A 42,100-nucleotide genomic window follows, 5' to 3' on the forward strand; every position below is an offset into this window, starting at 1 on the left:
TCCTGCATGGAGACGCGATTAGATCACAGACGATCTGCCTGTTCAAATTTCATTAACAAAGTGCGATCCCGCCCTGAGGCTCAGGTAGAGACTGCCTACAGCCTGGTGGCGGGGCTGGAAGCCAGGGTGCGCAAGGGGGAGCTGGACGAGGCGAGCGCCAAGGCCGAGGCGCTGGCGCTGATCAAGGGGTTGCGTTATGGCAACGATGACTACTTCTGGATCAACGACAGCCACCCCACCATGGTGATGCACCCCATGAAACCCGAGCTGGACGGCAAGGATCTCTCCGGGGTGGAGGACAAGCAGGGGCTCAGGCTGTTCGTCGCCTTCGCCGATCTGGCCCGGGCCCAGGGCGCGGGGGAGGTGGCCTACTACTGGCCCAAGCCGGGGGTGGACGAACCGGTACGCAAGATCTCCTACATCAAGCGCTTCGCCCCCTGGGACTGGATCATCGGCACCGGCGTCTATGTGGACGACGTCGAGGCCCAGTACCGGGAGGTGCTGCACACCCTGCTGGGGATCGGGCTGGTGCTGGCCCTCCTGCTGTTTGCCGTGGTCGGCCTCATCGTGCGCAGCATCGTCGTGCCCCTCTCCCGCTCGGTCTCGGCCCTTGGCAACATCGCCAGGGGGGAGGGGGATCTGCGGGTACGTCTGCCGGAGTCGGGGCGTGACGAGCTGAGCCAGCTCAGCATCAACTTCAACCTCTTTGCCAGCCAGATGGCGCAGCTGGTGGCCCGCAGCCAGCAGATAGCGGATCAGAACCGGGTGCATGCCCACCAGCTGGCCGAGGTGGTGGAGCGTACCGGCGCCATCGTCACCGGCCAGGAGCAGGATACCCTGCGGGTGGCCAGCGCCATGGAGCAGATGACGGTGAGCAGCCGCGAAGTGGGCCAGCACGCGGCCCAGGCCGCCGACGCGGCGGACTCGGCCCTCAATCTGGCCCAGCATGGCCGCGAGGTGGTGGTCCAGACCCGGGAGTCCATCAGCCAGTTGGCGGACGAGATGGTGGAGACGGTACAGGCGGTGAGCCGCCTCGAGCAGGAGACTCAGCAGATTGGCTCCGTGCTCGACGTCATTCGCGGGGTGGCGGAGCAGACCAACCTGCTGGCCCTCAACGCCGCCATTGAAGCGGCACGGGCCGGGGAGCAGGGGCGCGGCTTTGCGGTGGTCGCCGACGAGGTGCGTACCCTGGCGACCCGCACCCACAGCTCCACCGACGAGATCCGGCAGATGATCCAGCGGCTGCAGGAGGGGGCCGGCAAGGTGGTCAGCGGCATCAGCCAATTACAGCAGCTCTCCCGCGCGACGGCGGACAGGGCCGGCGATGCGGATGTCGCCATCAATGCCATCGATGGATCCGTCCACACCATTACTGCGATGAATGGGCAGATTGCCACGGCGGCGGCGGAGCAGAGCCGGGCGGCGGAGGAGATCAACCAGCGGCTGGTGGCCATCACCCAACTGGCGGCGGATGCCCTGGCCCAGAACCGGCTGACCGAGCAGGCATCCGGGCAACTGGCGCTGGCCTGCGACGAGCTGGGGGCCCTGGTGGCGAAATATCGCATCTGACGGCCTTTCTCCCCGCTTTTTCGGGATAAGGCTTGAGTCTGGGGGGCTTTTGGGACACCATCTGCCCCATTCTCGGCCAGCCCTGGCCGACAGCCTGCCATTGCTTTGCAAGAGAGAGACCCCATGAGCAAACTAACTGACAATCTTGACGCCAATTTCCAGCTGTTCATCGAAGAAGTCCGCGAGTCGGGTCAGGTGTGGGGTCTGCGCTACGGTGAAGACTGGGTGGTGTGCCGCTCCGCCGAGTTCGAAGATGCGGACGTGATGCCGCTCTGGTCCGCCGAAGGGGATGCCCGCCTGCACTGCGTGGACGAGTGGGCGGATTACGAGCCGGAAGTGATCGAGCTCGAAGAGTTCCTGGACATCTGGATCAACGATCTGGACGAGGATGACGTGCTGGTCGGCCCGAACTGGAACGCCGATCTGGAAGGCCAGGAGCTCGAGCCCATCGAGCTGGCCAAGGCGCTGGTGGAACTGGACGCCTGAGTCTGCCGTCCTGCCGGATTGTGATGAACCGGCCCCCTTCGGGGGCCGGTTTTTTTATGGCCGCCATGGGCCATGAAAAGGCGATTTGCCTTTGCACCCATCCCGGGGATGGGTCATCATCAACCCTTTGCCGATCGGGAGGTGCCATGTTTGTCTTTGACGTGACCACGAAGGCGGGGGCGCAGGGGAGGATCCAGGTGCAGGCGCTGGACTGGAGCCAGAGCGGCCCGGTGAGCTTTCAGTGTGACAGCGACGAGCTGGCCCTGGTGCTGCTGAGCGGGTGCCGCTGTGATGCCGTGGGGTACTTCAATCTGCTGGGGGGCTGCAAGCCGCTCTACGTGGAGCAGTGGCTCACCTATTTGCAGGAGCGTGGCCAGCTGGAGAAGGTCACGGCCCGCCAGGAGAGCCCGTCCCAACCCGATTACCTGACCCGGGCCGGGCTGGCGGACGACGAGCTCAATGCCCTGCTCGGCCAGATCTACAAGGTGGCCGGGTTCAACCGCCTGCAGATCAACCGCTACCTCAAGCATCGCCACAACCCGACCATGCTGGCGACCCGTTACGATCAGAAGGAGCTGGAGCGCTATCGCCAGCTCAACGACATCATTCTGACCCTGTTGAAGCTGAAACCGTCTCCGTGAAGATCCCCATCTGACCGATCTCCGGCCCCAGCTCCTGGGGTCGGGCGATCAGATAGCCCTGCAGGCCGTCCACATACATGCTCTGCAGCATCTGCTTCTGGCCTATCTGTTCCACCCCTTCCGCGATCACCAGGCAGCCCATGCGATGGGAGACGTCGACGATCATCCGCACGAACTGCTGGTTGGTGAGATCCTGCTCCAGCTCGGTGATGAGACCGGGGTCCAGCTTGATGTAGTCGGGTTTGAGCTCGCGAAACAGGCTGAAGGATCCGATCCCCTTGCCGAAGTTGCAGATGGCCGAGCGGCTGCCGTGGCGCCTGAGCAGCTCGAACAGCCGCCTGGACCCGGTCAGGTTGCGCTCCAGGTGCTCCTCGTCGAGCTCGAACACCAGATTGGCCCCGATGTCGGGGTCTTTTTGCAACTGGTGATCCAGCCAGATGAGAAAGGCGCTGTTTTGCAGCAGGGAGCCCGGCAGATTGAGACCCCATCGGCTGTTGTGGCCTCCGAAGGCGCGGTATTGGCGGATGACATGGCGGATCACCATCTGGGTCAGGCGCAGTACCATGTCCAGCCGCTGCGCCATGGCGAGCAGGGTATCGCTTGGCAGCACGGTGCCGTCGCTGCTGCTGAAACGGGGATAGATCTCGTGGTAGGCGAGCATGCCGCGATGCAGGGGCTGGATGGGCTGGCAGGTGAAGCTGACGCTCTCCTGCTCCAGCAGCTCGGTCAGCACCTGGGTCCAGTGATGCTGACCCTGCACCTCGACCACCTCGTCGTTCTGCTGGATGGCCCAGCCATTGACCACCTCCGTCTGGGCGCGGGCCAGCGCGAGATCCGCCCGGGCCAGAATGGCCTCTATCTTCTGCTCGCTGCTCAGGCGGGTCATGCCCGAGTAGGCGGCGCTCTCGAGCTCGTGATCGTGCTGATAGCGATCGAAGGCGAGCTTCAGATCCCGTCCCAGCAGATGGGGCGGGATCTGGGCCAGGGGGGGCAGCAGGACGGCAAAATCGGCCCCCGAGATGCGATAGACCCGGTGGCCCGGGAAGCGGTTGACGGTGTGGCTGATGAGGGCGGCGATGTCCCGGATGTAGGCATCCCCGGACTGGAAGCCGCGCTGGGCGTTGAGGGTCCCGAGCTCGGTGGCGCGGATGAGCACCAGGATGGCGGTCTGGGTGTTTTCCTGTTGCAGCAGCTCGGTCAGATCGCGCCGGAAGGCGTGGCGGTTGCCAAGGCCCGTCATCTCGTCCCGGGTCGCCTGATTGTGCAACTCGGTGATCTGGCGGTGGGCATCGATCTCGGCCTCATTGAAGGACGCAAGGAGCTGGCGCAGAGCCGTTTGTGCCTGTACGCTGTCGAGCATGGCGGGATCCCGCTGCTGCAGCGCCAGCAGCCAGCGTTGCTCCTGCCTCGCCTTTTCCCCACGGCGCACGCTGTGGGTGAGAAAGAGCAGCAGGGCGAATCCCGTCAGGGTGGTCATCAGGACCAGCAGCAGGGTGAGCGGTGAGGCGGGGGGGGCGAGCAGCACTCCCTGTAACAGCAGCATGGGAATGCAGACCAGTGCGCTGACCAGCAGCAGGTTTCCCTCATGTTTATTCAACATCGTTTCATCCTTGATGATGTTCATGATGTAGAAATTCTAACCAAGTCGCTGGCGCAAAACATGAGTACTCACGCAACTCCACGATAAAGCGCCGGCGGAATGCAACTAAATGTGAGTGAAAACACTTTCATGGCCTGTAAAAAAAGCGAAGATGGGTTGAAAACAGCCCCAACAGAGCAGAGGTAGATATGTTGCTAGAACCCGTAGACACCGCCAAAGCACGGCAACTATTGAATCAGAGTATGGCCTTGGTGCTCGCAGGGGGACGGGGCAGCCGCCTGAAGCAGTTGACCGATAACCGCGCCAAGCCCGCCGTCCACTTTGGCGGCAAATTCCGTATCATCGACTTCGTGCTCTCCAACTGCATCAACTCCGGCATCCGCCGGGTGGGTGTGGTGACCCAGTACAAGTCCCACAGTCTGTTGCGCCACCTGCAATCGGGCTGGTCTTTCCTGCGCTACCAGATGAACGAGTTCATCGACTTGCTGCCCGCCCAGCAGCGGGTGGACGAGGTGCACTGGTATCGCGGCACCGCAGACGCCATCTACCAGAACGTCGACATCATCCGTGACTACGGTCCCAAGTACATCGTGGTGCTGGCGGGGGATCACATCTACAAGATGGACTACGCCGCCATGCTGCTGGATCACGTGCGCCTCGGTGCCAAGGTGACGGTGGCCTGTATCGAGGTACCACGCTGCGAGGCATCGGCCTTCGGCGTGATGGACATCGACGAGCAACGCAAGATCCGCGCCTTCGTGGAGAAACCGGCCAATCCGCCCGCCATGCCGGGCTGCGAGGATCGCTCGCTGGCCTCCATGGGCATCTACATCTTCGAGGCGGAGTACCTCTACCAGTTGCTGGAAGAGGACATCCACAACCAGGAGTCCAAGCACGACTTCGGCATGGACGTGATCCCGCGCATCGTGGGGGAGGGCAAGGCCTTTGCCCACCCGTTCAACATGTCCTGTGTCGGGGCCAAGGAGGGGCAAAAACCCTACTGGCGCGACGTGGGGACCCTGGATTCGTTCTGGGAGGCGAACATGGACCTTGCCTCCGTGGTGCCCGAGCTCGACATTTATGACGAGAACTGGCCCATCTGGACCAGCCAGAACATGTCGCCCCCGGCCAAGTTCGTGCAGGACAGAAACGGCCAGCACGGCATGACCATCAATTCCATGTTTGCGGGGGGCTCCATCGTGAGCGGCTCCTTCGTGCTCAACTCGGTGTTGTTCACCAACGTGCGGGTCCACTCCTTCTGTACCCTGGATCAGGCGGTGATCTTCCCAGGGGTCGAGATCGGGGCTGGTTGCCGCTTGCGCCGGGTGGTGGTGGACAAGGGGTGCAAGCTGCCAGACGGCCTGGTGGTGGGGGAGAATGCGGACGAGGATGCACGCCGCTTCTACCGCTCCGAGCAGGGCATCGTGCTGGTGACCAAGCCGATGCTGGCCAAGCTCGGCTAACCTCGTCGACACAGACAAAAAAAGGGAGCCCTGGGCTCCCTTTCTATTGGTGGTCGATTTATTTCTCGCTGACCAGGGCCTTGCCGGCCATCACCATGGCGGTGCCATGCTTGCCACCGGCGGCGGTCACTTGCGGGACGCCATCTTCGTCGGTGTCGCTGCCGGCACCCTCGATGACGTTCTCGCCGGAGTCGCCGATCCACTCGGCCATCTGCATGCCGCCGTTGACGGTGCCGCGGAACCAGCTCACGTAGCGCTGGGTCAGCTGTGCCAGCTCCAGCTCGGGTGCCTTCTCGGCCCCTTCGTTGCGCAGGTTCAGCATGGCAGAGCGCAGGGCGCCGGAGATGGCGGCCTGGGTCCAGGGGGTGTATTCACCCTGCTTGCCAGCGAGCCAGGTACCGGCCTTGGCATTGAAGTAGGCCTTGTCGGCGGCGATGAAGAGCTCGCGTGCCGCGGTGCGGTACTTGGCATCCGAGGTGGCCAGGAAGGCGGCGGTGAGGCCGCGGATGGCGGCGAACTGCGCGTCGATGGACTGACCGGCGTCAAGCTTGCCGCCCAGGGTCAGACCGTCATGGACCAGGCCATTCTTGCCCTTGAGGTTGGCGAGGATGAAATCGGCCTGCTTGCGGACCAGTGCGATCGCCTGCTCACCCTGTGGGGTCTTGAGGTTCAGCTCGCCATTGTCACCGGCGGCGTAACCCACCGGCAGCGCATCCTGGGCGCGCTGGAAGATCTGCAGGGCGACCAGAGCGTAGGCGGCGTCGAAGGTAGTGACGTGCCCGGCCTGTTTGCCAGCTTGCCAGCTGTCGACCAGGGTGCCAGCCTTGGGCTCGAAGTGCAGGGCCTGCAGGTTCTTGAAGGTGAGGTTGGAGAGGTTCAGGGCCAGGGAGAAGGCATCGCTGCCCGCCACCGCCTTGCCCAGATCGTTGGTCTGGTTGGCAGCCGGAGCGGCGGCGAACGGGGCACCATCAAACACGGCGTGGAAGGCCGGGTTCTGGTTGGTGTTGGCCGTGCGCTGATCGCTGAAGGCGTAGAACTCGGAGAGGGGCCACAGCAGCATCCAGGCGTCGCGCAACTGGGCGGAGCCGTCCACGACCTCCAGCTTGCCGATGGCACCGGCGTCGTTCTTGCTGGTCTCGGTCACTTTCACCTGATGAGGGAAGTAGACAACCCCCTTGGCCGGATCGTACTGCGGGGTGATTTTGGCGCCCAGGGTCTTGCCGTCAAAGCCGAGCTGACCTTGCAGGATGGCGAGCTTGTCGATGGACTGCTCGGTCAGCATCATGCCGTTGAAGCCGTCGGCGGCAGAAACCCCCAGCTTGTGCTTGCCGTCCTGATCCATGGTGGCGGACGCGGCTTCCACCTCTTCATCGGTCTCGGCCACGTGCATGCCGCCCAGGAAGTCCTGGGACCACATCACTTCTTTGAGCAGGATGCCGCCCACGGCGGCCGGGACCAGCAGGTTGTCACTGCCGCTCCAGCGCAGGGTGGCGTAGTCGCGGAAGTAGGCGGGGACCTGGGTCTTGACGCTCTTCTCGTTGCCCTTGGCGGTCTTGATGGTGATCTGGTCACCGTTGACCGGGGTGGCGTTCACGGCCTGGGCGAACTCCGGGTTGGCGGAGGCGTAGGGCAGGGAGAGGGGATACATGCCCTGAGGAATTTCATCGGCGGGGAAGCCGACGGCCTCGGCCATGGCCAGTACCCGTTTGCCCAGGTCGGCCAGGGTGCCGCCACGGGCCTGGTTTTGCGGCCCGTTTACCAGATGGGGGCCCATGCCGGACTGGTAGTTGAGGGCGTACATTGCCTCTTCGGAGTATTCATAGGATTCGATGCCGGCGGCGAAGTCGAACGGGGTCGGCTCGTCGGCGCGGTTGGCGTCCAGCACATCCAGATCCAGACCGAGGGCCTCGGCCAGCGGCTCGCCGGAGAGCTCGAATTCGGTGTAGGCCAGCATGTTGGCCGCGGTGTTGAACGTCTTGTCCTCCACCTTGACGGCAGCCTGTGCGGCGCTGCTGAGGAGTGCGCAGGCGATCGCCTGCACCAGTACGGTTTTTCTCATGTCCTTCTCACCATATTGTTGATTTTATTATGACGCTTCTCATGAATCTAAATGAGAATGGTGTGCATTATGGGGCAAAGGGCGGGGCTTGAGAAGAAAAAAACCGCGCCCCGGTGGGGTGAAGAGGAGAGGCGCGGCGGCAGGTGTCACATCAGTTTGAAGGGGATGACCAGTCGGCCCGGCTCCACCTTGAGGGCTTCGACCTTCTCCTTGATCCGCGCCTCGTTCTGGCGGCTGCCATCGAGCCGGTAGACGGGGGTCTGGGAGAGGAACAGGGAGAGGGACTGGTTGAAGGTGGGTAAGAGCGGGGAGAGGGCGGTGCCCACGTCCGCTGGCTCTGTCTTGACGGAGAGCAGCTCGAGATCGCGCAGATAGATGGCGCCCTGTTCGGCCACGTAGTCCGGGCGTGCCCGCAGGGAGAGGCGGATCTTCATCTGCTGGCTGCCCAGCGGGCTCGCCACCTGCAGCTCGCCGGCGGCATCCAGCTCGACCTTGTCGGCCTGGCTGCGGCCGATGCGGCTTTGCATGTCATCGAGTCGGATCTTGCTCGACATGATGCCGGGGATCCCCAGCTGTTTCTCGAAGGCGACTCGCTCCTTGAGGTACTGGTTGATCTCTCCTTCACTGACGCTGTATTGGGTCAGCGAGCAGGCCGCCAGCAGCAGGGCGAAGGGGAGCAGAAGCAGGTGTTTCAACATGGGAGGGTTCCATTTTCGGGGCTGTCACAAGAGGTGGCGCCATCTTAGAGGCAAAGCGGGTTGGCCGCCAGTGGGGCCGCCCTGTCCGGTTTCTGTCGCATCCCCCATATGGGGATGGCAATCCGTTTTCATTCGAGTAGCTGTTTCCCTTCACCGCCAGCAGGCCCGCCCTGGCGTCATCCCCGACATACCCACAGACAAGCTCCTGTTTTAACGATGCAAAATCCCATTGACCCCGCGATTTCAAAGCGAGTATTTTACCGCCGCACAAAGTCAAACTGATAATCATTATCATTTTGAATCTTCTTTGAGGGTATGACGTGAAGACTCGAGTAATGGAAAATGGCGCACCTGCCGAGGCGAAGATGTCGCCTGATTTCTTGTTTACCTCGTGTCAGGGCACGATCAGTGCCACTGACCTGGGGCAACCCATCACCACCCCCGCCTGCGAGTGGCCCCTGCTGGCACAGCAGATAACCCTGGCCCTCGATGCCGCCAGGGCTGCCGGCCAGAGCAACCCCCTGCTCATCGGTGCTTTTGCGTTTGATCCGGCAGAGGCTTCCTGCCTCTATGTGCCCGGCCGTTATGAGCGGGGCGAGAAACTGGCCCCGATAGAGCCGACACCGGCGACAGAAGTGGAGCAGACCGTCGAGGCCAACCGGGTCATCTCGGTGCAGAGCACCCCGCCGGCCAGCGAATTCCAGGCCTCGGTCAGCGCGGCGCTGGATGTGTTTGCACAAGGTCGGCTCGCCAAGGTGGTGCTGTCGCGCAAACTCACCCTTACCCTGCACCGGCCCGCCGACCCTAAGCAGGTGATGGCCCGTTTGATGGCCCAGAATCCCCACGCATTCCACTTCTCCCTGCCGCTCGGCCAGGGTCGCCGCCTGCTGGGCGCTAGCCCAGAACTGCTGCTGCGGGTCAACGGGGGAGAGGTGTTCACCCATCCGTTGGCGGGCTCCGCCAGACGGGTGAGCGAGCCGGCGCAAGACGAAATGGTGGCCAGGGATCTGCTGGCTTCTCGCAAGGATCAGCATGAACACAAGTTGGTGATCGACGAGATCCGCCGGGTGCTGACCCCCCACTGCCGCGAGCTGGCGATCCCCGCTCATCCCTCGCTGATGAGCACGGATACCCTCTGGCATCTGGGCACTCCCATCGCTGGCCGGCTCAATGGCGGCGAGGCGTCGGTGCTCTCCCTGGCCTGCCAACTGCATCCCACCCCGGCCCTGTGCGGCTATCCCACCGATCTGGCCCGCCAGTTCATCCGCGAGCAGGAGCCCTTCCGGCGAGCCCTGTTCAGCGGCATCGTTGGCTGGTGCGACAGCCAGGGCAACGGTGAGTGGGCCGTGGTGATCCGCTGCGGCGTGCTCGATGGGCATCAGGTCGAGCTGTTTGCCGGCGCCGGTATCGTCGCGGGCTCGGATCCCGCCATGGAGTGGGCCGAGACCGGCACCAAGCTGGGGACCATGCTCAAAGCTCTGGGCCTGGATTTGGAGGTGGCGCAATGACCCAGCTTCAATATCTGGGCTGGCAGAGTGGACAGCCGAATCTGGAAGCCCTGGGCCTGAGTTCGGAGGTGGCGCAATGAGCCAATTCAACCACTTCCTGCCCTATACCCGCTGGCCCGAAGAGTTGGCGGAGCTGTACCGCGCCAAGGGCTATTGGCGCGGCGAGCCGCTGACCGCCATGCTGGCGCGTCAGTGCGAGCTGGCCCCCGACGCCGAGGCCATCCTCTGCGGCGAGCGGCGCTTGAGCTATGGCGAGCTGGACGCCGCCTCGAGCCGGCTGGCCGCAAATCTGGCCCGCCACGGCCTGGGGGTGGGGGATACCGCGCTGGTGCAGCTCCCCAATGTGGCCGAGTTCTATCTGGTGTTCTTTGCCCTGCTCAAGGCCGGCATTGCGCCGGTCAACGCGCTCTTTAGCCACAACCGGCTGGAGCTCCTCTCTTATGCCGAGCAGATCACACCGCGCCTCTTTGTCGGCTCGCTGACCCACCCGCTGTTTGCGAGCAAGGGTCGCGAGAGCGAGCTGCTGGCAAGCATCGGCGCCGAACTGGTGCTGCTGGATGGCGATGGTGGGGAGCTGGGGCTGACTCGCTGGCTCGGCGAGGGGGATGAGGGGAGCTCCCCATCCGTCTCTTTTGCCCCGACCCCGGCGGACGAGGTGGCCTTCTTCCAGCTCTCCGGCGGCAGTACCGGCACTCCCAAGCTCATCCCGCGCACCCATGACGACTATTACTACAGCGTGCGCCGCAGCAATGAGATCTGTGGCCTCGGCTCCCATACCCGTTATCTGTGCGCCCTGCCGGCGCCCCACAACTTTCCCTTGAGCTCCCCTGGCGCCCTGGGGGTGTTCGAGGCGGGTGGCGCCGTGGTGCTCGCCCCCGACCCCAGCCCCATCAGCTGTTTCCCGCTGATCGCCCGCCACCGGGTCAACCTCACCTCGCTGGTGCCGCCGGCGGTCTCCCTCTGGCTGCAGGCCGCGGAAGCGGACCCCACCGCGCGCACCCAACTCGAGAGCCTCGACTTGCTGCAAGTGGGCGGCGCCAAGCTGGGGGAGGCGGTGGCCAGCAAGATTGGGCCGCTGCTCGGCTGCCGGCTGCAGCAGGTGTTCGGCATGGCGGAAGGGCTGGTCAACTACACCCGGCTCTCTGATCCCGACGAGAAGGTCATTCACACCCAGGGCCGCCCCATGAGCCCGGACGACGAGGTGCGCATCCTCGATGAGGCGGGCAATCCGGTTGCCCCCGGCGAGCCTGGCGCCCTGCACACCCGCGGCCCCTATACCTTCCGCGGCTACTACCAGAGCCCGGCCCACAACGCCCGGGTGTTCAATGCCGAGGGCTTCTACTGCTCCGGCGATCTGGTGGTACAGGATGCCGATGGCTACCTCACCGTGGTGGGGCGGCAGAAGGATCAGATCAACCGGGGCGGCGAGAAGATCGCGGCGGAAGAGGTGGAAAACCAGCTGCTGCACCACCCTGCCATCACCCATGCGGCCCTGGTCTCCATGCCTGACAGCGCCATGGGGGAGAAGAGCTGCGCCTTCATTGTCAGCACGGATCCCGCCTTGAAGCCGCTGGCCTTGCGCAAGTTTCTGCGCGAGCGCGGAGTGGCGGATTTCAAGCTGCCCGACCGCTTCGAAACCCTGGACGCCCTGCCCATGACGGCGGTGGGCAAGATTGACAAGCAGGGGCTGCGGGCACGCATTGCGCACGCCATCGCCGCCAACCAGCCTCTACAGCATAAAAACTAGTAAGGAATCATGACGTTATGGCTATCCCAACTCTGAACAATTACGCCATGCCCAGCCAGTGGAAGGCCAACAAGGTCAACTGGTCTCTGGATCCCAAACGTGCCGCCCTGCTGATCCACGACATGCAGGAGTACTTCACCGCCTTCTATGGCGAAAACAGCCCGCTGATCGCGGCGCTCACCGAGCGCCTGGCCGCCGTGCGCAAGCAGTGCAAGGCCCTCGGCATCCCGGTCTTCTACACCGCCCAGCCCAAGGATCAATCCCCTGAGGATCGCGCCCTGCTCAACGACATGTGGGGCCCGGGGCTCAACAAACGGCCCGAGCAGCAGCAGGTGGTGGCAGCCCTGCGCCCGGAGCGGGACGACACCGTGCTGGTCAAGTGGCGCTACAGCGCCTTCCAGCGCTCCGAGCTCGAGCAGATGCTCAAAGCGCTGGGGCGGGATCAGCTGATCATCGGCGGCATCTACGGCCATATCGGTTGCATGATGACCGCCTGCGACGCCTTCATGCGCGACATCCAGCCCTTCTTCCTGGCGGACGGGGTGGCGGACTTCTCCCTGGCCGACCACCAGATGGCGCTCGACTACGTGGCGACCCGCTGCGGCAAGGTGATCCGCTGCGAGGAGGTGCTGGCCCTTGCGCCGGTTGCCGCTTCTGCCGTCCAGAGCAATCCGTTGCTGACGTATGAGGGGCTCAAGGCGCGGCTGCTGAGTCATATCGACGAGGACGAAGATGAGTTTGACCCCGATGAGAACCTCATCGACTACGGTCTGGATTCGGTGCGGATCATGGCCCTGCTCACCGAGTGGCGCGCCGCCGGGGTCGAGCTCGGCTTCGTGGATCTCGCCAAGTTGCCGACCCTCAACGGCTGGTGGCGCCTGATCGAGGCCAGGCTGGCAGCCCAGGCGCTGGAGGTGACCCCATGAACCGCTTCCCCTTGACCATACCTCAGCAGGGGCTCTGGTCCGGACATCTGCTGAACGACGACAAGGCGATGTTCAACACCGCCGAGTGCATCGCCTTCGACGGCAAGGTCGAGGCGGCCGTGCTGGCCGCGGCCCTTGCCAAGGCGGTAGGGGAGTGCGAGGTGCTCAAGGGCCACTTCGAAGACGATAAGGAGGCGGTCTGCTTCGTCTCGCATGAGCTGCCCCTGGCCTATGAAGAAATCTCCCTCGAGCACGATGACGAGACGCTGGCCCGCGCCTGGGCCTGGGCCGATCTGCGCCGCCCGTTCGAGCTGACCCAAGAGGCACCCTGCCGTTTCGCCCTGCTGCGCGGCCCCGGCCGCGATTATCTCTACAGCTGCGTGCACCACATCGCCCTCGACGGCTTTGGCACCACCTTGCTGTTCCAGCGCATCGCCGAACTGTATGCAGAGGGGCTGGCCGGTGAGATGAACTCCCCATCCCCCTTCGGCTCGTTGGCTGAAGTGCTGGCAGAAGAGGCGAGCCGCGAGCAGAGCGGCAAGAACGACGCCGCCCGCGCCTTCTGGCAGGAGCAGCTGCAAGGCTGGCCCGAGGTGAAGTCCTTTGGCGAGACCCGCGCACCCATCGCGGCCGAATTTATCCGCGAGAGCCGCCCACTGCCGGCGGCGCTCTGGCAATCCCTGACCGGCTTTGCCGACGAGCACAAACTGGGCTGGCCCGATCTGCTGCTGGCCGGTCTCTCTGCCCAGCTGTCGCTGTCGAGCGGCCAGGATAAGACCCTGCTCGGCCTGATGATGATGAACCGCATCGGCTCGGCGTCGCTGACCGTGCCCTGCATGCAGATGAACATCACCCCCCTTGCTCTGGAACTCGAAGAGGGGTTGAGTCTGGCGGGGGCCGCCGGCGCCGTGGCCAAGGCCAAGCGCGGGGTGCGCAAACACCAGCACTACCGCTACGAGCTGTTGCGCCGCGACCTTGGCCTGGTGGGGGGCGACAAACGCCTGTTCGGCCCGCTGGTCAACATCATGCCCTTCGATCACGCTCGCCGCTTCGGGCCGCTATCTGCCCATATTCTCAACATCAGCGCCGGCCCGGTGGAGGATCTCACCATCGAAGTGCAGGTCGGCGTCGATGGCCAGCCCAGACTGGATCTGGACGCCAACCCCGGCTGCTACCAGCAGGGAGAGCTGGCGGTCATCGCCGATACCCTGTTTGCCCTGCTGGGCCGCTGGCTGGCCGAGCCTGCTCAGACCCTGGGAACGCTCAAGGCCGACTGGCTGGCCGAGCAGCGAGCCAGGGCCCTGATCGCCGGCCCCTCCCATGAAGTGATCAAGGCACGGCCTGTGCTGGAGGCGATCTGCCACTTCGCCGCCCAGACACCGGACAAGATTGCCTTGATTCAGAGCACGGCGCAGGGAGAGGCCCGCTTCAGCTACGAGGCGCTGCTGGCCAGATCCGAACAGATGGCGGCTGCCCTGCAGGCCGCAGGCGTCGCCCCCGGCGACAAGGTGGGGGTCATGCTGGCCCGCACCCCCCAGGCCATCTTCGCCCAGCTGGCTGTGCTGCTGGCGGGCGCCGTCTATGTGCCGCTCGATCCCGAGCAGCCGCTGGAGCGCCAGGGCCATATCCTGCGACTGGGGGAGGTCAAGACCCTGATCACCCAGGCCGAGTACCGCCACAAGCTGGCCAGCCTGTTTGAGGGGCGCACCCTGCTGGCGGGGGATCTGGTGAGCGATGATCGGCTCAACCAGCCGACAGCCGGCCGCGCCGTCGCCTACCTGATGTTCACCTCGGGCTCGACCGGCCTGCCCAAGGGGGTGGCGGTGAGCCACGGCGCGCTGGATCACTTCGCCGCCGCCGCCCGCTGCCGTTATCACCTGAATGAAGAGGCGCGGATGTTGCAATTCGCCCCCTTCAACTTCGACGCCAGCATCGAGGAGGTGTTCGCCACCCTGAGCGCCGGCGCCACCCTGGTACTGCGCACCGACGCCCTGCTCGAATCCATGCCCGCCTTTGCGGCCGGGGTGGAGCAGATGGGGATCACCCACCTCGACCTGCCCACCGCGTTCTGGAACGAGTGGGTGGTGGCATTGACGGCGGGTCAGGCCCACATTCCTGCCGGGCTTACCACCGTCATCATCGGCGGCGAGGCGGTCTACCCCGAGCAGCTGGCCCAGTGGCAGCGCCAGGGTCGCTCCGATGTGCGCCTGTTCAACACCTACGGTCCCACCGAAACGACCGTGGTGGTGACCACTCAGGAGCTGCAACAGGAAGACCCGAGCCAGGCCCAGTTGCCCATCGGTCTGCCGCTGCCCGGCATGCAGGCGCTCATTCTGGGGGCGGGGGAGCAACCCGCCGAGGAAGGCGAGCTGGTACTGCTCGGCCCGCAGCTGGCCAACGGCTATGTGGGGGGCGTACAAGGCAGCTTCAATACCTTGCGGGTTGGCGCGGAGCTGATGCCCGTCTATCGCACCGGCGATCGGGTGCGCCTGGTGTCCGGCCGGCTGGTCTACCTCGGCCGGCGCGACAACGAATTCAAGATAAGCGGCTATCGCATCCAGCCCGGCGAAGTGGAGGCCCAGTTGCTGGCCCTGCCCGGGGTGGACGAGGCGTGCGTGCAGGGGGTGAGCATCGGCAGCGTGCGCCGACTGGTGGCCTTCGTGGCGGGGTCGGAGCGCGACAGCCGGGTCATCAAGGCGCAGCTGGCCAGGGTGCTGCCTGCCGCCATGATCCCCACCGACTATCGCCACTATGACCAGCTGCCCCGCACCGGCTCCAACAAGCTGGATCGCAAGACCCTGCTGGCCGCCTACCAGGCGGGCGGCGAAGCCCTGACCCTGGGCAGCGAGACCGAGAACCGGGTCGGCGCCATCTGGCAACAGATCCTGGGGCTCGCCACCATGGCGCCTGCCGACAACTTCTTCGAACTGGGGGGCCAGTCCCTGCAGACCATCCAGATCGTCAACCGGCTCGGCGCCGAGTTCGGGGTGCAGGTCAAGGTCTCCGACGTGTTCGATCACCCGCGCCTCGATGATTTCTGCCGTTTCCTTGACGGCCTGCTTTCCGAGGACGAAGAGAGCGTGGAGATGGTGTGGTGATGGATAAGGAGCAACAAGCAATGGCCTTTGATTTCACTGGCAAGCGGGTCTGGGTGACCGGGGCCGGGCGCGGCATCGGCCGCAAGGTGGCGACGCAGTTCGTGGCGGCCGGAGCAATCGTGGTGGGGCTGGATCTGGCGTTTCCCGAAGCCGACTACCCCTATGCCACCCGGCTGCTCGATATCGGCGATTCGAAGGCGGTCAACGCCTGCTGCGCAGCGCTGCTGGCGGACGGCGGGCTCGATGTGCTGGTGAACGGGGCCGGGGTCTTGCGCCTCGGCTCCACCGAGACTCTGAGCGATGACGACTGGCACGACTGCATGACGGTCAACGCCAGCGGCGTCTTCTATCTGCTGCGGGCCCTGGTGCCCCACTTCAAGGAGCAGCGGCGCGGCGCCATCGTCACCATCGGTTCCAACGCCGCCCATGTGCCGCGCATGCAGATGGCGGCCTATTGCGCCTCCAAGGCGGCGGTCACCAGCCTGACCCAGACGGTGGGGCTGGAGCTGGCCCCCTTCGGCGTGCGCGCCAACCTGGTGTCGCCGGGCTCGACGGATACCCCCATGCTGCGCGGCATGCTGCCAAGCGAGGAGGCCATGGCCCGCACCATTGCCGGGTTGCCGGAGCAGTTCAAGCTCGGTATCCCCCTGCGCAAGGTCGCCACCCCGGCGGAGATCGCCCATACCGTCCTCTTCCTGGCCTCGGATCTGGCCAGCCACATCACGCTGCAGGATCTGGTCGTCGACGGCGGCGCCACCCTGAGTGCCTGAGGCTTGAGAAACAGATGAACAATATGATTTTGCTGTTGAAACAGCTGGAACGGCAGGGAGTGAAGCTGGCGCTGAACGACAAGGGCCAGCTTATCTCCCAGTCGAACAAGGAGGCGGTGACGCCGGCCATCGGTGCCACCATCAAGGCCCACAAGGATGAGCTGGTGCGCTGCCTGGCGGCCCGTGCCGCCTTCGAAGAACCTATCGCCGCCGAGGGCGCCCGGCAGGGGCCGCTCTCCTCGTCCCAGAGCGGGCTCTGGTTTATCGAGCAGTACGAGGAGGCCTCCCACCTCTACAACATGCCGGTCTATTTTCGCGTCAAGGGAGAGCTGGACACGGTGGCACTGGAGTTTGCCTTCGACCACCTGTTTGCCCGCCACCCCAGCATGCGTACCCGCTTCATCAAGGACGAGGCGGGCAGGGGGGCCCAGGAGATCCTGCCCCACACGCCCTTCAAGCTGCAGATAGAGGACGTGAGCACAGAGCCCGCTGCCGAGCGCGAAGCCTATGTGGCCAGGCGGGTACGCGAGGAGATCGGGCGCCCCTTCTCCCTGACCCAGGGGGAGCTCAGCCGGGTGCATCTTATTCGGCTGGGCAGCCGCGAGCACGTGCTGCTAATCACTCAGCACCACATCATCTCCGACGGCTGGTCGGTCAAGAACATGTTCGCGGATCTCAAGCGCGCCTTTCTTGCCCATCAGAACCGCGAGCCTCTGCAGGTGAGCGAGCTGCCGCTCACCTACATCGACTATGCCCGCTGGTTCAACTCGGACCGCTTTCTCGATTATCACGCCGAGTTCAAGCCGTTCTGGGTCGATCGGCTCGGTGGCAGCCCCGAGGTGCACGGTCTGCCGCTCGACAAGCCGCGCCCGGCCCATCAGGACAGCGGCGGCGAGCTGGTCTTCTCCACCATCGAGAGCGACCTGTGGGAGAGCTTCAAGCGCCTCTGTCAGCGCCACAGCACCTCCAACTTCATCGGTCTGCACGCCCTGTTTGCCCTGCTGATGGTGCGCCAGAGCGGCGAGAAGGAGGTGGTGATCGGCACCCCGCTCGCCTATCGCGAGCGCCACGAGATCGAGTCGCTGGTGGGCTTTTTCGTCAATACCCTGGTGCTGCGCACTCAACTTAGCGGCAAGCCCAGCTTTGTCGACTATCTACAGCAGTGCCGGGAGGAGGATCTGGCGGCCTTCGATCACCAGCTCTACCGTTTCGAGGCGCTGGTCGAGGCCATCGGCGCCGATCGCACTACTGCCATCAACCCCATCTTCCAGATCATGCTGGTCTATCAGGCCAAGGTGGACTTCAACGATCTCATCCCCGGCTGCCAGCTGGTGGAGGAGACTTCGCCGGTGCTGCCGGCCAAGACCGACATCTCGGTCAAGGTGACCGAGCTGATGGATTCGGTCAGAGTGGACTGGCTGTTTGCCACCGCCCTGTTCGAGCGAGAGACCATCCAGGCTTATGCCGATCGCCTGCTGCACCTGATGCGCGCCGTGGTGGCGGCCCCCGAGACCGACATCTGGCAGTTGCCGCTGGAGGAGGGCACCGACCAGGCCGCGCTGGCCGCCGAGCTTGCAGACCTGCCGCCGGATTACCCGAGCCGCGACACCCTGCTCTGTCATATCGAGCGGCGCGCTATTCAGTTGCCGGACGCGTTGGCGGTCAGCGACGGCGCGCAATCGTTGACCTATGGCGAGCTGGAGATGCGTGCCAACCGGCTGGCCCACTGGCTGCAATCCTGCGGCGTCACCCCGGGCGCCGCCATCGGCATCCAGGCCAGACGGGATGTCGCCTTCGTCATCGCCCTGCTCGCCTGCTGGAAGGCGGGGGCGGCCTATGTACCGCTGGATCCTGCCTATCCCGCCGAGCGGCTGGCCCATATCCTCACCGACGCTGACATCAGCCTGGTGCTGGGTGGCGTGCCGGACCCGCGGCTTGGCGAGGCGCTGGCGGGCACGACTGCCGAGTATCACGATCTGCACCAGCTTGCGTTGGACAAGATGCCAACCAGCACGCCCGCACTGCCTCGGGACGCCGCCATGCTGGCCCAGATCATCTACACCTCCGGCAGCACCGGCCTGCCGAAGGGGGTCATGGTGGAGCAGGGCAGCCTGGTCAACCTGATGGCGGATCACGGCGAGCGCATCGCCCTTGGGAAGGGTGGGGCCATGTTCAACTGCATGTCCCTCTCGTTTGATGCTGGCAACATGACCACCCTGCTGCCGCTCTACTGCGGCGCGGCCCTGCACTTTGGCGAGCCGGGCGAGGGGGTGATCGGTGCCGCGATCGCTCGGGGCGTCAGCCATATGATTTTGCCGACCGCCCTGCTCGCGAATCTGCCGCCACCGGCGGATCTCGGTTCCCTCAAGGCCATCGGCTTTGGTGGCGAGGCGTGCCCGAGCGCCCTGGTGGAGCGTTGGGGGGAGCGGGTGGCGCTGTTCAACATGTACGGCCCGACCGAGTGCACCGTCACCGCGCTCTGCGCGCGGCTCACCCCGGGGGCGCCCATCACAATCGGTCGACCCGTCAACCACCTGAAGGCGCTGATCCTGGACGAGGCGGGCAACCTCTGCCCGGTGGGGGTGCCCGGTGAGCTCTGCTTGGCGGGGCTGGGGCTGGCCCGCGGCTACCTCAATCTGCCAGAGCGCACCCAGGAGGCCTTTATCGAGCTGGCGCTGGCGGAACGTACCCATCGCCTCTATCGCACCGGCGATCGGGCCCTGCTGCGCCGCGATGGCAACATCCAGTATCTGGGCCGGATAGACGAGCAGATCAAGCTGCGCGGCTATCGCATCGAGCCGGGTGAGATAGAGACCCGGCTTGCCGAATTGTGTCCGACGATGCGTCAGATCAAGGTGGTGGTGCAGGAGGGGCGCCTGCTCGCTTACGCCTGTTTGCAGGCCGGGGCAAGGGAGCCCGACGGCGATGCCCTGCTGCAGCGGGCCGGCGAGTGCCTGCCCGAATACATGGTGCCGGCGCGCCTGTGCTGGCTGCCCGAGATGCCACTCACCCCCAACGGCAAGCTGGACTTGCGCCGACTGCCCGCCATCGTCTGGCAGCAGAGCAAGGGCGAGCCACAAAACGAACTGGAGCAGACCGTGCTCGCCATCTGGCAAGGGGTGCTCAAGCAGCCCCTCGGGGTGGAGGATGACTTCTTCCGGTTGGGCGGTGACTCCATCCTCAGCATCCAGCTCACCACCCGGTTGCGGGATGCGGGGCTGCACTGCAGCGTGAAAGACGTGTTCGAAGCCAAGACGGTGCGCCGCCTCTGTCGCCAGCTCGGCCAGCAGCAGGCGATCAGCCACAGGAGCGAGCAGGGCAGCCTGACCGGCGAGTTCCCGCTCCACCCCATTCAGCACTGGTTCTTCGAGCAGGGCTTTGCCAAGCCCGGTCACTGGAACCAGGGGGTGATCCTGCGCCTGCCGGCCGGGGTGGACGATGAGGACCTGCGCGGCTGGCTGTATGCCCTGTGCCAGCACCACGATGCCCTGCGCCTGGCGGTGACCCCGACCGGTCAGCGCTACCTGGCCGAACTGCCATTGCCGCCGCTGCCGACCCTGGATGCCGCCAATCTAGACGAGGCCGAACTGCAGGCCCGCCTGACCGAGCTGCAGGAAGAGCTCGACCCTGCCAGCGGCCACACCCTGGCCTGGGCCCGTCTGCGCAATCTCGTCCTTGATGGGGATCGCGAGGGCGAGACGGTGGAGGGGCTCTTCCTCGCCTTCCACCACCTGGTCATCGATGCCGTCTCCTGGCGCATCCTGGCCGAAGATCTGGCACGGGTGAGCAGGGGCGAGCCGCTGCCCGCCAAGGGCAGCAGCTATCGCCAGTGGGGTGAGGGGCTGGCGGCCTACGCCAAACGGGAAGAGGATCAGCTTGGCTTCTGGCTGGCTCAGGGGGAGGGCTGCGAGTCAGGCTTGCTCTCGGCGCAACGTGCCGCCGATGGCCGTGCCACCGCCAGCCTGCTGCAACTGAGTCAGGAGACCACGGCTCGGCTCATCGACGCCGCCAACCAGGCCTACTTTACCCGGGTGCCCGACCTGCTGCTGGCGGCCCTGACCCGTACCCTGAGCGAGCTGGGTTACGGCAATCGTCACTGCGTGATGCTGGAAGGACACGGCCGCGAGGCCATCGATGCTGAACTGGACGTGAGCCGTACTCTGGGCTGGTTCACCAGCACCTACCCGCTGGCGCTGGCGGATGCCAAGGAGTGGGATGCGCTGGTGTGCGCCACCAAGGAACAGCTGCGCGCCGTGCCGGACAAGGGCGTGGGCTTCAACGCCCTGCGGCTGCACCACCCCCGTGGCTGGGCACTGCCCGAAGCCCTGGTGGTCTTCAACTACCTGGGGGTCAGCCATCAAGGCGAGGCCGCTCAACCCTGGCAACCCCTGCCGATGGCGCCGGGGGCACCTACTTCCTCTGACAACCTGCCGCGCGAGTTGGTCAGTCTGCACGGTGGCGTGTTTGATGGCCGCCTCACTCTGCGTCAGGTGGGCGCCCTCAACCAGCAGGCGAGCGACGCCCTGATGGCGCGGCTGGCGGACAACCTGACGGCGCTGGTGGAGCACTGCTGCACGGTGAAGGCTCCGCGCCATACCCCGAGCGACTTCCCGGGGCTTGGCCTCTCCCAAGCCGCGCTCGATGGGGTGCTGAGCGAACGCGAGGTGGAGACCCTGCTGCCCATGACCTCTCTTCAGCAGAGCATGTTCCATCACAGGGCGCTGCTGCCCCGGGATCATGCCTATCACCTGCAAACCGAGATGGACTATCAGCAGCCGCTGGACGTGGCGGTCTACCGTCAGGCCTGGCAGGGGCAGATTGCCCGCTGGCCGGCCCTTCGCAGCGAACTGGTGCTGGCGGATGGGGTGGCGCTGCAGCGCATTCTCAAGCATGCCGAGTTGCCATTCCACTATGAGGACTTGTCAGAGGTGGAAAATGCAGAGGCACGGGTCCAGGCCTACCGCCAGCAGGATCTGGCCCGCCCGATCCCGCTGGAGCAGGCGCCCCTGCTGCGCCTTGCCTGTTTCAAATTGGCCCCCGATCACCACAAGGTAATCTTCAGCGCCCATCACGGCGTGCTGGATGGCTGGAGCGGCCCCGTGTTGCTGGGTTCCTTGCATCGCGCCTATCAGACGCTGATGAACGGCCTGCTGCCGCAGGGCGAGCCGGATACCGCCTGGCTCGAGTTTGGCCGCCATATCGCCAGCCAAGCCCGCAGCGCCGAGGCTTACTGGCAGGGGCGGGAGGAGCTGCTAACAAAGCCTAACGATCTCGCCTGCCTGTTCGGGGTGACGCTGGACGCTGGCGCAAGCGGGCGCCATACCCAGCAGCGACCGGCGGTGTGCGCCACGGTGCTGCCGACCGAGGTGGCGACCTTGCTCGCCCATCGTGCCCGCGACCTTGGCGTGACTGCGGGCCTCTTGGCCCAATATGCCTGGCACCGTCTGCTGGCACGCCGCTCTGGCGATGCCGTCACCCTGGTGGGCAACGTGACCCCGGGCCGGGATTACCCCATTGAGGGGATCACCGCGAGCGTCGGGCTCTACATCAACAGCCTGCCGTTGGCCCTGGCGTGGCACACCGAGCTGACCCTGGCCGAGCATATCGCCCGGTTGCAGACCGACCTGATGGCACTCAATGAGCACGGCACCCAGTCGCTGGCGGCACTGACCAAAGGACGGGCGCGCCTGTTCCAGAGTCTGTTCGTGTTCGAGAACTACCCCATGCCGGCGGCCCCTGCCGCCCCCGAACCCCACCAACTGGTGCCGCGCTTTGGCACCGTGGTGGAGAAGGTGGAGCTTCCTCTGTCGCTCGTGGTCAGCAGCCGGGGCGAGACGCTCCAGCTGCGCCTCGAGTTCGATGGCGAGCAGATCCCCGAGGCCCGGGCCGAGGCGGTGCTGGCTGACTGGCTGGCCGAGCTCGACTGGCTGGCGCAGACGGATCTGAGCCAACCGGCCAGCGTGGTGGCGGCACCGTCCCCGGCGAAGGCGCAAGTGGCCGCCACACCATCGACTGTCACACAAGTGGCTGCCCCCGGCCTGGCTCCGCCGCCGGCCGAGGCCCGCGTGCTGGTGGCCCTGTGGGAGCGCCAGTGCGGCGTGCCCGGCATCTGGCAGCAGACCCTGTGTGAACTCGGGGTGGATTCGGTGCAGCAGCTCGCCCTGCTGGCGGCCCTCAACGAGGTGTTTGGCCAGGAGCGGGCGCAGCTCACCCTGCAGACCCTCAAGGCCCATCCATCCCCCAGCCGGCTCTATCGGCACTGGCTGGTACGCCAAACGGAGGCTGCGCTATGACGGTGACCATCAAGCATAAGGCTCCGCTCGTGCAAACCCGGCCTGCCCCCCGTGAGGGGGCGGCCAATCTGGGCGCGCGGCTGGCGGCCTGTCTGGCCGCCAGCCCGCTGGCCCCCGCCATCCATATGGGCGGATCAGATGAGCAGTGGCTCAGCTACGGCGCGCTCAATGCCAGGGTCGGCGAGATTGCCGCCCGATTGCAGGGGCTGGCGGTGGGAGAGCGGGTTGGTCTCTATCTCTCCCGCGGCCCCGATCTGGTGGCCAGCCTGCTGGCCTGCCTGCGCCTCGGTCTCACCTTTGTGCCCCTTGAACCGGATTTTCCGGTGGAGCGGCTACAGGGGATCGCCCGTCAGGCGCGCCTGTCGGCGGTGATCTGCGACGGCGACAGACCGGCTCCCGCCTTCGGCTGTCCGCTGCGCACCCTGGATGGGCCGGCAGCGGCAGGGCCGGTCTCCTGGCCCCAGGTGGATGACGCCCTGGCTGCCTACATGATGTTCACCTCGGGCTCCACCGGCGAGCCCAAGGGGGTGATCATCAGCCGGCGGGCCCTGCTCTGCTTCCTCGACGGGATCCGCGAGCGGCTCGGGCTTTCACCTGGCTGCCACTGGCTCTTTATCACCACCCCGGCCTTCGACATCTCCCTGCTGGAGATGCTGGGGCCGCTCTGGGGTGGTGGCCGGCTGACGGTGGCCGGCGGTGAGCACAACAAGGATCCCCTGGGGATGCTGGCCCTGCTCGAGGCCGACTCCTCCATCAACTGGCTGCAGGCCACCCCGGCCTGCTGGCGTATGCTGCTTAAAGCGGGCTGGCAGGGGCGCAATACCCTCACCGCCCTGTGCGGTGGCGAGGCGCTGGACTCAGGGTTGGCCGAGCAGCTCTGTGCCCGCACCCGGCGGCTGTGGAACTGCTATGGGCCGACCGAGGCCACCGTCTGGTCCCTGGTGAGCGAGGTGCGCTGGCCGCCGGTTGGCGGGCAGATCACCATCAGCCACAGCCTGCCCGGCTATCGGCACTGGGTGCTGGACGAGGCGGGGCAGCCGGTGGCAGAGGGGGAGTGCGGCGAGCTCTGTATCGAGAGTCCGGCCCTGTGCGAGGGGTACTGGCGCAAGCCGGCCTTGACCAGCGCCGCCTTCCTGCGCCTTGCCACCCATCGCCTCTATCGCACCGGCGATCGGGTGCGCCTTCTTGGGGCGGACCGCTTCCTCTATCTGGGACGGCGCGACGATCAGATCAAGCTGCGCGGTTTTCGCATCGAGCTCGGCGAGGTGGAGGCGGGACTGCGCCGCCAGGCCGGGGTGCAGGAGGCGGCGGTGCGTCTGGTGGGCGAGGGGGACGAGGCCATGCTGGTGGGCTACGTGGAGGCGAAAAGCGGGGTGACCCTCAATCGCCTCGCCCTGCGCAAGGGGCTGCAGGCGACGCTGCCGCACTACATGGTGCCAGCGCGGCTCATCCTGCTGGATGCCCTGCCCAAGACCGGCAGCGGCAAGCTCGACAGAAAGGCGCTGCCATTGCCGGAGTAGACGGCCTTGCCGAGCCATGGATAAAAAGAAGCCCGCATCATGCGGGCTTCTTGTTGGCCGTCAACCGAGGGGGGATTAGTGAGCGATGGGGGCGGCATCCGGTTTGGTCAGCAGGCGCTCGACGTCGTCGATCACCTTGAGGGCCGCCTGGGGGCCGCCGGTGGAGGTCCAGAGTGACCCGTCGACGGCGCCGAAGCGCTTGCCCTTGATGGCGCCGAGCTGCTGGAAGGCCGGGGTCTGCTCGGCCTGCTTCATGGCATCCACCGCATCCCCGCTGGTGCTGAGGGTGCCGATCACCAGCCAGTCACCGTCCAGCAGGTTGAGGGATTCGAGGCTCAGGGCCGGGGAGTGGGGGCTCTTGTCGCCAATCTGGTGGGAGGGTCGGGTGAGCCCCATCTCGGTGACCACGCTGCTGGCAAAGGTGCCGCCGTGCATGTAGCTCGGCCCCTTGGGGTTCCAGCGCACTATGCTCATCTGTTCACCCTGATGCTGGGCGAGCTTGCTGCGGGCCTCTGCCAGGCGGACCTCATACCGGGTGAGGAACGCCTTGGCCTCGGCCCCCCGGTTCATCGCGTCGGCGCTGCGACCGAACACGGTTTTCCAGGGCTCGCCCCAGTTGCCGGTGACGACGGTAGGGGCGATCTCCTTGAGCAGGGCCAGGAGCTCGGGCTTGGTCTGGCCGGTGAGGATGAGGTCCGGCTCCAGATCGATGAGGGTCTCCAGATTGGGGTTGTCCAGATCCCCGACCACGGCGATCTCCTTGCCTGCCTTGTCCAGCAGATAGCGGGGCAGGGTGGACTGGCCGCGCCCATTGACGGTGCCCACCGGCTGCACCCCCAGAGTCAGGGCGCTGTCGAGATCGAGTTCGCTCAACACGACGACTCGCCGGGGCGCATCGGGGACGCTCTGGGGCTGGCCGTTGGCATCGATGACCTGGCGGCTGCCCGCCTGGGCCTGGAAGCCCGTCAGGCTGGCCAGCATGAGCAAGGTGGCCAGCGGGGAGAAGATCTTCATGGTGACATCCTTATGGGTGAAATCGGCGGCACTCTCGGCCCATGATGGGCGGGCCCTGTGGGGCGTGCCTGCCTGTCAGCCTAAAACCGGGGCCCAAATGGGCGGGGACATGCTACCACAAAGCAAGTGAGAAGCGTTGTCATTTGTATTTGTGGCATGACCTCGGCTTGCTTTGGTACCATCGCAGGCCCCTGTCAGGAGCCTTGCATGTTGCCTCGTTGTCCCTCACTCGATGGATCCTTTGTCCGTCAATCCGATGCCTTGTGCCTGCCGGGCCTGGAGACGCTGCCTCTTCATCGGGTCAGTTTTGATCCCGCCGCCTTCTCGCCGGAGTGCTTTGGGGCCCAGGGCATCATGCTGCCTGCTTCATTGCAGGGGGCTGCCCCCAAGCGCCTCGGGGAGTTTCTGGCGGGGCGTCTCGCAGCCCGTGAGGCCCTGCGTCCCTTCGGTCTTGCAGGATGCTGCGTGGCCATCGGAGCGGCCTGGGAGCCACTCTGGCCTGAAGGGGTGGAGGGGAGCATCAGCCACAGCCGGCTGGCGGGAGAGGGGGTGGCCCTGTGTGCGGTGCGCCCGGGCCAGGAGGGTATAGGGCTGGATCTGGAGGCCTGGCTCGATGGCGACCAAGGGGCGCAGCTCTGGCCCGGCATCATGGATGGGGAGGAGTGGGGACGGCTGGAGGCGGGGGTTCACGACGCCCAGCTGAGCCTGGCAGAGGGACTGACCCTGGTGTTTTCCGCCAAGGAGAGCCTCTTCAAGGGGCTCTATCCCCGGGTGGGGCGCTACTTTGACTTTCTCGATGCCCGCTGGCTCGCCATGACGGCGCAGACTCTCACCCTGGAGCTCAAATGCCCGCTGACGCCGACCCTGCCAGCCGGCTGGCGCGCCACCCTGCACTGGCAAGCCCTGCCGGGGGGCGTGCTTACCGTCTTGCTGCTGTGAGCACGATACCAGCGCCCGGATAACGCCAACGCAAAGCCCAGAGAAAGAAACCGCCATCAGGCGGTTTCTTTCTCTGGCACAGGGCCTTGCTCAGGCCGACACGTCATGGTCGGCGCGCAGGCGGGGCACTTCGTCAGCGCGTCGGCGGGGCACGATGACAGGGGCCCCGTCGCCGGGGGCGTGCAGTATGTCCACATCGGTCTGGTAGAGGCGATCGATGAGGGGCTTGGTCACCACCTCCCGGGCCGGGCCCATGTCCTGGATGGCGCCATCCCCCAGGGCAATCAGCTCGTCGCAGTAGCGGGCGGCGGTGGCGAGATCGTGGATGACGATAAGCACCGTCTTGCCCTCGGCGGCGACCCGATGGATGGCTTCCATCACCTCGGTCTGGTGGCCGATGTCCAGCGCGCTGGTGGGCTCGTCCAGCAAGATGATGTCCGCATCCTGGGCCAGCACCATGGCGAGCCACACCCGCTGGGCCTGACCGCCGGACAGCGAACTGGCGCTCTGGTGCCAGATGGCATCGAGCTGCATCCGCTCCCGGGCCCAGTCCACCATGCGGGCATCTTCCTCGCTCCACTGATTGAACCAGCCCTGATGGGGATGGCGGCCATATTGCACCAGCTGCTCCACAAGGATACCCGGGGGGACCAGGGGACGTTGGGGCAGATAGGCGAGTTCCCGAGCCAGGGCTTTGGCGCCATAGGCACCGAGTGGCTTCTCCTTGAGCAGGATCTCCCCGGACCGGGGTTGCTCCTGTCCCGCAAGGAGCTTGAGCAGCGTGGATTTGCCGCCGCCGTTGGGGCCGACGATCCCCACCAGCTTGCCCCGGGGGAGGGAGAAGGAGATCTCCTTGAAGATGGTCTTTTGCGGGTAGCCGAACTGGAGTCGGTTCACGGTGAGCGTCATCGGGCGGCCCTCGGTCTGTATTGAAAATGGATGAATGCCATGGTCAGTCGGCCTTCTGGCGATCTTTGAGCAGGATGAAGAGCAGCAGCAGGCCGCCGAGAATGCGGGTCATGATGCCGGTGGCCACCTCGTGGGGGCTGGCCAGCACCCGCACCAGGGTGTCGCTGGCGAGCAGCATCAGGGCGCCGCACAGGGCGGCAATCCAGAGCGGCACGATGCGATCCCGGCTGAGCCAGGAGGCAAGGATGGGGGCCGCCATGGCGATGAAAACCACGGGGCCGCCGATGGCGGTGCCAAGGGCTGCGACGATGATGGCCTGGGCCAGCACCCCGAGCTGCACCCGGTTCACGTTGACCCCCAGGGTGCGGGCGGTGACCGGCCCCAGGCGCAGCACGCCAAGGGAGCGGGAGAGACAGACGGTCCAGGGACAGATGAGCAGGAGCAGCAGGCTTACCGGCAGCAAGGTGCCATAGCCCTGACCGACGAAGTTGCCCATGTTCCACAGATAGAGGCTGGTGAGGTGCACCAGGGACTGGGTGGACATGACGAACTGGCCGAGGGCGTTCATCAGCTCCGAGACCCCGATGCCGATCACCACGAACAGGTAGCCCTGCTCCCCCGGCTTGTTGCACAGGGCATAGAGCACGGCGGCGGCAAACAGGGCGCCGAAGGGGGCGGCCCACCAGGGCCAGGTACCCAGGGTCAGATAGAGGGAGAAGATGATGATGGCCAGGGATGCTCCCTCGTTGACCCCGATCATGTCCGGGGTGGCGAGGCGGTTTCGCACCAGGGTCTGCACCAGGCAGCCCGAGAGTCCCATGGCGGCGCCAGCCACCAGCACCGCCAACAGGCGCGGCAGTCGGATCTTGAAGACGGTTACTTGATCGAGTCGGCTTCCCTCCCCGAGCAGGGTCTGGATCACCCCCATCATGGTGATCTTGCCGGAACCCAGGGTGAGGGCCAGCAGGGAGAGCAGGGTGAGGGCGAGCAGGAGCCCCAGGGTGATGAGCCAGGCGCGGCGGTGCAGCAACAGGGTGTGGCTGCCAAGGCGAAGGCAGAGGGTGCCGCTCGGGAGTGAGAGAGAGTTCTTCATGGGCGTGGCACCTTATTTGACGGCCAGCAGGGAGCGGAAGCCGCCGCTGCGCACCACCAGGATGAGCACGGGCGCCCCGATGAGCGCCAGAATGACGCCGTTGGGCAGCTCGTAGGGCTGGATTAGCCAGCGGGCCAGCACATCGGCTCCGAGCAGAAAGAGCACCCCGAACAGGGCGGAGAAGCGCACCTGGATGGCGAGGCGAACCGGCTCCACCAGGCGGGCGCAGTAGGCGGCGAGGAAGCCGACAAAGCCGATGGGACCGGCGATGGCGATGGCGCAGGCGGTGAAGAGCGTTGCGGCCAGGAGCACACCGATGCGCACCCGGGTGGGGCGGATACCGAGGGCCCTGGACTGGTGGTCCCCCATCTGCATCAGGGTGAGAGGGCGACAGAGCGCCAGGGTCAGCAGCAGGGCGGCCAGGGCGAAGGGGACCACGGTGAGTACCGCTTCCAGACTGGAGGCGGCAAGGGACCCTAAGTTCCAGAAGCGGAACTGCTCCAGCACCACCCGGTTGGAGAGCAACAGGAAGTTGGAAAGACCGCCGAAGGTGGCGGAGAGGGCGACTCCTACCAGGATGAGCTTGAGGGGGTTGGAGCGCCCCACCATGAGGCCGAGGCCCAGCACGATGAGGTTGCCGAGCAGGGCCCCCATGCCGGACCAGAGCAGATACCCGTAGGCGGATTCGACGCCAAACCAGGTGAGGCCGATCACCAGAGCAAAGACGGCGCCAGCATTGACCCCGAGCAGGCCGGGTTCGGCCAGAGGGTTGCGGGTGGCACTTTGTAGCATGGAGGCCGCCAGGGAGAGTGACGCCCCCACCACCAGGGCTGCCAAGGTGCGTGGCAGGCGCAGGGTATGGACTATCATGGCGAGCTTTTCATCGGCCACGAAGGCGGGATCGCCCATCAGGAAACCGGCGACCTCGCGGCCACCATAGACACCGGCCCCGGTGGCCAGTGACAGACAAATCAGCAGGAAGAGGAGCAGCACGCCGAGCCAGAACAGCCGAGCTTGGTATCTGAGCACTCAATGACTCCTTGAATTCGGGGAGGCAGAAACGCAAAAAGGGAGCCCCGCGACCGGGGCTCCCGCAGACAGGATGGATTACAGCTTGTAATCGACCCCTGCGTAGACGGTACGACCTTCCAGGATGAAGTCGGCGTCGGTCGCCACCTCGTCACGCTGGGTGTTGGTGAGGTTGGTGATGCCGAGTTTGAAGTCCAGGGCCGGCGTGACGGTCCACTTGGTGTTCACGTCCAGGGTCTGGTAGTGCTTGGAGGTGAATGCCTGGGCGTTGCGAGCCGGCACCTTGATCACCTGGCTGCCGACATACTGCCAGGCCAGGTTGGCGCTGACCACGTCGCTCGCCTTCCAGTCCAGGCCGATGTTGCCGGTGTGATCCGGGGTCTTGGCCAGATCGTCACCCGTGCTCTTGTCTTCGGAGTCCAGCAGGGTCAGGTTGCCGGTCAGCTGCACGTTGTCCAGCACGTCGAACCAGCCGGTCAGCTCCAGCCCCTTGATGCGGGCCTTCTTGACGTTGAGGTAGGTCATGACGGTCGGACGGTAGCCCGGGCCCCACTGATCGCTCTGGATCAGATCCTCGATCTCGTTGTGGAAGCCGGTCACGCCTGCGCCGAAGCGATCGGCGTTGTAGGCGGTGCCAAGCTCGTAGCTGACGGAGGTTTCCGGCTTCAGATCCGGGTTGCCTATCACCTTGCAGGCGCCGCGGCAGGCGGTGGTGGCGAACCCTTCGCTGGACTGGGCCAGGGTCGGGGCCTTGAACGCCTTGCCGGCGCCGCCCTTGATCACCCACTCGTCACTCAGGGAGTAGAGGGCGTAGGCACGGGGGCTGAACTCGTTGCCATAGGTCTCGTGGTGATCCAGACGGCCGGAGAGCGTCAGGGCCAGATCCCCAAAGCCGAACTCGTCTTGCAGGTAGAGAGCGCTCTGGCTCGCATCCACGCTGCCGTTCTGGATGCTGCGGCTGTGCTCCAGCTCGGTCTTGCGGAACTCTGCACCTGAGGTCAGCAGGTGATCCCCGAGGTAGCCGCTCAACTGGCCATCCACCGTGTTGTTGGTCTGGGTGATGTCGGCGGCGCCACCGTTGAGCTGGGAGTCATCCATCAGATCGGTCTGCTCGAAGTAGTAACGAGCGCGGCTGTCGAAGTGTTCCCAACGGCCGTTGTGGGTCAGTCCCAGGCTCAGGCGATCGAGTTTCTGCACGTTGTGGGGAGTGGCCGGTGCGGTCGGGGCACGGGGCACGTTGTTGAAGTAGCTGTCCATGTCGTTCTGGTTGTAACCCAGATCGAAGTCGATGTCCTGGTTGTCGGCCACCAGCCACTTCAGGCTGGAGAGCACGTTGACCACTTCCCGTTTCTCCAGGGCGTCGGCATCGGGGTTGTTGGACTGCTCGCTCTTCCAGCGATCCCGCTGATAGCCTTCCACCACCACGCTGCCCAGCAGCTTGTTGTCGATGAGGGCGCCGGAGACGAAGGCGCTACCCTGGTTGGCATCCCCGCCATCCCCCTTGGTGGGCATGGTGTGGGTGTAGCCGACGGCCGCTTCGGTGTTCTCCTTGGCCTGGCGCAGGATCACGTTGACCACGCCGCCGAGGGCATCGGCCCCGTACAGGGAGGAGACGGGACCGCGGATCACTTCGATGCGCTCGATGGCGGCCATGGGGATGGAGCTTAAGTCGAAGTCGTTGCCAAAGGAGCTGCCCAGGGTCTCGCGGGCGTTGACCCGCTTGCCGTTGACCAGCAGCAGGGTGTAGTCACCGCCCATGCCGCGGATCTTGATCTCGTTGCGACCCGTGGGGTTGGTGCCGATGATGTTGACACCGGGCACGTGCTTGAGGGCATCGCCGATGTTGTTGACGTTCATCTTGTCCAGATCGGCGCGGGTGACCACGGAGACGCTGGCCGGGGCAGTCAGCTCGGTGTGCTTGGTCTGGGTGGCGGTGACCACCACCGTCTCGTTGGCCTTGACGGACTCGGCCTGGGCCAGGCCCGGTACGGCCAGCAGACCAAGGGAGAGCAGAATGGGGTTCAGTTTAAAGAGGCCGTGCTGCAACTGCATTGTCAAAAACTCCATGGATATAACTGAGGTTATGGGGTCCGGATTCTTCTGATCCGGTGCTCACTGACTTCCTTGTCTGGCGGTGCCAGAGGCAGGATTATTGTTATCTCTTGTGCGCTTCAGGCCCCGGATGAGGAACCAGACACCGGCGCAGGCCACCAGGGTGCATGCAATGTTGATCCAGGCCAGGGTGGGGAAACCGTGCAGGGCGCCCCCCTCGTCGGAGACCAGATATCTGGCGGAGAACAGGCTGCCGAGGCCCGCCGCCACATTGGTGACCGAGCCCTGGAAAGACATGAAGGCGGCGCGCTGATGGGGGGCCGGAATGGCCGCCGTGACCGCGAGGGTGGTGCTGGCACGGGCGGAGCTCAGGGCCATGAAGAGGGTGAACAGCAGATAGAGAGGCAGGCCTGCCGGCAAGGCAAAGCCCACCAGGGTGATCAGGGCCAGGGCCAGGCTGGTGAGCAGGATGGCGCCCTGGGCGCGGCCCTGATCGATCCAGCCGCCGCACAGGCGCATGGTGGCCATGCTGGCAAGGCCGCCGCACAGATAGAGGCTGGCGATCTGCTCGCGCGGGAAACCCAGGTTGAACTGGAAGTAGTTGGCAAAGTGCGGAATGAGCAGGAAGTGGCCGAACATCTGCAGGCAGAGGATGAAGAGGGCTCCCTGGCAGAGCGGTGACCCCAGCAACTGGCGCATCCCCTGGCCTGCCGGGGCCCGGTTGACCGGCAGGGACGGCAGCCAGATGGCACACAGCAGGGCCAGCAGCAGGCCGCCTGCACCAAACAAGAGGAAGGGGCTCTGCCAGCCAGACCACTGGGCCAGCACGAGGGCCGCGGGCACGATCAGAATGGCGGCCAGGGAAAACGCCATACCCACGTAGGCGAGGCGGCGGCCCCGCTCGGCGGGCGGTACCAGATCCAGCACCGCCGCCATCAGGATGGCCCCCAGGGGGCCAGCCACGCAGCCGGACAGGATGAAAAGCAGCAGCAGTGTCTGGCTATCCTCGGCCAGGGCGCAAGCCATCAAGAGCAGGAAGCGCAGGACCAGCAGTACCAGCAGAGCGGGTTTGCGGTTGACCCGATCGAGCCAGGGGGCGGCCAGGAGGCCCAGCAGGGCGGCGCCCAGGGTGGCGCCGCCGCTGAAGTAACCTGTCTGCTCCGGCAGCATCCCCAGGCGGGTTACCAGTTCCGGGCCAAGGGGCATCACCATCATCATGCAGCCCATGGAGAGCATGTTGATGAGCAGCGCCAGGTGGATGGCGGCAGGGGTGGATGCGACGGATTCTGGCTTCATCAGAGGCTGACTCGAAAAAATGAGTCCGAATTGTATCCGAGGGTTTTTGTTGTGACAACAAATGATAACCATTTTTATTTGTATTGATTAGTATCTTAACGAGTCTTTATCTGGTGCCTCTGTGTGGGGATGCATACCAGGCCCGTAGCAATCGGGGCGCCATGGACCATGATGGCAGGAAGCGAGAGGGTGGCGGTGAACGCCGGGAGGAGAAGATGCGCGCAGGATCAGGGTATTGGGGGCTGGGGTGCTGCCTGTTGCTGGCATTGCCCCTGAGGGCCGAAGTGAAGGTCATACCGGTATTCGAGGCGGATGCCGCGGTGCAGACGCTCAAGGAGATCTACCCGGATCTCGGGGTGAGCGCCATGGGCAACCAGCTGGTACTGAGCGGAACCCCCGCCCAGTTGCAGGAGGCCGAGCGTACCCTGGCGCAAGTGAACCAGCCGCCCCAAAGCCTGCTCATCGAGTGGCGGGTGGATGGCGCTTCCAGCAGTCAGCAGGCCGGAGTGGGGCTGGGCCTGGATGCCAAACGGCAGTGGCTGCTGGAGGGGGATGCCCGGCACTATGAACGCAGCCAGAGTGACAACTGGCAGGTGCGTGGCCTCTCCGGGCGGCCCGTGCTGTTGCAGATGGGGTCCTATCAGCCGGTCACCTTTTACCAGTGGCAGGGGGGAAGGGTGGTGGGCATGATGCCGCTGATGAACGGTCTCTACGCCACCGCGACCCTGATAGGGGACAGGGTGCAGGTGGCCCTCAGCAGTGAACAGGCAAGAGTGGAGCGAGGCAACATACACACCGGCCAGAGTGCCACCGAGGTGAGCGGCGCCCCGGGCCAGTGGCTGACGGTGGGGGAGCTTTCCACAACCCAAGGCAGCCGGGAGGCCGCGATCGCCAATCCATCAGGCATGGGCAGGGCCAGCGGCAGCGAGCGCCAGACCCTGCAGATCCGGGTCACGCGCCAGTGAACCAGCCTGTCAGTGGGGCTGATCCAGAGCGTAATCCCGCAACTGGCGGCTTCTTAGCAGATACCAGAGCGCCCAGAGGCTGGCGATGAGCACCAGGGCGGTGGGCCAGTTGAACGACCACTGCTGCAGATTGAGGCTGTGCAGTTGCATCACCAGGCCGCTCGCGGTGGAGCAAAGCAGCAGAGCGCGGCTGTGGCGTCTGAGCCAGGCTCTGGCACTGTGGGTCTGGCGATGGGTGCCGCCGCAGGCGAGCAGCGCCAGCATGGCGGGCACGTCCGTCAGCAGGCTGACATAGAGGGTGAGCTTGTCCGGGTAGAAGAGGGTCAGGATGGCGCTGCCACTCTCCCGGGTGACCCCCGCCATCAGAAACAGCCAGACCGAGCGGGTCAGCAAGAGGGCGATGGGCCAGAACCAGAGCGGGGGGCGCAACTGGCCGTGATCGTCGTAACGGTGTTCGGGGTAGAGGGTCATGGTGGCCCGGTATCCATTCATGCAGTGCGAGTGATGAAGGGGATATGGGGCACAGGGCAGGCCATTGCAAGGCCGGCAACGGCCGGGAATTAATCGGGGGGCCATGCCCCCCAATCCGCAGTCTTTAGTTGCCGGGTTCCGGCGTCACAGCCAGCCTTTTCGCTTGAAGAAGAGACCGGTGCCCAGCGATGACATCACCATCAGCACCAGGGAGAGGGGATAGCCGTATTCCCAGGCGAGCTCCGGCATGCGGCCAAAGTTCATGCCATAGATGCTGGCGATAAGCGTCGGCGGCAGGAAGATCACCGCGGCTACCGAGAAGATCTTGATCACCTTGTTCTGCTCCAGATTGGTCACCCCCATGGAGGCCTCCAGCTGGAAGTTGATCTTGTCGAACAGGAACTGGGTATGGGGCAGCAGGGATTCCACGTCGTGCAGCATCTCGTCGATCCACTTGTTCTGCTCCCCCGTCATGCGCTGGCGCAGACTGCGTTTGAGGAAGCGCAGGGCGCGGCGGGTATCGTGCAGGGAGAGACGGATCTGGCCGTTGGCCTCTTCCTGGGCCATCAGCTCCTTGAGCATGGGGTTGATCTGGTCCGGCTCGAAGATCTGATCGGCGGTGTTCTCCAGGGTCTTGTAGCCATCCTCGATGAGATCTGAGAGGTACTCCACCTTGAGGTTTTGCACCTCCAGCAGGATGTCGAGGGCGTCTTCGACCTCCAGCCTGTCCTGGCGCATGTAGTGGCGCAGCAGACGCACCAGGCCGATGTCATCCTCGCGAATGCTGATCAACAGGTTGTTGCGCAAGGTAAAAGAGACGTGCACACCCTTGGTGTCGCGACCGATGCGCTGGGGAAACAGGGAGTGGATGTGCAGACCGTCGGTGTCCCAGTAGAATCGGGCGGATGCCTCGATGTCATCGAGCTCCTCCTTGTCCGGCACCTCCTCCAGGAACAGGCCCGTCAACCATTCTCGCTCCGCTGTGTCCGGCTTGTAGGCATCCAGCCAGACGGTGTTGTCGGGAACGATGTCATCCGGCCCGAGCGTGACTATGTCCAGCACCTTGTTGTTGAGAATGTAGGCGGTGATCATCTGTCCCCCCTTAAGAAGTCATGGGTAATCAGGGATGGTTGCACAGGTTCATGCGGCCTTAGATCGCACGGAAAGCGATCCCATGAAATAGCATAACGAGGCCGATGGACAACCTGAATGCGGCGAACTATACAGGGGCGGGACCCGCTTGTCAGGGCCTATTCATCAGGGGTTCAGCCTGTTCGCTCAAAAAAGCGGCGAGGTCGGATCAGCCGTGGCGACCCCGATGCGGGCGATCCCGGCGTCGCCTCCTTTGTTCGCCCTGGTGTGGGGGAGGGCCCGGGCTCACCGGCGGGAATGGCGGGTTGCTGGTCGCCCTGCGACAGCCCCCGGCCAAGCGCAGGAAACGGTCTCCGGGCGGTGTTCCGGGGCTGCGTCTCCTTGTTATCTGCTCTGGTTTGCGTGGGCAAGCCTGTTACAGATTGGGGTAGTTGGGGCCCGAGCCGCCCTGGGGCGGCGTCCAGACGATATTCTGGCTGGGATCCTTGATGTCGCAGGTTTTGCAGTGAATGCAGTTGGCGGCGTTGATCTGCAGCCTTGGCCGGGTATCCCCATCGAGGATCTCGAACACCCCCGCCGGGCAGTAGCGCTGGGCGGGTTCGGCCCAGGTGGGCAGGTTGACCTCGACCGGAATACGCGCGTCCTGAAGGGTCAGGTGACAGGGTTGATCCTCGTCGTGGCTGGTGCTGGCCAGATAGACGGAAGAGAGCTTGTCGAAGCTGAGCTTGCCGTCGGGTTTGGGGTAGTCGATGGGCTGGCAACGGCTGGCCAGGCGCAGCTGGCGGTAATCCGGCTCCTTGTCCAGCAGAGTAAAAGGAGGAGTCCGGGCAAAGAGTCGCTGCTCCAGCCAGTTGAAGGCGCCGCCGAGCCAGGGGCCGAAGCGGTGCAGGGCGGCCCCAACGTTGCGGGCCCTCTTCAGTTCCCGGGTCAGCCAGCTTTGCAGCAGCGCGTCCTGAAACTCGGCCAGATCCCGTCCCCCTTCATCCCCTCCTCGCAGTGCCATGGCGACCGTCGCGGCCGCCACCATGCCGGACTTCATGGCGGTGTGGATCCCCTTGATGCGGGAGAAGTCCAGGGTGCCCGCATCACAGCCGATGAGCAGGCCGCCGGGAAAGTGCATGCGCGGCAATGAGTGCCAGCCCCCCTTGGTGATGGCCCGCGCGCCGTAGCTGATGCGCTCGCCCCCCTGCAACGTTGCCGCGATGAGGGGGTGGTGCTTGAGACGCTGGAATTCGTCAAAGGGGCTGAGCCAGGGATTCTGGTAGTTGAGATCGACGATAAGGCCGACCGCCACCTGATCCTGGGCCAGATGATAGAGATAAAAGCCCCCCTGACTCTTGTTGCCCTTTCCCTCACCAAGGGGCCAGCCGCTGCCATGGAGCACCCGCCCAGGATGGGATTGTCCCGCAGGCACCTGCCACACCTCCTTGAAGCCGATGGCGTAATGCTGCGGCTGGGCGGTATTTTCCAGATGGAATCGGGCGATCAGCTGTTTGCCGAGGTGGCCGCGCGCCCCTTCGGCAAACAGGGTATAGCGGCCATACAGGGCCATGCCGGGCACGTGATCCGGCTTGGGGTTGCCCTCCTTGTCGAGGCCAAGATCGCCGGTCACCACCCCGCGCACCCGGCCCTCCTCCACGATGAGGGTGCTCGCCGCAAAGCCCGGGTAGATCTCGACACCGAGGGCCTCGGCCTGCTTGCCGAGCCAGCGGCAGAGGGTGCCGAGACTGATGATGTGGCTGCCGTCGTTGTGCATGCGGGGTGGCACCGCCCAGTGGGGCAGTTGCAGGGAGCGGCTGTCGCTTTGCAGCAGATGGACCTGATCATCCGTCACCGGCACGCCGAGGGGGGCCTCCTGCCAGCTCTCTGGCAGTAGCTCCCTGAGGGCGACGGGATCGAGCAGGGCGCCGGAGATGAGGTGGGCGCCAATCTCGGCCCCCTTCTCCAGCAGGCAGACTGATAGGGCCGGGGCCTGCTGTTTCAATGCGATGGCGGCGCTCAGGCCTGCCGGGCCGCCACCGACGATGACGACATCAAATTCCATTGCTTCGCGTTCCATCTTGCCTCTGCGCTCGACTTGGCCTAGGGTAGTGTTGGTAGTTTACGTAAACGTAAACCACTTTGTCAGCAGAAAAGTGAGTGACGACAAGGTGGACCCACACAACAGGTATGAGGGATGACCGCCATGAAGCTGCTGGTCGCAGTCAAACGGGTCGTTGATTACAACGTCAGGATCCGGGTCAAGGGGGATGGCTCCGATGTGGAGCTCGCCAATGTGAAAATGGGGATCAACCCGTTTTGTGAAATCGCGGTGGAGGAGGGGGTCAGGCTGCGGGAAGCCGGCGTGGCATCCGAGCTGGTGGTGGTGACCTTCGGCCCCGAGGCGGCGGCCGAGCAGTTGCGCCATGCCCTGGCGCTGGGGGCGGATCGGGCGCTGCACTATGTTACCGACGAGACCCTGACTCCGCTCACCGTGGCCCGGGCCCTGCAAACGGTGTGCGGGCAGGAGCAGCCCGACCTGGTGCTGCTCGGCAAACAGTCCATCGACTCTGACAACAATCAGGTAGGGCAGATGCTCGCCGCCCTCAATGACTGGCCGCTTGCCACCTTCGCCTCCGCCATCAGGCTGGTGGAGGGGGAATTGCAGGTGACCCGCGAGATAGACGGTGGCCTCGAGACCCTCGGCATGGCGCTGCCCGCCGTGGTGACCGTGGACTTGCGCCTCAACGAGCCGCGTTTCGCCTCCCTCCCCAACATCATGAAGGCCAAGCGCAAGCCGCTGGAGAGCCAGCCGTTCGCCGCCCTCGGGGTGGTGCCGGCCGGCCAGACACGGCAGCTCGGGGTGATGGCGCCGCCGGTGCGCAGCGCCGGCATCAGGGTGGGCTCGGTGGACGAGCTGCTGGACAAGCTCAAGCACGAAGCCCGGGTGCTCTGATGGGCAGGGGCATGAGAGGGATACCTCCCGCAGGCGTGAGCGCCATGCATGGGGCAACGGCCCCGGGGAGCAAGGGATCAAAGGATGACATGAAGGTGCTGCCATGAGCGTAATTGTGATTGCGGAACATCATCAGGGGCGGATCGCCGACAACCTGGCCCAGCTGGTCACGGCGGCGGGGCGCCTGGGGGGCGAGGTGCATCTCTTGCTGCTGGGGCAGGGGCTGACGGAGGCGGGGGAGCAGGCCGCCGCCCTCACGGGGGTAAACCGGGTGCTGCTGGCGGAACATCCCATGCTGGCGGAGGGGCTCAACGACGGGGTCGACAGACTGCTTGCCGAGGTGGCCAGGGACTACCAGCACTGCCTGATGGCGGCCAACAGCCAGGGTAAGGATCTGCTGCCGCGAGTAGCGGCCAGGCTCGGGGTGGAGATGATCGCCGAGGTGACCGGCATCGAGGGGCCCGACACTTTCCTGCGTCCCATCTATGCGGGCAACGCCATCGCCCGGGTGGCAAGCAGCGCCCCCGTCAAGGTGCTCACCGTGCGGCCCACCGCGTTCGCCAAGGCCGGGTCCGGGGAGGAGCGTGCCGTGATGGAATCGCTGCCGGTGGCCGAGGTGCGCTGCCGTACCCGGCTCATCGAGCGGCGTGCGGTGCGCTCCGCCAGACCCGAGCTCGGGGCGGCCCGGGTGGTGGTCTCCGGCGGGCGGGCACTCGGCTCGAAAGAGCACTTTGCCCTCATCGACGCTCTGGCGGACAAGCTGGGGGCTGCCGTCGGGGCATCGCGGGCCGCCGTGGACGCGGGTTATGTCTCCAACGACCTGCAGGTGGGGCAGACCGGCAAGGTGGTGGCCCCCGAGCTCTACATCGCGGTGGGCATCTCGGGCGCCATCCAGCATCTGGCGGGGATGAAGGAGTCCAAGGTGATCGTCGCCATCAACAAGGACGCCGAGGCCCCCATCTTCCAGGTGGCGGACTACGGTCTGGTGGGGGATCTCTTCACCCTGCTGCCGGAGCTCACCGCCAAGCTGTAAATTTGCCACAAAGGGGCGAACAAAGCCGTCCGTGCTGTCTCGCCCCCGTTTCCATGCATATTCTCTGCAAGCCCTGGCCCGTTCAGGGCTTTTGTCTGATGGGTGCCCGGTGGCGCCGGGGCAAAAGGTTGCGCTGGATCCCAAAAAGCCTTTGCCCCCACGGGGGGCTGTCGTGTAAAAACGTTCGAGTCACCGATCACACACATCCATTCACGGAAAGCGTCATGAGCAAACAGATTTACAACTTCTGCGCCGGCCCTGCCATGTTGCCGGTTGAAGTCATGGAGCGCGCCCAGCGCGAATTTTGTAATTTCCAGGGGCTGGGAGCCTCGGTCATGGAGCTTTCCCATCGCGGCAAGCCCTATATGGCGGTCGCCGAGAAGGCCGAAGCGGACCTGCGCGACCTGCTGGCGGTGCCGGACAACTACAAGGTGCTCTTCATGCACGGCGGTGGCCGCGGCCAGTTCTCCGCCGTGCCCATGAACCTGCTGGGTGGCGCCAACAAGAAGGCGGATTACCTGGTGACCGGCGTCTGGGCCCAGAGCGCCGTGGATGAAGCCCAGAAATACGGTGACATCCAGACCTTCCAGGGGGTGGCCAAGAACGAGCAGGGAGTCTCCCACCTGCTGCCGACGCCGGCGTTTCGCGCCGATGCCGCCTATGTGCACTACTGCCCGAATGAAACCATCGATGGCATCGAGATGTTCGACATCCCGGCCACCGGCGATGTGCCCCTGGTGGCGGATCTCTCCTCCACCATTCTCTCCCGTCCCCTCGACGTGAGCCGCTTCGGCATCCTCTACGCCGGTGCCCAGAAGAACATCGGCCCCTCTGGTCTGGCCATCGCCATCGTGCGCGATGACCTGCTAAATCAGGCCCGCGCCGATGTGCCGTCCATCTTCGACTACCAGCTCACCGCCAAGAATGACTCCATGTTCAACACGCCCCCCACCTACGCCTGGTACCTGGCCGGTCTGGTGTTCGAGTGGCTCAAGGAGCAGGGTGGCCTGGCGGCGATGGAAGCACGCAACAAGGAGAAGGCCGACTTCCTCTACGGCTACCTCGATCAGTCGAGCTTCTATGGCAACAAGGTGGATGTGGCCTGCCGCTCCCGCATGAACGTGCCCTTCCAGCTGAAAAACGAGGCCCTGGACAAGCTGTTCCTGGCGGAGTCGGAAGCGGCCGGTCTGCTGGCTCTCAAGGGACATCGCATCGTCGGTGGCATGCGCGCCAGCCTCTACAACGCCATGCCCCTGGAAGGGGTCAAGGCCCTAGTCAGCTTTATGGATGATTTTGCCAAACGCCACGGTTGAGGCGTGTCTCCCCATTGCCAGACGCCGGGGACTCCCCGGCGTCTGTTTTTCAGACCCATCCTGACCCAGGCTGCCGTCTCCCGCGGTCGTGCCACTGTCGAACTTGCCGCGGGGGACGCGGGCTGTTAACGTCCGGTCAGGTGATTTAATTGAGATCGAACAGGAAGTCTATGAATTCGTTGCGTTTGGAACCCATTTCTAGTGTGGCCGGGGTGGTCAATCTGCCCGGCTCCAAGAGTGTCTCTAACCGGGCCCTGCTGCTGGCGGCCCTGGCCCGGGGCACCACCCGGCTGACCAACCTGCTCGACAGCGATGACATCCGCCACATGCTGGCGGCGCTGACCCAGCTCGGCGTCAAGTACAAGCTCTCCGCCGACAAGACCGAGTGCACCGTGCACGGTCTGGGTCGCAGCTTCGCGGTCTCGGCACCGGTCAACCTGTTCCTCGGCAATGCCGGTACTGCCATGCGCCCCCTGTGCGCCGCCCTGTGCCTGGGCTCCGGCGAGTACACCCTGGGCGGCGAGCCGCGCATGGAAGAGCGCCCCATCGGCCACCTGGTGGATGCCCTGCGCGAAGCGGGTGCCCACATCCAGTACCTGAAGAAAGATGGCTATCCGCCTCTGGTGGTGGATGCCAAGGGGCTCTGGGGTGGCGATGTCCACATCGACGGCTCCGTCTCCAGCCAGTTCCTGACGGCGTTTTTGATGGCGGCCCCCATGGCGGCCGGCGACACCCGCATCCACATCAAGGGGGAGCTGGTCTCCAAGCCCTACATCGACATCACCCTGCACATCATGAAGCAGTTCGGGGTGGTCATCGAGCACGACGACTACAAGGTGTTCTACATCAAGGGCAACCAGACCTATGTCAGCCCGGGGGACTTCCTGGTGGAAGGGGATGCCTCCAGCGCCTCCTACTTCCTCGCGGCGGGCGCCATCAAGGGCAAGGTGCGGGTTACCGGCATCGGCAAGAACAGCATCCAGGGGGACATCCACTTCGCCGACGTACTGGAGAAGATGGGGGCCCGCATCACCTGGGGCGATGACTTCATCGAGGCCGAGCAGGGGCCGTTGCACGGCATCGACATGGACATGAACCACATCCCGGATGCGGCCATGACCATCGCCACCACGGCGCTGTTTGCTGAGGGCACCACCACTATCCGCAACATCTACAACTGGCGGGTGAAGGAGACCGACCGCCTGCACGCCATGGCGACCGAGCTGCGCAAGCTGGGCGTGGAAGTGGAGGAGGGGCACGACTTCATCACCGTGATCCCGCCCGCACAGCTCAAACACGCGGCCATCGACACCTACAACGATCACCGCATCGCCATGTGCTTCTCCCTGGTGGCACTCTCCGATACGCCGGTCACCATCAATGATCCGGGTTGCACCTCCAAGACCTTCCCGGACTACTTCGACAAGCTGGCCAGCGTCAGTCAGGCCTGAGCCCTTTCGGCCCGCTTCGTGCGGGCCTTTTCATCTCTGCCCCCGCTTTTTTCAGGTTCATCGCGGCTTTCCGGGGAAGGCCGCCTTGATTTTCAGAAAAAAGTATTCTGAGTCCCTAAATCCATATGCC

The 42,100-nt window shown here is 65.1% G+C and carries 29 protein-coding genes; 17 read left to right on the forward strand and 12 right to left on the reverse strand.

Going from position 1 to position 42,100, the window contains the following annotated elements; all coding sequences use genetic code 11:
• Nucleotides 1-60: 60 nt before the first annotated feature.
• The 3 genes from PG896_RS12000 (at nucleotide 61) to PG896_RS12010 (ending at nucleotide 2,696) form a co-directional block, all read left to right on the forward strand.
• Nucleotides 61-1,569: a methyl-accepting chemotaxis protein gene (locus PG896_RS12000; protein WP_270835750.1), complete on the forward strand. Its 1,509-nt coding sequence runs from the start codon at nucleotides 61-63 to the stop codon at nucleotides 1,567-1,569.
• 123 nt (nucleotides 1,570-1,692) lie between these two features.
• Entirely contained in the window at nucleotides 1,693-2,055 is a 363-nt protein-coding gene (locus tag PG896_RS12005) for a DUF2750 domain-containing protein (RefSeq protein WP_010674427.1), read from the forward strand.
• Between the two features lie 146 nt (nucleotides 2,056-2,201).
• Nucleotides 2,202-2,696 (forward strand): hypothetical protein, encoded by a 495-nt coding sequence (locus tag PG896_RS12010; protein ID WP_010674428.1) that lies wholly within the window; start codon nucleotides 2,202-2,204, stop codon nucleotides 2,694-2,696.
• Here the strand turns inward: PG896_RS12010 and PG896_RS12015 are convergent.
• Entirely contained in the window at nucleotides 2,659-4,296 is a 1,638-nt protein-coding gene (locus PG896_RS12015) for an EAL domain-containing protein (protein WP_270835751.1), read from the reverse strand. The genes PG896_RS12010 and PG896_RS12015 overlap by 38 nt on opposite strands.
• A 188-nt stretch (nucleotides 4,297-4,484) precedes the next feature.
• Between PG896_RS12015 and glgC the strand changes: the two genes are divergently transcribed.
• Nucleotides 4,485-5,759, forward strand: coding sequence for a glucose-1-phosphate adenylyltransferase (gene glgC / locus PG896_RS12020; RefSeq protein WP_039038908.1), 1,275 nt, complete (start codon nucleotides 4,485-4,487; stop codon nucleotides 5,757-5,759).
• 58 nt (nucleotides 5,760-5,817) lie between these two features.
• Here the strand turns inward: glgC and PG896_RS12025 are convergent, their stop codons facing one another.
• Complete coding sequence (locus PG896_RS12025) at nucleotides 5,818-7,818, reverse strand: hypothetical protein (protein WP_042863724.1); 2,001 nt, start codon at nucleotides 7,816-7,818, stop codon at nucleotides 5,818-5,820.
• A 146-nt stretch (nucleotides 7,819-7,964) separates the two neighbouring features.
• A complete protein-coding gene (locus PG896_RS12030; protein ID WP_039038906.1) occupies nucleotides 7,965-8,516 on the reverse strand; it encodes a lipoprotein in 552 nt (183 codons plus the stop codon).
• Nucleotides 8,517-8,851: 335 nt separating this feature from the next.
• Here PG896_RS12030 and PG896_RS12035 point away from each other — a divergent pair, with 335 nt between their 5' ends.
• From PG896_RS12035 to amoH, 7 genes are all read left to right on the forward strand, one after another.
• Nucleotides 8,852-10,024 carry an isochorismate synthase gene (locus PG896_RS12035; protein WP_234917531.1) on the forward strand — a complete coding sequence of 391 codons (1,173 nt, stop codon included), beginning with the start codon at nucleotides 8,852-8,854 and terminating at the stop codon, nucleotides 10,022-10,024.
• 76 nt (nucleotides 10,025-10,100) lie between these two features.
• A complete protein-coding gene (locus PG896_RS12040; protein WP_270835752.1) occupies nucleotides 10,101-11,771 on the forward strand; it encodes a (2,3-dihydroxybenzoyl)adenylate synthase in 1,671 nt (556 codons plus the stop codon).
• Nucleotides 11,772-11,788: 17 nt separating this feature from the next.
• Nucleotides 11,789-12,697, forward strand: a complete 909-nt coding sequence (amoB, locus tag PG896_RS12045; protein ID WP_041212928.1) for an amonabactin biosynthesis bifunctional protein AmoB — start codon at nucleotides 11,789-11,791, stop codon at nucleotides 12,695-12,697.
• Nucleotides 12,694-15,795, forward strand: coding sequence for an amonabactin biosynthesis non-ribosomal peptide synthetase AmoF (gene amoF, locus PG896_RS12050; protein ID WP_270835753.1), 3,102 nt, complete (start codon nucleotides 12,694-12,696; stop codon nucleotides 15,793-15,795). The genes amoB and amoF overlap by 4 nt, the downstream gene beginning before the upstream one ends.
• A 20-nt stretch (nucleotides 15,796-15,815) precedes the next feature.
• Nucleotides 15,816-16,565 carry an amonabactin biosynthesis protein AmoA gene (amoA, locus tag PG896_RS12055; protein ID WP_041212930.1) on the forward strand — a complete coding sequence of 250 codons (750 nt, stop codon included), beginning with the start codon at nucleotides 15,816-15,818 and terminating at the stop codon, nucleotides 16,563-16,565.
• Nucleotides 16,566-16,579: 14 nt separating this feature from the next.
• Nucleotides 16,580-22,858: an amonabactin biosynthesis non-ribosomal peptide synthetase AmoG gene (gene amoG / locus PG896_RS12060; RefSeq protein ID WP_270835754.1), complete on the forward strand. Its 6,279-nt coding sequence runs from the start codon at nucleotides 16,580-16,582 to the stop codon at nucleotides 22,856-22,858.
• On the forward strand, nucleotides 22,855-24,378 hold the full coding sequence (amoH, locus tag PG896_RS12065) for an amonabactin biosynthesis glycine adenylation protein AmoH (protein WP_103243277.1): 1,524 nt from the start codon (nucleotides 22,855-22,857) through the stop codon (nucleotides 24,376-24,378). The genes amoG and amoH overlap by 4 nt, the downstream gene beginning before the upstream one ends.
• A gap of 75 nt (nucleotides 24,379-24,453) precedes the next feature.
• Here amoH and PG896_RS12070 read toward each other — a convergent pair whose 3' ends face one another.
• Nucleotides 24,454-25,392, reverse strand: a complete 939-nt coding sequence (locus tag PG896_RS12070; RefSeq protein ID WP_201872569.1) for an ABC transporter substrate-binding protein — start codon at nucleotides 25,390-25,392, stop codon at nucleotides 24,454-24,456.
• Between the two features lie 207 nt (nucleotides 25,393-25,599).
• On the opposite strand from PG896_RS12070, the gene PG896_RS12075 reads away from it, so the two are divergent.
• Nucleotides 25,600-26,331: a 4'-phosphopantetheinyl transferase family protein gene (locus PG896_RS12075; protein ID WP_201872571.1), complete on the forward strand. Its 732-nt coding sequence runs from the start codon at nucleotides 25,600-25,602 to the stop codon at nucleotides 26,329-26,331.
• Nucleotides 26,332-26,421: 90 nt separating this feature from the next.
• Here PG896_RS12075 and PG896_RS12080 read toward each other — a convergent pair whose 3' ends face one another.
• From PG896_RS12080 to PG896_RS12100, 5 genes are all read right to left on the reverse strand, one after another.
• The gene (locus PG896_RS12080) at nucleotides 26,422-27,240 is read right to left on the reverse strand and encodes an amonabactin ABC transporter ATP-binding protein (RefSeq protein WP_270835755.1); all 819 of its coding nucleotides are present in this window, start codon (nucleotides 27,238-27,240) and stop codon (nucleotides 26,422-26,424) included.
• Between the two features lie 43 nt (nucleotides 27,241-27,283).
• On the reverse strand, nucleotides 27,284-28,333 hold the full coding sequence (locus PG896_RS12085; RefSeq protein WP_270835756.1) for an amonabactin ABC transporter permease subunit 1: 1,050 nt from the start codon (nucleotides 28,331-28,333) through the stop codon (nucleotides 27,284-27,286).
• A 12-nt stretch (nucleotides 28,334-28,345) separates the two neighbouring features.
• Nucleotides 28,346-29,362: an amonabactin ABC transporter permease subunit 2 gene (locus PG896_RS12090; RefSeq protein ID WP_010674444.1), complete on the reverse strand. Its 1,017-nt coding sequence runs from the start codon at nucleotides 29,360-29,362 to the stop codon at nucleotides 28,346-28,348.
• 78 nt (nucleotides 29,363-29,440) lie between these two features.
• Complete coding sequence (locus PG896_RS12095; RefSeq protein ID WP_010674445.1) at nucleotides 29,441-31,414, reverse strand: siderophore amonabactin TonB-dependent receptor; 1,974 nt, start codon at nucleotides 31,412-31,414, stop codon at nucleotides 29,441-29,443.
• Nucleotides 31,415-31,474: 60 nt separating this feature from the next.
• A complete protein-coding gene (locus PG896_RS12100) occupies nucleotides 31,475-32,710 on the reverse strand; it encodes an MFS transporter (RefSeq protein ID WP_103261874.1) in 1,236 nt (411 codons plus the stop codon).
• A gap of 215 nt (nucleotides 32,711-32,925) precedes the next feature.
• Between PG896_RS12100 and PG896_RS12105 the strand changes: the two genes are divergently transcribed.
• Nucleotides 32,926-33,675 (forward strand): hypothetical protein, encoded by a 750-nt coding sequence (locus PG896_RS12105; protein ID WP_041215335.1) that lies wholly within the window; start codon nucleotides 32,926-32,928, stop codon nucleotides 33,673-33,675.
• 9 nt (nucleotides 33,676-33,684) lie between these two features.
• On the opposite strand, the gene PG896_RS12110 is transcribed toward PG896_RS12105, so the two are convergent.
• The 3 genes from PG896_RS12110 to PG896_RS12120 all read right to left on the reverse strand — a co-directional run bounded on the left by PG896_RS12110 (nucleotide 33,685) and on the right by PG896_RS12120 (nucleotide 37,297).
• Nucleotides 33,685-34,146 carry a DUF2919 domain-containing protein gene (locus tag PG896_RS12110; RefSeq protein ID WP_045524977.1) on the reverse strand — a complete coding sequence of 154 codons (462 nt, stop codon included), beginning with the start codon at nucleotides 34,144-34,146 and terminating at the stop codon, nucleotides 33,685-33,687.
• Nucleotides 34,147-34,290: 144 nt separating this feature from the next.
• The gene (corA, locus tag PG896_RS12115) at nucleotides 34,291-35,238 is read right to left on the reverse strand and encodes a magnesium/cobalt transporter CorA (protein ID WP_005301617.1); all 948 of its coding nucleotides are present in this window, start codon (nucleotides 35,236-35,238) and stop codon (nucleotides 34,291-34,293) included.
• Nucleotides 35,239-35,653: 415 nt separating this feature from the next.
• Nucleotides 35,654-37,297: an electron transfer flavoprotein-ubiquinone oxidoreductase gene (locus tag PG896_RS12120; protein WP_201888920.1), complete on the reverse strand. Its 1,644-nt coding sequence runs from the start codon at nucleotides 37,295-37,297 to the stop codon at nucleotides 35,654-35,656.
• Nucleotides 37,298-37,423: 126 nt separating this feature from the next.
• On the opposite strand from PG896_RS12120, the gene PG896_RS12125 reads away from it, so the two are divergent.
• The 4 genes from PG896_RS12125 (at nucleotide 37,424) to aroA (ending at nucleotide 41,970) form a co-directional block, all read left to right on the forward strand.
• Nucleotides 37,424-38,173, forward strand: a complete 750-nt coding sequence (locus PG896_RS12125; RefSeq protein WP_041215927.1) for an electron transfer flavoprotein subunit beta/FixA family protein — start codon at nucleotides 37,424-37,426, stop codon at nucleotides 38,171-38,173.
• Nucleotides 38,174-38,276: 103 nt separating this feature from the next.
• Nucleotides 38,277-39,206 (forward strand): electron transfer flavoprotein subunit alpha/FixB family protein, encoded by a 930-nt coding sequence (locus PG896_RS12130; RefSeq protein WP_270835757.1) that lies wholly within the window; start codon nucleotides 38,277-38,279, stop codon nucleotides 39,204-39,206.
• Nucleotides 39,207-39,430: 224 nt separating this feature from the next.
• Complete coding sequence (gene serC, locus PG896_RS12135) at nucleotides 39,431-40,519, forward strand: 3-phosphoserine/phosphohydroxythreonine transaminase (RefSeq protein ID WP_010674452.1); 1,089 nt, start codon at nucleotides 39,431-39,433, stop codon at nucleotides 40,517-40,519.
• A 170-nt stretch (nucleotides 40,520-40,689) separates the two neighbouring features.
• Nucleotides 40,690-41,970 carry a 3-phosphoshikimate 1-carboxyvinyltransferase gene (gene aroA, locus PG896_RS12140; protein ID WP_010674453.1) on the forward strand — a complete coding sequence of 427 codons (1,281 nt, stop codon included), beginning with the start codon at nucleotides 40,690-40,692 and terminating at the stop codon, nucleotides 41,968-41,970.
• Nucleotides 41,971-42,100 lie beyond the last annotated feature (130 nt).

The sequence above is a fragment of the Aeromonas sp. QDB30 genome (genome assembly GCF_027707645.1).
Classification (GTDB): domain Bacteria; phylum Pseudomonadota; class Gammaproteobacteria; order Enterobacterales; family Aeromonadaceae; genus Aeromonas; species Aeromonas caviae.

What these genes read in the sequence shown, in the direction of transcription:
- PG896_RS12130 (WP_270835757.1), top strand. Translation starts at nt 38,277, where the DNA reads ATGAGCGTAATTGTGATTGCGGAACATCATCAGGGGCGGATCGCCGAC.
- PG896_RS12080 (WP_270835755.1), bottom strand. Translation starts at nt 27,240, where the DNA reads ATGACGCTCACCGTGAACCGACTCCAGTTCGGCTACCCGCAAAAGACC.
- PG896_RS12105 (WP_041215335.1), top strand. Translation starts at nt 32,926, where the DNA reads ATGCGCGCAGGATCAGGGTATTGGGGGCTGGGGTGCTGCCTGTTGCTG.
- PG896_RS12040 (WP_270835752.1), top strand. Translation starts at nt 10,101, where the DNA reads ATGAGCCAATTCAACCACTTCCTGCCCTATACCCGCTGGCCCGAAGAG.
- PG896_RS12035 (WP_234917531.1), top strand. Translation starts at nt 8,852, where the DNA reads ATGGAAAATGGCGCACCTGCCGAGGCGAAGATGTCGCCTGATTTCTTG.
- PG896_RS12030 (WP_039038906.1), bottom strand. Translation starts at nt 8,516, where the DNA reads ATGTTGAAACACCTGCTTCTGCTCCCCTTCGCCCTGCTGCTGGCGGCC.
- PG896_RS12015 (WP_270835751.1), bottom strand. Translation starts at nt 4,296, where the DNA reads ATGTTGAATAAACATGAGGGAAACCTGCTGCTGGTCAGCGCACTGGTC.
- serC (WP_010674452.1), top strand. Translation starts at nt 39,431, where the DNA reads ATGAGCAAACAGATTTACAACTTCTGCGCCGGCCCTGCCATGTTGCCG.
- PG896_RS12085 (WP_270835756.1), bottom strand. Translation starts at nt 28,333, where the DNA reads ATGAAGAACTCTCTCTCACTCCCGAGCGGCACCCTCTGCCTTCGCCTT.
- amoF (WP_270835753.1), top strand. Translation starts at nt 12,694, where the DNA reads ATGAACCGCTTCCCCTTGACCATACCTCAGCAGGGGCTCTGGTCCGGA.
- PG896_RS12005 (WP_010674427.1), top strand. Translation starts at nt 1,693, where the DNA reads ATGAGCAAACTAACTGACAATCTTGACGCCAATTTCCAGCTGTTCATC.
- PG896_RS12095 (WP_010674445.1), bottom strand. Translation starts at nt 31,414, where the DNA reads ATGCAGTTGCAGCACGGCCTCTTTAAACTGAACCCCATTCTGCTCTCC.
- aroA (WP_010674453.1), top strand. Translation starts at nt 40,690, where the DNA reads ATGAATTCGTTGCGTTTGGAACCCATTTCTAGTGTGGCCGGGGTGGTC.
- PG896_RS12025 (WP_042863724.1), bottom strand. Translation starts at nt 7,818, where the DNA reads ATGAGAAAAACCGTACTGGTGCAGGCGATCGCCTGCGCACTCCTCAGC.
- amoB (WP_041212928.1), top strand. Translation starts at nt 11,789, where the DNA reads ATGGCTATCCCAACTCTGAACAATTACGCCATGCCCAGCCAGTGGAAG.
- PG896_RS12075 (WP_201872571.1), top strand. Translation starts at nt 25,600, where the DNA reads ATGTTGCCTCGTTGTCCCTCACTCGATGGATCCTTTGTCCGTCAATCC.
- PG896_RS12010 (WP_010674428.1), top strand. Translation starts at nt 2,202, where the DNA reads ATGTTTGTCTTTGACGTGACCACGAAGGCGGGGGCGCAGGGGAGGATC.
- glgC (WP_039038908.1), top strand. Translation starts at nt 4,485, where the DNA reads ATGTTGCTAGAACCCGTAGACACCGCCAAAGCACGGCAACTATTGAAT.
- PG896_RS12100 (WP_103261874.1), bottom strand. Translation starts at nt 32,710, where the DNA reads ATGAAGCCAGAATCCGTCGCATCCACCCCTGCCGCCATCCACCTGGCG.
- amoG (WP_270835754.1), top strand. Translation starts at nt 16,580, where the DNA reads ATGAACAATATGATTTTGCTGTTGAAACAGCTGGAACGGCAGGGAGTG.
- PG896_RS12110 (WP_045524977.1), bottom strand. Translation starts at nt 34,146, where the DNA reads ATGACCCTCTACCCCGAACACCGTTACGACGATCACGGCCAGTTGCGC.
- PG896_RS12125 (WP_041215927.1), top strand. Translation starts at nt 37,424, where the DNA reads ATGAAGCTGCTGGTCGCAGTCAAACGGGTCGTTGATTACAACGTCAGG.
- amoH (WP_103243277.1), top strand. Translation starts at nt 22,855, where the DNA reads ATGACGGTGACCATCAAGCATAAGGCTCCGCTCGTGCAAACCCGGCCT.
- PG896_RS12070 (WP_201872569.1), bottom strand. Translation starts at nt 25,392, where the DNA reads ATGAAGATCTTCTCCCCGCTGGCCACCTTGCTCATGCTGGCCAGCCTG.
- corA (WP_005301617.1), bottom strand. Translation starts at nt 35,238, where the DNA reads ATGATCACCGCCTACATTCTCAACAACAAGGTGCTGGACATAGTCACG.
- amoA (WP_041212930.1), top strand. Translation starts at nt 15,816, where the DNA reads ATGGCCTTTGATTTCACTGGCAAGCGGGTCTGGGTGACCGGGGCCGGG.
- PG896_RS12120 (WP_201888920.1), bottom strand. Translation starts at nt 37,297, where the DNA reads ATGGAACGCGAAGCAATGGAATTTGATGTCGTCATCGTCGGTGGCGGC.